Annotated in this window: 50 protein-coding genes (2 of these 50 running past the window's edge); 5 read left to right on the top strand and 45 right to left on the bottom strand. The window is 40.8% G+C overall.

The window, feature by feature from the left end; translation table 11 throughout:
* The 5 genes from pth to DWY37_RS06865 form a co-directional block, all read right to left on the bottom strand.
* A protein-coding gene (pth, locus tag DWY37_RS06885; RefSeq protein ID WP_117698657.1) for an aminoacyl-tRNA hydrolase crosses the window boundary here: on the bottom strand, nucleotides 1–92 show its beginning. Its footprint begins 469 nt before the window's first position; 92 of the gene's 561 nt are visible here — the first part of the coding sequence; it begins with the start codon at nucleotides 90–92; its stop codon lies off the left edge, out of view.
* On the bottom strand, nucleotides 80–832 hold the full coding sequence (locus tag DWY37_RS06880; RefSeq protein ID WP_118541924.1) for a sugar phosphate nucleotidyltransferase: 753 nt from the start codon (nucleotides 830–832) through the stop codon (nucleotides 80–82). The genes pth and DWY37_RS06880 overlap by 13 nt, the downstream gene beginning before the upstream one ends.
* A gap of 435 nt (nucleotides 833–1,267) precedes the next feature.
* A complete protein-coding gene (spoVG, locus tag DWY37_RS06875) occupies nucleotides 1,268–1,537 on the bottom strand; it encodes a septation regulator SpoVG (RefSeq protein ID WP_117698655.1) in 270 nt (89 codons plus the stop codon).
* A 39-nt stretch (nucleotides 1,538–1,576) separates the two neighbouring features.
* Nucleotides 1,577–2,695 (bottom strand): glucose-1-phosphate adenylyltransferase subunit GlgD, encoded by a 1,119-nt coding sequence (glgD, locus tag DWY37_RS06870; RefSeq protein WP_117698654.1) that lies wholly within the window; start codon nucleotides 2,693–2,695, stop codon nucleotides 1,577–1,579.
* Nucleotides 2,692–3,966 carry a glucose-1-phosphate adenylyltransferase gene (locus DWY37_RS06865; protein WP_022243626.1) on the bottom strand — a complete coding sequence of 425 codons (1,275 nt, stop codon included), beginning with the start codon at nucleotides 3,964–3,966 and terminating at the stop codon, nucleotides 2,692–2,694. Before DWY37_RS06865 ends, glgD begins: the two co-directional genes overlap by 4 nt.
* Before the next feature lie 292 nt (nucleotides 3,967–4,258).
* Between DWY37_RS06865 and murC the strand changes: the two genes are divergently transcribed.
* From murC to DWY37_RS06845, 4 genes are all read left to right on the top strand, one after another.
* A complete protein-coding gene (murC, locus tag DWY37_RS06860; protein ID WP_117841362.1) occupies nucleotides 4,259–5,638 on the top strand; it encodes a UDP-N-acetylmuramate--L-alanine ligase in 1,380 nt (459 codons plus the stop codon).
* Nucleotides 5,639–5,921: 283 nt separating this feature from the next.
* On the top strand, nucleotides 5,922–6,950 hold the full coding sequence (locus DWY37_RS06855) for a DnaD domain protein (protein ID WP_118541926.1): 1,029 nt from the start codon (nucleotides 5,922–5,924) through the stop codon (nucleotides 6,948–6,950).
* Between the two features lie 34 nt (nucleotides 6,951–6,984).
* Nucleotides 6,985–7,977 carry an ATP-binding protein gene (locus tag DWY37_RS06850; RefSeq protein ID WP_117841363.1) on the top strand — a complete coding sequence of 331 codons (993 nt, stop codon included), beginning with the start codon at nucleotides 6,985–6,987 and terminating at the stop codon, nucleotides 7,975–7,977.
* A 71-nt stretch (nucleotides 7,978–8,048) separates the two neighbouring features.
* Nucleotides 8,049–9,236: a ribose-phosphate pyrophosphokinase gene (locus DWY37_RS06845; RefSeq protein WP_022243630.1), complete on the top strand. Its 1,188-nt coding sequence runs from the start codon at nucleotides 8,049–8,051 to the stop codon at nucleotides 9,234–9,236.
* A gap of 63 nt (nucleotides 9,237–9,299) precedes the next feature.
* Here DWY37_RS06845 and DWY37_RS06840 read toward each other — a convergent pair whose 3' ends face one another.
* The 9 genes from DWY37_RS06840 to DWY37_RS06800 all read right to left on the bottom strand — a co-directional run bounded on the left by DWY37_RS06840 (nucleotide 9,300) and on the right by DWY37_RS06800 (nucleotide 19,675).
* Nucleotides 9,300–9,782 (bottom strand): DUF6465 family protein, encoded by a 483-nt coding sequence (locus tag DWY37_RS06840; protein WP_117698652.1) that lies wholly within the window; start codon nucleotides 9,780–9,782, stop codon nucleotides 9,300–9,302.
* A 20-nt stretch (nucleotides 9,783–9,802) separates the two neighbouring features.
* Nucleotides 9,803–10,057, bottom strand: coding sequence for an HPr family phosphocarrier protein (locus DWY37_RS06835; RefSeq protein ID WP_117698651.1), 255 nt, complete (start codon nucleotides 10,055–10,057; stop codon nucleotides 9,803–9,805).
* Nucleotides 10,058–10,242: 185 nt separating this feature from the next.
* Complete coding sequence (locus tag DWY37_RS06830) at nucleotides 10,243–12,777, bottom strand: hypothetical protein (RefSeq protein WP_117698650.1); 2,535 nt, start codon at nucleotides 12,775–12,777, stop codon at nucleotides 10,243–10,245.
* Nucleotides 12,778–12,972: 195 nt separating this feature from the next.
* Nucleotides 12,973–13,362, bottom strand: coding sequence for a hypothetical protein (locus DWY37_RS06825; RefSeq protein ID WP_117698649.1), 390 nt, complete (start codon nucleotides 13,360–13,362; stop codon nucleotides 12,973–12,975).
* Nucleotides 13,363–13,435: 73 nt separating this feature from the next.
* Nucleotides 13,436–14,743, bottom strand: a complete 1,308-nt coding sequence (locus DWY37_RS06820; protein ID WP_117698648.1) for a patatin-like phospholipase family protein — start codon at nucleotides 14,741–14,743, stop codon at nucleotides 13,436–13,438.
* A gap of 41 nt (nucleotides 14,744–14,784) precedes the next feature.
* A complete protein-coding gene (locus DWY37_RS06815) occupies nucleotides 14,785–17,088 on the bottom strand; it encodes a glycoside hydrolase family 31 protein (protein ID WP_117698647.1) in 2,304 nt (767 codons plus the stop codon).
* A gap of 20 nt (nucleotides 17,089–17,108) precedes the next feature.
* Nucleotides 17,109–17,960, bottom strand: coding sequence for an EamA family transporter (locus DWY37_RS06810; protein WP_117698646.1), 852 nt, complete (start codon nucleotides 17,958–17,960; stop codon nucleotides 17,109–17,111).
* Between the two features lie 57 nt (nucleotides 17,961–18,017).
* Nucleotides 18,018–18,935, bottom strand: a complete 918-nt coding sequence (locus tag DWY37_RS06805) for a SufB/SufD family protein (protein WP_117698645.1) — start codon at nucleotides 18,933–18,935, stop codon at nucleotides 18,018–18,020.
* A 14-nt stretch (nucleotides 18,936–18,949) separates the two neighbouring features.
* A complete protein-coding gene (locus tag DWY37_RS06800) occupies nucleotides 18,950–19,675 on the bottom strand; it encodes an ABC transporter ATP-binding protein (protein WP_117698644.1) in 726 nt (241 codons plus the stop codon).
* Between the two features lie 262 nt (nucleotides 19,676–19,937).
* Here DWY37_RS06800 and DWY37_RS06795 point away from each other — a divergent pair, with 262 nt between their 5' ends.
* Complete coding sequence (locus tag DWY37_RS06795) at nucleotides 19,938–22,202, top strand: LTA synthase family protein (RefSeq protein ID WP_199534390.1); 2,265 nt, start codon at nucleotides 19,938–19,940, stop codon at nucleotides 22,200–22,202.
* A 73-nt stretch (nucleotides 22,203–22,275) separates the two neighbouring features.
* On the opposite strand, the gene DWY37_RS06790 is transcribed toward DWY37_RS06795, so the two are convergent.
* The 31 genes from DWY37_RS06790 to DWY37_RS06635 form a co-directional block, all read right to left on the bottom strand.
* Entirely contained in the window at nucleotides 22,276–23,442 is a 1,167-nt protein-coding gene (locus DWY37_RS06790; RefSeq protein ID WP_117699284.1) for a cation diffusion facilitator family transporter, read from the bottom strand.
* A gap of 35 nt (nucleotides 23,443–23,477) precedes the next feature.
* Nucleotides 23,478–24,173: a signal peptidase I gene (lepB, locus tag DWY37_RS06785; RefSeq protein ID WP_117699285.1), complete on the bottom strand. Its 696-nt coding sequence runs from the start codon at nucleotides 24,171–24,173 to the stop codon at nucleotides 23,478–23,480.
* Nucleotides 24,174–24,473: 300 nt separating this feature from the next.
* Nucleotides 24,474–25,808 carry an NADP-specific glutamate dehydrogenase gene (gdhA, locus tag DWY37_RS06780; RefSeq protein WP_022243643.1) on the bottom strand — a complete coding sequence of 445 codons (1,335 nt, stop codon included), beginning with the start codon at nucleotides 25,806–25,808 and terminating at the stop codon, nucleotides 24,474–24,476.
* 238 nt (nucleotides 25,809–26,046) lie between these two features.
* Nucleotides 26,047–26,508: a MarR family winged helix-turn-helix transcriptional regulator gene (locus DWY37_RS06775; protein ID WP_117946123.1), complete on the bottom strand. Its 462-nt coding sequence runs from the start codon at nucleotides 26,506–26,508 to the stop codon at nucleotides 26,047–26,049.
* Between the two features lie 12 nt (nucleotides 26,509–26,520).
* Nucleotides 26,521–27,483 carry a beta-ketoacyl-ACP synthase III gene (locus DWY37_RS06770; protein WP_117698963.1) on the bottom strand — a complete coding sequence of 321 codons (963 nt, stop codon included), beginning with the start codon at nucleotides 27,481–27,483 and terminating at the stop codon, nucleotides 26,521–26,523.
* An 11-nt stretch (nucleotides 27,484–27,494) separates the two neighbouring features.
* Entirely contained in the window at nucleotides 27,495–29,207 is a 1,713-nt protein-coding gene (locus tag DWY37_RS06765) for an acetyl-CoA carboxylase carboxyltransferase subunit alpha (protein WP_227700682.1), read from the bottom strand.
* Nucleotide 29,208: 1 nt separating this feature from the next.
* Nucleotides 29,209–29,646 carry a 3-hydroxyacyl-ACP dehydratase FabZ gene (gene fabZ, locus DWY37_RS06760; RefSeq protein ID WP_117698965.1) on the bottom strand — a complete coding sequence of 146 codons (438 nt, stop codon included), beginning with the start codon at nucleotides 29,644–29,646 and terminating at the stop codon, nucleotides 29,209–29,211.
* A gap of 14 nt (nucleotides 29,647–29,660) precedes the next feature.
* Nucleotides 29,661–30,896 (bottom strand): beta-ketoacyl-ACP synthase II, encoded by a 1,236-nt coding sequence (fabF, locus tag DWY37_RS06755; protein ID WP_118541188.1) that lies wholly within the window; start codon nucleotides 30,894–30,896, stop codon nucleotides 29,661–29,663.
* Nucleotides 30,897–30,990: 94 nt separating this feature from the next.
* Nucleotides 30,991–31,731, bottom strand: coding sequence for a 3-oxoacyl-[acyl-carrier-protein] reductase (fabG, locus tag DWY37_RS06750; protein WP_118541190.1), 741 nt, complete (start codon nucleotides 31,729–31,731; stop codon nucleotides 30,991–30,993).
* Nucleotides 31,718–32,632, bottom strand: a complete 915-nt coding sequence (gene fabD / locus DWY37_RS06745; protein WP_118541192.1) for an ACP S-malonyltransferase — start codon at nucleotides 32,630–32,632, stop codon at nucleotides 31,718–31,720. The genes fabG and fabD overlap by 14 nt, the downstream gene beginning before the upstream one ends.
* A 10-nt stretch (nucleotides 32,633–32,642) precedes the next feature.
* Nucleotides 32,643–33,569, bottom strand: a complete 927-nt coding sequence (gene fabK / locus DWY37_RS06740) for an enoyl-[acyl-carrier-protein] reductase FabK (RefSeq protein WP_022243651.1) — start codon at nucleotides 33,567–33,569, stop codon at nucleotides 32,643–32,645.
* A gap of 3 nt (nucleotides 33,570–33,572) precedes the next feature.
* Nucleotides 33,573–33,803 (bottom strand): acyl carrier protein, encoded by a 231-nt coding sequence (acpP, locus tag DWY37_RS06735; protein ID WP_022243652.1) that lies wholly within the window; start codon nucleotides 33,801–33,803, stop codon nucleotides 33,573–33,575.
* 376 nt (nucleotides 33,804–34,179) lie between these two features.
* Nucleotides 34,180–35,436, bottom strand: a complete 1,257-nt coding sequence (locus DWY37_RS06730; protein WP_117841421.1) for a leucine-rich repeat domain-containing protein — start codon at nucleotides 35,434–35,436, stop codon at nucleotides 34,180–34,182.
* Between the two features lie 51 nt (nucleotides 35,437–35,487).
* Nucleotides 35,488–36,603 carry a class B sortase gene (gene srtB / locus DWY37_RS06725; protein WP_117841422.1) on the bottom strand — a complete coding sequence of 372 codons (1,116 nt, stop codon included), beginning with the start codon at nucleotides 36,601–36,603 and terminating at the stop codon, nucleotides 35,488–35,490.
* A 143-nt stretch (nucleotides 36,604–36,746) separates the two neighbouring features.
* Nucleotides 36,747–37,406 (bottom strand): hypothetical protein, encoded by a 660-nt coding sequence (locus tag DWY37_RS06720; protein WP_117841423.1) that lies wholly within the window; start codon nucleotides 37,404–37,406, stop codon nucleotides 36,747–36,749.
* A gap of 1 nt (nucleotide 37,407) precedes the next feature.
* The gene (locus DWY37_RS06715) at nucleotides 37,408–39,519 is read right to left on the bottom strand and encodes a transglycosylase domain-containing protein (protein ID WP_118541194.1); all 2,112 of its coding nucleotides are present in this window, start codon (nucleotides 39,517–39,519) and stop codon (nucleotides 37,408–37,410) included.
* 52 nt (nucleotides 39,520–39,571) lie between these two features.
* Nucleotides 39,572–40,120: a stage V sporulation protein T gene (gene spoVT, locus DWY37_RS06710; RefSeq protein ID WP_022243657.1), complete on the bottom strand. Its 549-nt coding sequence runs from the start codon at nucleotides 40,118–40,120 to the stop codon at nucleotides 39,572–39,574.
* 203 nt (nucleotides 40,121–40,323) lie between these two features.
* Nucleotides 40,324–41,673, bottom strand: a complete 1,350-nt coding sequence (locus DWY37_RS06705) for an MATE family efflux transporter (protein WP_330417565.1) — start codon at nucleotides 41,671–41,673, stop codon at nucleotides 40,324–40,326.
* A 15-nt stretch (nucleotides 41,674–41,688) separates the two neighbouring features.
* On the bottom strand, nucleotides 41,689–42,216 hold the full coding sequence (locus DWY37_RS06700; RefSeq protein ID WP_118541196.1) for a hypothetical protein: 528 nt from the start codon (nucleotides 42,214–42,216) through the stop codon (nucleotides 41,689–41,691).
* A 51-nt stretch (nucleotides 42,217–42,267) separates the two neighbouring features.
* Entirely contained in the window at nucleotides 42,268–42,834 is a 567-nt protein-coding gene (locus DWY37_RS06695; RefSeq protein ID WP_117697207.1) for a hypothetical protein, read from the bottom strand.
* Between the two features lie 181 nt (nucleotides 42,835–43,015).
* Entirely contained in the window at nucleotides 43,016–45,310 is a 2,295-nt protein-coding gene (locus DWY37_RS06690) for a hypothetical protein (RefSeq protein ID WP_147403584.1), read from the bottom strand.
* 4 nt (nucleotides 45,311–45,314) lie between these two features.
* On the bottom strand, nucleotides 45,315–47,942 hold the full coding sequence (locus DWY37_RS06685; protein WP_158575658.1) for a GH36-type glycosyl hydrolase domain-containing protein: 2,628 nt from the start codon (nucleotides 47,940–47,942) through the stop codon (nucleotides 45,315–45,317).
* Nucleotides 47,943–48,066: 124 nt separating this feature from the next.
* Nucleotides 48,067–48,924, bottom strand: coding sequence for a carbohydrate ABC transporter permease (locus tag DWY37_RS06680; protein WP_022243665.1), 858 nt, complete (start codon nucleotides 48,922–48,924; stop codon nucleotides 48,067–48,069).
* Between the two features lie 3 nt (nucleotides 48,925–48,927).
* The gene (locus DWY37_RS06675; RefSeq protein ID WP_117697215.1) at nucleotides 48,928–49,815 is read right to left on the bottom strand and encodes a carbohydrate ABC transporter permease; all 888 of its coding nucleotides are present in this window, start codon (nucleotides 49,813–49,815) and stop codon (nucleotides 48,928–48,930) included.
* A gap of 55 nt (nucleotides 49,816–49,870) precedes the next feature.
* On the bottom strand, nucleotides 49,871–51,148 hold the full coding sequence (locus DWY37_RS06670; protein WP_118541202.1) for an ABC transporter substrate-binding protein: 1,278 nt from the start codon (nucleotides 51,146–51,148) through the stop codon (nucleotides 49,871–49,873).
* A gap of 227 nt (nucleotides 51,149–51,375) precedes the next feature.
* Nucleotides 51,376–52,317: a helix-turn-helix domain-containing protein gene (locus DWY37_RS06665; RefSeq protein ID WP_117697219.1), complete on the bottom strand. Its 942-nt coding sequence runs from the start codon at nucleotides 52,315–52,317 to the stop codon at nucleotides 51,376–51,378.
* A 28-nt stretch (nucleotides 52,318–52,345) separates the two neighbouring features.
* Nucleotides 52,346–53,053 (bottom strand): YjjG family noncanonical pyrimidine nucleotidase, encoded by a 708-nt coding sequence (locus DWY37_RS06660; protein WP_022243669.1) that lies wholly within the window; start codon nucleotides 53,051–53,053, stop codon nucleotides 52,346–52,348.
* A gap of 32 nt (nucleotides 53,054–53,085) precedes the next feature.
* Nucleotides 53,086–54,477 (bottom strand): magnesium transporter, encoded by a 1,392-nt coding sequence (gene mgtE / locus DWY37_RS06655; RefSeq protein ID WP_117697221.1) that lies wholly within the window; start codon nucleotides 54,475–54,477, stop codon nucleotides 53,086–53,088.
* Nucleotides 54,478–55,349: 872 nt separating this feature from the next.
* Complete coding sequence (locus DWY37_RS06645; RefSeq protein ID WP_022243671.1) at nucleotides 55,350–55,913, bottom strand: helix-turn-helix domain-containing protein; 564 nt, start codon at nucleotides 55,911–55,913, stop codon at nucleotides 55,350–55,352.
* A 109-nt stretch (nucleotides 55,914–56,022) separates the two neighbouring features.
* A complete protein-coding gene (locus tag DWY37_RS06640) occupies nucleotides 56,023–57,207 on the bottom strand; it encodes an iron-containing alcohol dehydrogenase (protein ID WP_118541204.1) in 1,185 nt (394 codons plus the stop codon).
* Nucleotides 57,208–57,293: 86 nt separating this feature from the next.
* On the bottom strand, nucleotides 57,294–57,671 hold the 3' portion of the coding sequence (locus tag DWY37_RS06635) for an APC family permease (protein ID WP_118544408.1). 1,146 nt of this gene lie beyond the right edge of the window; only the last 378 of its 1,524 coding nucleotides appear in the window; its start codon lies off the right edge, out of view; it ends in the stop codon at nucleotides 57,294–57,296.

Below are 57,671 nucleotides of genomic sequence, written 5' to 3'. Positions count from 1 at the left end.
TCTGCCAGTACATCCATGACATCAAAGCCAACATTATGTCTGGTATGTTCATATTTCTTTCCAGGATTTCCAAGTCCCGCTATAATGTACATTCTTTCGTCCTTCTTCTGATGATTTCTGCAGCTGATTCTAACTGCTTCTGGTCATTTACTCCATTGATGTCTTCCGGGCTTTCCAGTGCAAATGCATCTACACGAAGTCCTTTATCCTTTAATATCGTAAGCGTATCCGGCAGATAATATTCACCCTGTGCATTATTCGGCTGAATCTTATCCAATGCCTGTGATAATTCCCAGGTATTAAACACATACATTCCGGAATTAATCTCATGGGATTTCAACTCTTCTTCGTTTGCATCCTTATGTTCTACGCTCTTTATAAATTCTCCGGATTCATTGCGGATAATTCTTCCGTATCCGGTCGGGTCATCTATCGTTGCTGACAATACGGTTACTGCATTTTTATGCTGGATATGATACTCCAAAAGCTGCTTTAAGGTTACAGATGTAATCAGTGGCGCATCTCCAAAAAGAATCAGTGTATGTCCATCTTTTCCCAGAAAATCCTTGGCACATTTTACCGCATGACCAGTTCCAAGCTGCTGCTCCTGCAGTACAAATGTTACATCATCTTTATGTGAAATGGTATTCTCTACCTCTTCATGCTTATAGCCTACCACCAGACAGATATCCTCCGCTCCTGCTCCTTCTGCCGCTTCAATTACATAATCTACCAGACACTTTCCGTCTATTGTATGCACTACTTTCGGAAGGTCTGACTGCATTCTGGTTCCCTTTCCAGCTGCCAATATTACCGCTTTTAATGCTTCCATATTTTTATCCTCTTTATTCCTCTCCGGCTTTCTGCCGAAAATACTGTTACATTTTAGTATACTTCTTTCTCAGAAATTTGTCATCCTTTTTTCCACAATATGAAATAGATGACAATGTAAATATGCCGTGGGGCAAATGGAAAAGCGAAAAAGACTATAAGGAGCACTAAGAATTTTGAAAAAATTTTTATCAGTTCTGACAACCGGCGCAAATCAACATCCATGTTGCTTGCGCCTCGCCGGCACTTCCCTGTGCCGGCGTTGTCTGTTTTCGCCCGAAATTCCAAGTGCTCCTAACAGTCTTTTTCATGCTTTCTCATTTGCCCCACGGCATATTTATACTTCATTCTATCAATTGTTCAAAAAAAGAAGTGTGAAAAACAGGCTACCACATTTCTGTGACAGCCTGCTCGTCTTCCTTATTCTATGTACGTGTTACGCCTCCTCAGCTGCGATTTCACTTTCGTACTTTTCTAAAATAATCTGCTGTATCTTATTTCTGGTATCTGAGTTAATTGGATGTGCAATGTCTCTGTATTCCCCATCAGCAGCCTTGCGGCTTGGCATTGCAATGAATAGCCCCTTCTCTCCGTCAATCACCTTGATATCATGTACAACAAATTCTTCATCTATGGTAATAGATACCACAGCTTTCATTTTACCTTCTTTTTCAACTTTACGTATTCTTACATCTGTAATCTGCATTATGTTACCCCCTTCACGCCTTTCTCTTAAGTCTTCTGCCTACAGTGCATATCTGTCATTGCGCTCAAGTACAACCTTTACTCCGTCGTCACCGCAATAATACGTGTTGGCTTTCAGCGTTCCACGGCTTTCCACGATACAGTTTTCAATATGCGTATTATCTCCAATGTATACGTCATTGAGAATAATGGAATTCTTGATTACACAATTCTTTCCTACAAACACATTTTTAAACAATACAGAATTTTCTATTTTACTGTTGATGATACATCCACTGGAAATCAGGCTATTCTTCACATCAGAACCTGCATTGTATTTTGCTGGTGGATAATCATCTACTTTCGAATAGATATGCGGTGTCTCACGGAAGAAGTAATTTCTCACATCCGGTTTCAGGAAATCCATATTTGTATTGTAATATGAATCTACTGTTGCAATATTGCTCCAGTAATCTTCCATTTTATATCCATAAATTCGTTTCATATTCTTATAACGAATCAGAATATCTGTAACGAAATCCCATCTGTCTTCCTGACCGCTCCGCTCTAACATTTCAATCAGCTGTCTTCTGCGGATGATATAAATACCGGTAGAAATTGTATTAGAGCTGGATACCATAGGTTTCTCTTCAAACTCTGTGATTCTGGATTCTTCATTCATGCGGATTACACCAAAGCGGCTGATATCTGCGCCTTCCGGCATATCCTTGCACACAACAGTTATATCAGCTTTCTTCTCAATATGGTAATCCAATACCTTATTGTAATCCAGCTTGTATACACAATCACCACCTGTAATAATTACATATGGCTCATGACGTTTTTTCAAGAAATCAATGTTCTGGTACATTGCATCTGCAGTTCCTCTGTACCACCAGCTGTTGTCAGCGGTTACAGTAGGAGTGAAGGTATAAAGACCTCCCTGTTTTCTCCCGAAATCCCACCATTTGGATGAGCTTAAATGTTCATTTAAAGAACGTGCATTATACTGAGTCAGCACTGCAACGGTCTGAACATGTGAGTTGCTCATATTACTCAATGCAAAATCAATGCATCGGTAACTTCCACCGATTGGCATTGCTGCAATTGCACGCTTGCTGGAAAGTTCCTGCATACGATGATTGTTTCCACCTGCTAAAATTAATCCTAATGCCTTCATATTCTGTCACCTTCCTTAATAATAGCTCCACCGCCTGCTAACATTCCATCTGGATAATCTGACGGTTCCGTCACTCCGGAAATCGCTGTATTTTTTCCAATTGAAACTCCGTCTGGTATTACAGAATCTTCTCCGATAGTAACCAGATCAGATGCATATACTTTTTCATTCAATGTGCTTGGTGCATACTCTCCTACGCCTAAGTGGCAGTTTGCTCCAACAATGGTCTTATCTGCAATAATGGATTTCTCCACCACAGTATTCTCTCCAATCACACATTCTTTCATGATAATGGAATTGTGTACCACCGCACCCTTTTCAATCCGGACTCCTGCACCAATTACAGAATTCTGCACTTCTCCATAAATTTCAGCACCTTCTCCGATAATGCTGGTATCAACCTTGGACTCTGCTGCAAGATACTGCGGAGCTACATTATCGCTCTTGGTATAAATCTTCCAGTATTCTTCATAAAGGTTAAATTCCGGAATCAGATCAATCAATTCCATATTTGCTTCCCAATAGGAGGAAAGTGTTCCAACATCCTTCCAGTAACCATTGAATTCATAAGCAAATAAACGCTTTCCATTCTCATGGCAGTATGGAATAATATGCTTTCCGAAGTCACAATTACTCTGATCCTTCATAGCAATTAAACTGTCACGCAATACTTTCCAGTTGAATATGTATATTCCCATGGATGCGAGGTTACTTCTCGGATGTTCCGGTTTTTCCTCGAACTCTTTAATTTTTTTATTTTCGTCTGTTATAACTACACCAAAACGGCTTGCTTCTTCTATTGGAACAGGCATTGCTGCAATTGTTACGTCTGCATTATTTTCCTTATGGAAATCAAGCATTACTTCATAATCCATCTTATAAATATGGTCGCCTGATAAAATCAGCACATAATCCGGATTATAAGTCTCCATATATTTCAGGTTCTGGTAAATCGCATTTGCTGTACCAGTATACCATTCACTGTTATCACTTCTCTCATATGGTGGAAGAACCGTTACTCCTCCGTTATTACGGTCTAAGTCCCACGGAATTCCAATTCCAATATGTCTGTTTAATCTCAATGGCTGATACTGTGTCAGCACTCCGACGGTATCAATACCTGAGTTGATGCAGTTGCTCAATGGGAAGTCGATAATACGATACTTTCCTCCAAATGCGACTGCAGGCTTCGCTACACCGGAAGTTAATACTCCAAGACGGCTTCCTTGTCCGCCCGCCAAAAGCATGGCTATCATTTCTTTCTTAATCACGTCATTCACCTCTCGTCATAAAATCAGGTCATTTTGGTATAACAAAAGTATAACACACTGCCCATATGTTGTACAGCATTTTGTATAATTATTTTATCTTTTTTCGCAAATTTTAGTCATTTTAGACAATTTTCAAACATTTCTTGTCATTTTTACAAAATCACCTCCATTATTTTGCATTCTTTTTTCCTGACAGACAAAATAGATTTGCAAATTCCCTGCATATGGTTATAATATTAGGAAGAAATCTTTTCTCAAGAAACGAAATTATAAGTCAGGCAGGTAAAGAATTATGTATTCATTAAATTTTGAAGAACCTATTCATGTACATTTTATCGGTATTGGCGGTATCAGTATGAGTGGTCTTGCAGAAATCTTGCTGGAAGAAGGTTTTACCATTTCCGGTTCTGATGCAAAGCAGTCTGCGCTTACCGACAGCCTTGCAAAAAAAGGCGCAGCCATTTACATTGGCCAGAAAGCATCTAACTTATCCATCCGTCCTGCACTGGTTGTCTATACTGCTGCCATCCGCGAGGACAATGAGGAATTTAAAGCAGCCGTAGATGCCGGTATTCCAATGCTTTCCCGTGCAGAACTGCTTGGACAGATTATGGATAACTATGAGAAATCCATTGCAGTTGCCGGTACCCATGGAAAAACCACTACCACATCCATGATTTCACAGATTCTTCTTGTTGCAAAGGCTGACCCTACAATCAGTGTTGGTGGTATCTTAGAAGCAATCGGTGGAAATATCCGCGTAGGTGGTTCAGAAGTATTCATTACCGAGGCCTGCGAATATACCAACAGTTTCCTGCATTTTCATCCGAAATACAGTATCATCACCAGTGTGGAAGCTGAGCATCTCGACTTCTTCAAAGATATCGATGATATCCGCCGTTCTTTCCATGAATTTGCCGGAAATACTGCACATGATGGTGTATTAATCATCAACGGCCAGATTGCAGCTTTAGATCAGATTACCAACAATTTGTCCTGTAGCGTCACTACTTATGGTTTATGCGAAAACGATGACTTTTATGCTAAAAATATTACTTATAATGACCATGCCTGCGGCACATATACTCTGATGCACAAAACCGAAGACTTAGGAACCGTTTCCTTAAGTGTTCCAGGCAAGCATAATGTCTCCAATTCACTGGCTGCCATTGCGCTTTGCTTAAATCTCGGTCTTCCTTTGGATGTTATCAAAAAGGGACTGCTTCAGTTTGGCGGCACCAAACGTCGTTTTGAATACAAAGGAACAAAGAACGGTATCACCGTTATCGATGATTATGCCCATCATCCGACTGAAGTAGCTGCTACATTAACCGCAGCCCGGAATTATCCACACGGACGGATTATCTGCGTTTTCCAGCCACACACTTATTCCAGAACCAAGGCATTCTTAAGTGATTTTGCCCGGGTACTTTCCATGGCAGATATTGTAGTCCTTGCAGACATCTATGCAGCCAGAGAGAAAAATACGATCGGAATTTCTTCCAAAGACCTTTTGGCAGAGCTTCAGAAAAACGGTCAGGAAAGTTATTACTTCCCGTCTTTTGATGAGATTGAAAAATTTTTATCGGAAAAATGCATAAACAATGATTTGTTGATAACTATGGGGGCCGGAGACGTGTATCTTATAGGAGAACACCTGCTTCAGCAGTAGTTATCCACATTATCCACATCGTAATTCACATTTTTGTGAATTATGGATGTGGATTTTTTTGTTTACATAATGTATTTTTGAAAATCGCCATTCTATCTGCATTAACCGCCAAACTGCTCCCATTTCAGTTACCATAATGCACTTTCAAAAGAAAGTTATCCACATTATTCACAATTCTGTGCAAATGTGGAAACCCTTGATTTTACTGGATTTTTGGTTAAAATAAGACTTCTCAATTTTAGATTCATATGCTATAATGTGGTCGGTGAAAGAGGGAGTTCTTATGACAGACATAACATTACATACGAAAAGCAAATCCACGGTTACCTGCGTATCCAATACCTTTATTGATGAGTATATGGCAGATGCCAATGGAGAATTTGTAAAAATTTATTTATATTTACTCCGCTGCATCAACGCAGCTGAGAATTTTTCCATTTCTAAGATGGCTGATAAATTTGACCATACAGAAAAGGATATTAAACGTGCCTTAAAATACTGGGAGAAGAAACACTTACTCCAGTTAGAATATAATTCCGGCGAACAGCTTACCGGCATCTGCCTGTGTGAGCCTGTTTCTGCGGTTACGCAGGATTCTGAACATGTGGAAAATCCTACGGAGGCATCTTCTGTAGATATCCGTCCATCCTATACGAAAGACCAGATTCTGTCTTTCCAGAATGATGAGGCTTCCAGCGATTTATTATTCATTATTGAACGCTATATCGGACATCCTTTGTCCATCAAAGATTATGAAACCATTCTTTACTGGTCAGATGAATTGAAATTCTCCACAGACCTGATTGAATATCTGGTAGAATCCTGTGTGGACAACGGTCATAAGAGCATCCGCTATATGGACAAGATTGCCCTTTCCTGGTCTGCTTCTTCTATCCGTACTGCGGAGGATGCCAGACGTTCTTCCAGTGCCTATAAGCAGACACATTATGGTGTCATGAAGGCATTTGGAATCAGCGGCAGAAAACTGGCTGAATACGAACTTGAACTGGTAGATAAATGGACCAGCCAGTTTGGATTTACACTGGATATCATTTCCGAGGCATGCAAACGGACACTGCAGGCGACAAATCAGCCAAGCTTCCAGTATGCCGATACCATCTTAGAGAACTGGCATAAATGCAATATCCACCATTTAGAGGATATTGCTATATTAGACACTGCTTACAAAAAAAGCAAGGCATCTTCTTCCCGCAATGTCACCGTAAACAAGACTGCCGCCAACCGGTTTAACAATTTTTCACAGCGTACCTATAATTTTGAACAGCTTGAAAAACAGCTCTTAAATAATTAAGACACTTTTTTCAGGAATACTAAAGGAGCATTTCATGTCTCTTAATAATTCACAATACGATACTTTAATCCGGCAATATAATGCCAGACAGTTTCACAATCAGCATCTTCTGGATGAACGCATTCAGGAAGTCTACGGAAAATGTCCGCGCCTTACAGAAATAGACAACGAGATTTCTTCCATCTCAGTAGCAAGTGCAAAACAGCTTTTATCTGATGATGGAGCAGAAGATTCCTCTGTTCTCTCTTCATTAAAAGAACAGCTTGCTGCTCTTCGCAGGGAGAAACAGAATCTGATTGCTTCTCTGGGTTATCCGGCTGATTATCTGGAACCGGTTTACACCTGTAAGGACTGTAAGGATACCGGTTATATTGGGAATGAACGCTGTCATTGTTTTGTACAGGCTGCCATTGATTTAGTCTATACGCAGTCTAATGTAAAAGATATTTTAGCCAAAGAGAATTTTTCGAATTTCTCTTATGCATACTATTCCAAAGAGCAGATAAATCCCACAACCGGATTATCTGCTTATGATACTGCAAAAAAAGCTGTTGCAGACTGTAAGTCCTTTATTGAGCATTTCGATACCTCTTTTGAAAATCTCTTTTTCTATGGAGCAACCGGTGTCGGTAAGACTTTTCTTTCAAACTGCGTTGCCAAAGAGCTTTTAGATAAAGGACATTCCGTTATTTATTTTACAGCCTTCCAATTATTTGATATATTTGAAAAGGACACTTTCCAGAAGGACGCTGCAGCTTCTGCTGCCGGACAGAATATCTTCGACTGTGATCTTTTAATCATTGATGACCTTGGAACCGAGCTTGCCAACTCCTTTACGGCATCCCGGCTTTTCCTGTGTCTGAACGAACGTATGCTGCGTCAGAAATCAACATTGATTTCTACGAATTTAAGTATCGACCAGCTTGCTGATGTATATTCCGAGCGTATCTGCTCCCGCATCTTCAGCAGCTATACGATGATTAAGCTTTTTGGGGACGATATCCGTCTTAAGAAAAAGCTGCATTAATTACGCATTCAATTAGATGCTATATCTATTGAACTATATAAGATAAATTATTTCTATGGAGGAACCTATTCATGTCAAACAGTGAAAGAAACTTAGAAACCCTTCCTACTGGTTCTCTTGGAATTATTCCATTACAGAGCTGCCAGGAATTAGGAGAAAAAGTTGACAAATACCTTGTCAAATGGAGAGACGAAAGACAGCATCAGCACCAGAATGATGCAGCTTTTATGGGCTACAAACGTGATTCTTATATCATTGAAGCAGTTACCCCTCGTTTTGGTTCAGGCGAGGCAAAGGGAATGATCAAAGAAACGGTTCGTGGTTATGACCTTTATCTTATGGTTGATGTCACCAACTACAGCCTTACTTATTCTCTGTGCGGTCAGACAAACCATATGTCCCCAGACGATCATTATCAGGATTTAAAGAGAATTATTGCTGCAATTGGCGGCAAGGCAAGAAGAATTACTGTTATCATCCCATTCCTTTATGAAAGCCGCCAGCATAGAAGAAGCACCAGGGAATCTTTAGACTGTGCACTGGCTTTACAGGAACTGGTTGCCATGGGCGTTGACAACATTATTACATTTGATGCACATGACCCTCGTGTCCAGAATGCAATTCCTTTAAAGGGTGGTTTTGAAACTGTTCAGCCTGCATACCAGTTTATCAAAGGTATCTGCAAAAACGTTCCTGACTTACAGATTGATTCTGACCACATGATGATTATCAGCCCGGATGAGGGTGGTACCGGACGTGCAATTTATCTTTCCAGTGTACTTGGTCTGGATATGGGTATGTTCTACAAACGTCGTGATTACAGCAGAATTGTTGACGGACGTAACCCTATTGTCGCACATGAATTTTTAGGTTCTTCCGTAGAAGGAAAAGATGTTCTGATTATCGATGATATGATTTCTTCCGGAGAAAGCATGATTGACGTTGCAACCGAACTAAAGAAGAGAAAAGCAAACAGAATCTTTGTCGTTGCAACCTTCGGACTTTTCACCAATGGTCTGGAAAAATTCGATAAAGCTGTAGAAGATGGAACTATCTACCGTGTAGTTACCACCAACCTGACTTATCAGACTCCGGAGCTTTTAAGCCGTCCATATTATATCAACTGTGACATGAGCAAATATATTGCTTATATTATTGATACATTGAATCATGATGCTTCTATCAGCGAGCTCTTAGATCCAAACGAGCGTATCCAGAAGCTTATAAAGAAATATAAAGCTAATCAGAAAAAGAAATAAATAACAACAGCAAAAATGGCTTCGGAATTCCGAAGCCATTTTAATATCATGGGCAAAATAAAACTAGAATAAGTTAACCTTGCCTGCATATGTATCGTTTATAACATAGTATGCTGCATATTCTTCCGGTTTTAAATAAACCTTTAAAGACTTGATGCTGGATGCTCTGTGTCCGTCTGCTGTGAAAGCTTCTTTTGCTCTCTCAATCACGTTTGCAACAACATCTTCATTACCATCAAACTGAACAAATACTTCCGGTACAAGTTCTTTCTTCTCTACCTTAGTAGTTTTCTTAGCCGCTGCTTTCTTGGTTGCTTTCTTTGCGGTAGTCTTTGCTGCTGCTTTTACAGTTGTCTCTGCTTTCTTTGCTGTCTCCTCTGCCTTCTTAACTGTCTCTTCCGCTTTCTTTACTACGGTTTCTGCTTTCTTCGCTACAACTTCTTTTGCTTCTGCCTTAACCTCTTCTGCCTTAACTACTGCCTTTGTCTCTGTAGCTTTTACTGCTGCCTTTACTTCGGCTGCTTTTTCAACTGGTCTCTTCTGCATTATAATTCCCTCCCTGAAAATTAATCACACACTAAAAACTTCTCCATTGCTAATAGGGCTTCTTCTTCATCATTTCCCTCTGCAACAATGTTAACCGTCATTCCTTTGGACGGATTAAATGCCATAATTCCCATGATGCTCTTGGCATTAATTTTACGGTTATCACTTTCCAGAGTAATATTGCTGTCAAACTGGCAGGCAACCTGAACCAACTCTGCAATTGGATTATCGTGTTTTTTTGAAACGTTTGAAACTGTAACTTCTTTTCTACTCATGTTATCTTCCTCGCTTCTAAGTAGTACAATTAGTACAAAAGTTAATATATCCTACACGAACAGATTTTGCAATAGACTTTGTGAAAATACAGCACTAATACCGAAACTGCCAAAAAACTTCGGCTTTTTTTAGGCAATTTTATACGTTTTTTGCGTCTTTTTCACGCCTGTCTCTGCCTGCATCCCTATTCTGCCATTTTCATATAAGCAAAATATACATTACCTGCTGTATCAAATAAATTCTGTGCATCCGTCATTGACATCTTCTCTGTTGCACCGGTTGCCGGATTATAAATATAGACTCCTGCGTTATCATAGCCTGTAATCAATACAGCTTCGCTTCCACTGTTCATGGCAAATACCGGTGTTCCCAGATTGACATAATATAACACTGCATCCAGATCGCTTCCGGTCAAATCAATGACTACAGAGTCCTGCAGGGTATCCTTTAAAATTTGTTTTGGTGTATTTCCGGATGTCATCAATTCTCCTACACCAACATTTAATCCCTGCATCGAAAGCATACCATTGATTGCTTTTGCTATCGTTGTTCCGGATGCGTCTGCATCACCTATTGTAATCGTCAGTGGTGACTGGGAAGATTTTCTTGCCCTCTTCCAGATATACTGCTGTCTGCTTCCTACCACAACGCCCACATTATCATTTGCCACTGCAATGGCTTTTGCCGCATTATCTGTTGCCAGCACTACTCTTCCGGCAGAATAAGCATAATAATAATCTGTCTCTTCCGGCTCTTTCAGATTCACATTTCTCGGTGACTCCAATACAATCCGTTTCGGAGTCAGAAGACGATCCGAGCTTATCTCTTCTTCCTGTAATAATTGCAGCTGCAGCTGCGTCTGTTTTCGTTCCGTTACCGTACTGTGAATGCTGACTACTTCTGCAGAATCTCCCTCACGATTCATAATCGTATCCTGTTCTGCCGGAACATAAGCCATACCGTTATATTGTTCCCGGTTCAGATAAATAGTATAATCCACAACTTCTACAGACGCTACATAATATCCATCCTTATGATAATCTTTTAACACTCCGTGTTCTTCATCATCCGTATCTACAATATAAATATGATTCATCGGGAACTGTACATTTCCGGCAGAATCTGTATACACATCACTGTCATCTGCCTCTCCATAGATAAAATCATCTTCCATAAATGCCAGTGGCCGGATATACGTTCCTGCTGCCGCTGCCACTTCAAAGCTTTTCGAATTCTCCAGATTCAGAACAGTAATTTTCGAACCGCTGTCACTGTTGCCATCTGCAATATAAGCAACAAACTGGTTATTCTCTGATACCGCATAATTTCCTGTTTCAAATCCGCTGACTACTTCCTTTTCTTTGGTAGTAGCAAGATTAATCTCATACAGTGTCCCACCCATCATAATGTAGAACATTCCACTTTCATTTTCATACATCAGCTGTCCCAGTTCTGATTTCAGCACTTCGTAAGAGTGGGTGGATGGTATAAACAGTTCCTCTTCTACTGTATTTGCCACGCTGTCATAATGATAAACACCTACACCCACCTGACCTTCGTGGTTTCCCCTGTTCATATAACCATACACAACAAAATCAGCACTTCCTGTTTCATCCACCTTAATAATCCGGATATCATGTTCCTTATGATTTTCCCTGGAATCAATCCCCTCATAACCACGGAAGCTGAACACCTGGGAAAGCTTTTTTTCTGTCGCATTGTAACACCAGAGTTCTCCTTCTTTTACAAAACAGAGAATACTTCCTGTCTCATTACTCTTATATTCCATATCGGACGAACATATTCCAAGCTGTAAATAATTCTCATAAAAATCATCATTCTCTGCCCGGAAAATTTCATCCATGGTTCTCTCAAAATTCAATAGATACATCCGGTCATTGGTATAACGGACACGGTAATATTCTTCTACATTATAATATTCCAGTTCCCCATTATCTCCGGTTGCCGTCACTACATAATCCAATAGAATTACATTATAGGAATTATTGATTTCTTTGATGCTTACCGATGGGTCCGTCAGAACGGTCCCATTGAATTTATCCCATGTTACCTGTCGCAGTGTGGAATGAATACTGACATTGGCAAGTGTGGTATTATCCGCAGAAGAATCCGGTTCCATATAAGTTGCCAGAGAGCCGCTTCCATCCTCCTGAAATGTTTTTTCATGGAAATCTTTTGCAAAATCAATGCTTTCCTTCACATAACAATCCTGCGGTTCAATAATCCTTGTATAATAATTTAAAGTATCATCCCCATGCAGTAAATGTATAATCAACAGATATTCTGCATTGGAATCCAGAAGATTCTGAATCGGAAGGTCTGCTGTAATCACTCCATTCTTCTGGGAATAACTATCTACCTTCGCATCTGCAATAAGACGCTTAGTATCCATACTCCGGATCTCATAGGAAAGTTCATCCACTGCATAGCTTCCATTCTGAACGCGGATTGGAAGCAGCCTGTCCGTATCAATCGGCGTAATGCTGTCCCTCATGTAAACTGCATTCATTTCATCTACATACCCGTAGAGTTCATTGATTTTCTGCTCTTTATAATAAAGCTGGACAGTCGGCAGCGTTGCCTCCTCCAGTTCTGTTGTCATATCGGGATTTGTTTTATTTGTCAAAAAGCTAAACACTACGGTTGATACCAGAAACACACCTGCTAACACCAGTGCCCGAATCATTCCTTTATTCATCTGTATTCCTCATCTTCCTAAACTACGAAAAACACGCTTTGCGAGTTTCTCGAGTTATCGCGGTGCTCGTCAAATCTGCATGCAGGCATGCGATTTTTCTCGCTACTCACGTAAACAAACAATATAGCCATCAAAAAACGACAGCTATATTGTAATTCCTTTTTTGCAAAAGCTCAACCTCTATTTTATTATCTGCTACCAGCATCTGCGGCAGCGTCTGTAACGGCATCTGCGGTAAAACATCTCATGAAACAGAAGAATTTCCGGAGCATCCATTCCTTCCCGGCTTTCCCCAAGTCCCGCCTTATCACGGATTCTCTTACAAATCTGCCGCAACATCAGCCGGTCCGGATACTCGTCAAACATGAGACTTCCCTCATATTCCATCTTATCGCATTCTTCTTCCACCAGCTCCTGCACTTTTCTTATCTCCAGCGGATACATCTCTTTCATGCGGTCTAAATCCCTCTGATATTCTAACTCCGTCATGTAAAGATTCTGGATTGGATTTGTCATGTAAAAGGGCTGTTTGCCTGGCATCTGCTGCTGTTGCATCTTAAAGAAAATATCCTGATTATAATCCAATGTTTCCTTCTCTCCTGATTCTCATCAGTATAATATATGCAGCAGAGACTGTTTGTTGACGGCAAAAATGCTGTTATCTGTTTGTTTCCAACGACATCAGAAATAATACCGCTGTCAGTTCCTTTGGGAACATGGCATGCAGTTTCAGAATTTCTTTTGACGTCAGTGTGTCCTGTTGTGCCGCATAATATGCAGCCGCAGCTACCAGCATTTCTTTTCCAAAGTTTTTAACCTCTGCAATCAGTCCTGCCGGCTCCCTTAATTTATGTGCAATGATACATTCTGTCACCTGTCTCAACTCTGCATCTGCCAACTTCTTATGAAGTGTTTCCACAAAATGTTCCATGGAATATTCAATTGCTGCATCTACATCAAATACCTCTCCACAGATTTCTGCCGCTGCAAGGAAATATTCCCTCGGTGACATTTTCTCCTTTTCACTTCGTTCTGCCAGAAGTGTATGTACTTTATTAAATTCACTTTTCTTAGCAAAACGTTTTACCGGCATTTCATCCCTTACCAGTAAATCCAGTTCTGTCATCCGATACAAAAAGTGATCCATTGCCCTGCGGTATTTCTCCATGGATTCCTTTTCAAAGGTATATACATAGCCATAATATTTTCCATAAACCTTCATGGTATCCTGGTATCCCATTCTGGCATTTGCCATTAAAAGAGCATGGGCAAAATTCATCATGGTTCCAAGGGAGCGGCTTGGCTTGATATAAGTTACATACGGCCGCTTTGCATAGGCATCGTGTGCCGGTGATGTATGTAAATCAACAGCAATAATCTGCTGTGCTCCCATTCGGATAGCAAGGTCAATCGGAAGATTATCATAATAGCATCCATCCAGATACGTTGTCTCTCCGATTTTATGCATCGGAAATAATGGAAAAATTGCAGAAGATGCCAGAATATAATCTTTCATAAGTCCTTCCGGAATGTCACTCTTTGTCAGTTCACAGGGTTTTAAAGACGGAAATTCCACCGTAACCAATCCAAAGTCTGTCTTTGATTTCCGAATCTTATCCTCTTCTATCAGTGTTTCAATAAAAGCAGTAAAAGGTGAAATATCTGCACCTTTATTCTTTATATATTTTTTCAGGAATGGACCAATTGTCTCTCTCTGGTCATACATGCCCTCTATGGTATCCGTCAGATTGATTCCATCCTCCATCATATCTTCCATGGTTATGGTGCTCCATAGTTCATACGCTCTGTCATAATCTCCCGTTGCCATTAAGGCTCCGTTAATGGAACCTATGGATGTTCCGGTTACAATCTGATAATCAATGCCAAGTTCATTTAATGCTTTCCAGACTCCCAGTTCATAAGAGCCTTTCGTACCGCCTCCACTTAATGCAATTCCACGTTTCATATAAGTCCTCCTCCGGTTATCTCCCGGCTTCTGCCTTTCTTTTAAGAAAGCCAGACTGTCAGTTTCTCGCCATTGAATGCGAACTCATTTTTACGCCCTTTGTAACATATCACAAATTTCTTATATACTTTTTCATAACCTTTATGCAGCATCCGGACCGTTAATGTCTCATCCTTTGTGACGGTCATCTCATATTCATTATATTCACCATCCTGATATGTAAAATCTTCTCCGTCATCCTGATAATGCACATAACGGCCTTCTCCCGGATATACATCAAGAATCAGGGTATCCAGTTCAATCTCTCCCACATACTGCATCGGTTCAAAACATGGGATAATGCTTCCTGCTTTTACAAAAACCGGACATACATCAAGAGGTGCATCTTTTACAATATACTGCTTTCCGGTATATTTTTCCCTTGTATCATAGTCATACCAGATTCCCTCCGGCAGATACAAAAGCTTCTTCGTCATTCCCTGCTCTACTACAGGGGCTACCAGCATATGCTCTCCAAACAGGAATTCTCCATTGAGATTCCAGGTTTCTTTATCTTTCTCATAATGCAATACCAGTGGACGGATTACCGGCATACCATTCTGCTCCGTCTCATGGAATAAATCATAAAGGTATGGCAGTAATTTATAGCGAAGTTCAATATATTTCCGGTTAATATTTAACGCCTCTTCTCCGAAAAGCCACGGCTCCTGTCTGGTAGAACCCTTGGAAGAATGATTCCGGAACAACGGTGAAAAACAGCCGACCTGTACCCATCTTGACAACAGCTCCGGCGTCACATCTGCACCGAATCCACCTACATCTGTTCCGATAAATACCATACCGGATAATCCCAGATTGCACATCTGCGGAATTGCCATCCGCAGGTGCTCCCACAGGCTCTGATTATCCCCTGTCCATGCTGTGGTATACTTTTGGGAACCACTGTAACAGGCACGGGTGATTACAAATGGTCTTCTGCCGTCCTGCTTCTTCAAGCCTTCATAGGTAGCCTTTGCCATCAGATGTCCATAGACATTGTGCATCTGGCCATGGTCACATGGTCTGTCTTCGTCTGTAAATACCACATCTTCCGGCAGTTCTCCACGAAAGCTTGCCGGCTCATTCATATCATTCCATACACCGCGGACTCCTAAGTCCACAAGATATTTCTGTTTCTCTCCCCACCACTGTCTTACCTTCGGATTTCCAAAGTCAGGGTATACCGCATCTCCAGGCCATACTGCATTTACATAGGTATCCCCTTCCGGTGTCTTGGCAAAATATCCCTGCTCCATGCCTTCATCATACATATCATAACCTGGGTCTAATTTGACACCCGGGTCAATGATGGTAACAATTTTAAATCCTTTTTTCTTTAAATCTGCAATCACTTCACCAGGCCTGCCAAAGTCCTTTTCATTCCAGGTAAAGACCCGGTAGCCATCCATATAGTCAATATCCAGATGAATCGTATCAATCGGAATCTTTAATGCACGGTATTTATCCGCAATTGCGCGGATCTCTGCGGAAGTCTCATATCCCCAGCGCGACTGATGATAGCCTAATGTATAAAGCTGCGGAAGCGGTGTTCTTCCGGTCAGATAAGTATAATCAGCTACTACCTCCGGCATATTATCCCCGGCAATAAAATAATAATCCAGATTGCCACGGTCTGAGCCAAAGAAATAGTATTCCTTATTTTCTTTTGCCAGATCAAAATAAGTCTTACAGGTATTATCAAAAAAGATTCCGTATACGCAGCTTTCACGCAATGTTATAAAGAACGGGATCGATTTATACAATGCTTTAAAGGCTTCCGTATGCGCCGCCGGATTATCCGTATTCCACATCTCATAATCGTAATTCTTCTTATTTAATACCCCTGCTTTATCACCAAAGCCATAGAAGGCTTCGTCTCCTTCCATGCGTTTTACAGCCTGCACATGATAATTCTTATCTGTCGCCTGTGGCACCTCATGTCCCTCTGCTTTTAAGAATTCGATAAATTTCTCACTAATCTGTGTTGCAAATTTCCTTCCACCACGATAGTCCGCACAGAGAAGCTGTCCATTCACATCATAAAAATCCACCATAAAATTATCATATACGCGTATGATTAATTTTGCAGTCCGAACCTCAAGATAGTCAATTCCTTCCTGCACATCAAAATGTATATGCTTTGACTTTTCTCCCTCGATGGCTTTTGAACGATGTTCCTCACATTCGAACGGAACAAACACATTTACAATGTTATCTGTCAGAACCTCTAAACTTCCCTTGCCATATTCAAATGCAAAATGAATGATTCCATTCTCCACATAATAAGATTTTCTTTTTCCCAGCATACTTTTTCCTCCGCTTTTGCTTATATCAGCAGCAATGTGCCACCCACTATCATAAGTAATCCAAAGAATGCCTTTGGCTGTAGTCTTTCATTTAAAAACACAGATGAAAATACAATTGTAACTACAATGCTTAGTTTATCAATCGGCACCACTACACTGGCTTCGCCCAGCTGCAATGCCCGGTAATAACAAAGCCAGGATGCTCCGGTCGCTATTCCGGATAAAATCAGAAACATTCCATCCCGGAAGGTCATACTCCGGACCTGCTTCTGTTTCTTTGTCACAAATACTACCACCCATGCCATAACAAGTACCACTCCAGTACGATATGCCGTTCCGAGATTGGAATTCACACCATCTATTCCCACCTTGGCAAGGATGGATGTCAGGCTGGCAAACACTGCAGACAGCAGTGCATAGATAAGCCATGCCCGGCTCTTTGTGCCACCGCTTTTCTTTCTGGTAATCATGAGCATCGTTCCAACGCCAATTAATACCATGGCAATAATTTTCTTCTCGTTCAGTCCTTCATTTAAGAAAATGACTGCCAGAATCATTGTCAGGATTGTACTGGATTTATCAATCGGTGTTACTTTATTTACATCTCCTAGCTGCAATGCCCGAAAATAGCAAAGCCAGGATACTCCGGTCGCTATTCCTGATAACGCAAGATAAATTAACGTCCGCATTCCTATACTTCCGATTGGAGTATAAGATCCGGTAAGCCGTACCATAATCCATGCAAAAATCAATACTACAACCGTCCGGATTGCTGTTGCAAGATTCGAGTCTATTTTCTTAATTCCAACTTTTGCCAATATTGCCGTAATACCTGCAAAAAAAGCAGAGCCACATGCATATGCAAGCCACATATTTATTCCTCTTCTCTTGTTTGTTCTTTCCTGCACCCTTCATTCCCCATACATATCCTATTTCAGAAATCCATTTACAATCTGCTCCTCTGCCTCTTTTTCAGACAGTCCCAGTGTCATCAGCTTAATCAGCTGTTCTCCTGCTATTTTTCCAATTGCTGCCTCATGAATCAATGCTGCATCGATATCATTTGCTGCAAGAGACGGAATTGCCTCCACCTTTCCATTGTCCATGATGATGGCATCACATTCTGTATGTCCGCTACATGCATTATTACCACGAATATAAGAAACAAACTTCTGGTGGGAATCTCCCTTTGCTACCGAACGCGATACCACATTTGCACTGGAATGTGCTCCATTTAAATCTACCGTAAAATCTGTCTCTGCCTTCTGCTGTCCATGAGTCATAATACGTTCATGAATCACAAGGGACGCATCTTCTTTAAGATCTGCTTCGGTTGTACGGATTGTGGAGTCTACTCCTTTAATCTGAACACTGTCCATATCCATGAATCCGCCTTCTTCCATGTGGATCACGGTAGTTGGATTTAAGACTCTGGCTCCATTTCCATCCCCTTCACCATAATGCTTTTCTACATATTTTACTTTTGCATTCTTTCCTATATAAAAGGTGTGTATTCCATCATGCTGTGATGTCTGGTCTCCGCAGTTGTGGATACCGCATCCCGCAATGATTGTCACATCTGCACCTTCCCCGATATAAAAATCATTATACACCAGGTCCTTTAAGCCGCTTTCACTTAAGATAACCGGAATATGCATACTCTCATTCTTTGTTCCCGGTTTTACATAGATATCAATTCCCGGCTTGTCCTTCTTAGTTACAATATCAATATTTGCAGTTGTATTTCTTGCCTCCAGTTTTCCGTTGTTGCGGATGTTATATGCACCTTCCGGCACGCTGTGCAAATCTGATATCTCTGCTAAAAGATTCTTTTCTATACTGTCCATTTTCTCACCTTTTCCTAGACTAATTTTTCCATCAAAGTAGAGCAGGCTTCACTGCTGCCTAACAGCTTTGGAAGCACTTCTTCCCGGCTTCCGGCTGTGCTTACTTCTCCATCTGCAATTACAATAATCCGGTCTGCAATGTTTAAGATTCTCTCCTGATGTGAAATAATCAGAATCGAGCCATTGATTTTCTGATACATATTCTCAAATACCTGAATCAGATTGTTAAAACTCCAAAGGTCAATTCCTGCCTCCGGCTCATCAAATATGGATAATTTGGTTCCTCTTGCAATTATCATTGCAATCTCAATACGCTTTAGCTCCCCACCGGAAAGGCTGTCATTTACCTCCCTGCCAATATAATCCTTTGCGCAAAGTCCTACTTCTGAAAGATAGGAACATGCCTGGCTGATGGAAATATCTTTTCCCGATGCCAGTGTAATCAAATCCTTTACGGTCAATCCCTTAAATCTTACCGGCTGCTGAAACGCAAAGCTGATTCCCTTTCTTGCCCGTTCGGTAATGGATAATCCTGTAATATCCTCTCCATCCAATAAAATCTGTCCGGAAGTTGGTGTTACTATTCCGGCAATCAGCTTCGCCAGCGTGGATTTACCTCCACCGTTTGGTCCGGTAATTGCCACAAACCGGTCTTCTATCTTCAGATTGATATTTTTTAATATTTCCTTGTCTGCTGTTTCATCATTTACCTGAAAACTAATGTCTTTTAATTCCAGCATTTCTCTTTCCTCACCTTACTATCAGATTCACCTATCTGCCTCTCTGCGAACCTGGTTTTTATAAAAAAAGGATAGCACAAAATGGCTTTTTTGCCAACTTCTTTCCCTTCTATTATACATTTTGGATTCTTTTTAATGAAATATTAATAAATTTTTATCGAGATTTACCGTTGTTTTTTTTCTTAAATAGATATATCCTTATTCAGTCAAAAGTAAATTATATGTAAAAAGTGTGTAATCTACTGGGAGGAGAACCATTATTATGAGAGAAAAACATTCTTTTTTAAGTAAGTGCAAGAACTTATTTTTTAAACTAAAAAACAAAATAAATACTTTTAAGAACCGGGAGAAGAAAACACATCCACACCTTGACCGTGCAGTTGTGATTATGAATAAATACTCTTTGGTATTCCATCTGTTACTGTCCTGTTTCCTCGTTCTGGTGATTGAATGTATTTCCAGACGAAATGTGCTTTCTGCATTTTCCTTTATTGCAGGACACACCATTGCTTACCTTTATAACTCATTTATTATTTTTGCAAGTTTATCCCTGGTCTATCTGATTCGAAGAAGAACACTTGCCCGTCTCTTAATCAGCGGCTTCTGGCTTTTCCTTGGAACCATCAATGGTGTTATTCTTTCCAAACGTGTAACTCCATTTGGTTTTACAGATTTGAAATGTCTGTCTGACTTATTTGCCATGCAGAACACCAAATACTTTACCTTTGGTGAAGCACTCGCCGTTATTATCGTAGTCGGTCTTTTCCTGCTTTTCTGTATCTGGCTTTTTATCAAAGGACCAAAATATCAGGGCAAAATCAACTGGATTGTAAGTCCGCTTATGGTTGCTGTTATCTTCCTGATGTTACCGGTAACTACCAAGGCAGCCCAGTCCAATAATATTGTTGCTTCCTATTTTGCCAATATTGCACAGGGCTATGAAAATTATGGTTTTGTCTACGGCTTCTCATCCAGCGTTGTTGACCGTGGTATGAGTAAACCGGACAGTTATTCCGAAGAGCGTATTGCCAAAATAGGGGCTTCCGTTCCGGAAGAAACTACCGAAGCTGCCGAAGATGCGCCAAATATTATTGTTGTTTTACTGGAATCCTTTGTAGATCCCTCTGATGTTAAGTTCTTACATACTTCAGAAGATCCGGTTCCAAATTTTCACAACTTATTAAACAACTATTCTTCCGGTTACTTAAAAGTTCCTGTTGTAGGTGCCGGAACAGCCAATACTGAATTTGAAGTATTAACCGGTATGAGCATGCAGTATTTTGGTACCGGCGAATACCCATATAAGACTACTTTAAAAGAAATCGACAGTTGCGAAAGTATTGCTTCCGACCTTGGAAGTCTCGGCTATGGTACACATGTTGTACATAACAACGGTGGTAACTTCTACAGCCGTGCCAATGCCTTCTCCCTGATGGGATTTGACAGCTTCACCAGTAAAGAGTGTATGAACATTCAGGAGTACACACCACTTGGTTCCTGGCCAACCGATAACATCTTAATCAGTGAAACCTTAAAGGCTATGGATTCTACCCCTGACCAGTCAGATCTGGTATATACCATTACCGTACAGGGACATGGTGATTATCCTACTGAAAAGATTCTTGAAAATCCGGAAATTGCAGTAAGCGGTGCTGCAGATGAGGCTTCTAACAATCGGTGGGAATATTACATTAACATGATTCACGAAGTAGATAAATTCATCGGCAACTTAACCGAAGAGCTTTCCAAACGGGATGAAAAGACCATCGTGGTATTCTTCGGCGACCACCTTCCTACCATGGGACTGACCGATGATGATATGGTATCCGGTGACATTTTCAAAACCAAATATGTTACCTGGAACAACTTTAATTTACCAAAACAGGATGCTGACTGTGCTGCTTATGAATTATTAGCAAACATCACCAACCAGCTTGACATCCACAAAGGAACCATGTTCTCTTACATCCAGAGCCAGAAGGGTTCTGCTTCTTACGACGAGAACTTAGAGAATTTACAATATGACCTTCTTTACGGAAAACGTTATGCTTACAACGGAACAGATAAATATCCAGCAAGTGATCTGGTTATGGGTATTGATGATGTAACGATTAACAGTGTATGGAAATCCGATGACAATAAGTTATGTATTTACGGCTCCGGATTTACTCCTTGGACGAAAATTTATGTCAACGGAGAGAAGGTATCCACTTCCTTCTTAGGAAGCACCATGTTAAAGATTAATCTTGACGACATTGAAGACGGCGATACGATTGTTGCTAACATTGTAGGTTCCAGCAGCACCATCTTCCGAAGCTCCAACGAGTTCCTCTATGAGGATCCGGATGTAGAACATACGGAAGAGCCTGCTACCGAAACAGAGCAGCCTTCTACTGATACAGAAGGTTCTACCCAGTCCACTGAGAAATCCACAGAGCAGTCCTCTGAACAGTCTTTAAGTGGTGCCGGTACAGCAACTGACCAGTCTGTAGAGCATGCAGTCAATACTCCACTGACACAGAATTAAAATAATACACAGAAAGCCCCGATGGGATGAATTCTTCTATCAGATTTCTCCCATCGGGGCTTTGTTATTTCTTTTATTTCACATAATTTTTGTCTACGTTGACCACGATATGATACTGTTCGCCCAGCTTTTCCTTTACCTGATGTTCCAGTTCTTTTAACACTGCTTCATCACTGGAACGGTAGCCAAATGGAATCACTACATCAAAGATAAGATTGGTATGGGTCGGTCCCTGAACCATACGAAAATCATGCATGGTAATGACCTCATCAATATCCTTCAAAATACCTGTAACCGTTTCTTTTATCCCGGTCAGTTCCTTGCTTCCGGTAATCACCGGATCCATATGTATGACAGCCTCACAATTCAGTTCCCTTTTCAATTTCATTTCTACATTGTCTATCATATCATGTATTACAAGGATATTCATTTCTGCCGGCACTTCCGCATGTAGTGATACCATCAGACGTCCCGGTCCATAATCATGTACGACTAAATCATGAATACCGATAATCATTTTTTCTTCCAACACCAGATGTTCTATCTCTTTTACGAATTCTTCCTCCGGTGGCTGTCCCAGCAGTGGATTTAAAGTCTCCTTCGCTGCATTAATTCCACCATATAAGATAAACAGTCCTACCGCCACACCACAGTAGCCGTCAATATTGACTGATGTAAATTCTGCAATCAATGTGGTGATTAAAACCACAGATGTGGTAATGCTGTCGCTTAAGCTGTCCATGGCAGTTGCCCGCATAGCCGCTGAATTAATCTTCTTTGCGACTCTCCTGTTGTAGAAGGTCATATACAGCTTTACAGCAATCGATATCAGCAGAATCACGATAATTAACGCAGAGCATTCCGTTGCTTCCGGATGAAGAATCTTTCTGATGGAATCCTGTATCAGTTCCACTGCCATAATTAAAATAACTGCAGCAACCACAAGCCCGGAAACGTATTCCATTCTTCCATGTCCAAATGGATGCTCCGGATCCGGCTTTGCTGCTCCCAGTTTAAAGCCCAGCAATGTTACAATGGATGAGCCGGCATCCGACAGGTTATTAAATGCGTCCGCTGTAATTGCAATGGATTTACTGATGGTTCCCGCAATAAATTTTCCTGTAAATAATAATACATTTAGCAAAATACCTACAATACCACATAACGTACCGTAGGCAAGCCGTACCTTCTCCGGCTTGTCATCTTCCCGGATAAATATCCGGGCTAATAATGTTATCATAAATCTTCTCCTTTTGCTCCCTTATTTGTTCCGCACTAATTCAATATTTTAAAATTCTTCAGTGGCCAATACCGGAAAATCGCTTTTCCAAGTATTTTACCTTTCTTCACATAGGTATTGGTCCAGTATCTTCCATCATAGGAGTTATTCCGGTTATCTCCCATTACAAAATAGCTGTCCTCCGGCACTTCAAAGGTATACGGTCCTGTAGCTACCGTCCATGTCTCTTTGAGATAATCCTCCTCTAAGAGTTCTCCGTTGACATATACTTTGCCATCTTCTATCTTTACCGTATCTCCCGGACAGCCAATGACACGTTTTACATAGTTCTGGCTCTCATCATCCGGAAACTTAAAGATAATGATGTCTCCCCGCTCCGGTCCAGAAAACAGATATGACCATCGGAATCCAATCAGCTTATCTCCGGTCATGATTGTATTTTCCATGGAACCGGATGGAATCTCTGCATTAATTAACACAAAACGATTTAAAAACATAGCAATCAGCACCGCTGCTACAATCGTAATTACCCAGCTTAGGAATTCCCCTGCTGTAGACGCCGCATTCTTTGTATCAGATTTTCTTCCTTTCTTCCTGCGTCTGCCGCCTTCTGAATATTCCTCTTCTGGTTCTTCTAATTCTTCCCGGTTGTCCTCTGACTCTTCCGGTTCTTCGATATTCTCAAAGTCATCTATATATTCTAATTCTTCATTTCTTTCTTTTTTCTGCATCTAAATTGCCTCCGGTCTCTTTCCTTCCCGTTGTTCGTTCTATTATACTCCAAGCAGGGAAGAAATTCCACTGGAAATGCTTTGCGAATTTCTCGTGTAAATTAAAAAGTCCCCGAAACATAACGTTTCGGGGATGTTTTCTATGTGTTCAATGACATCTGCATTCTCTAAGTGTTCAATGACATCCACTCGGCTAAGATTCAAACTTCGTCTGCGACTCGTTTTCATCAAGTCTCGGGATGGGCTTTCACACTAAGTTCACGCTTCGCCTATGGCTCGCGTTCTCTAAGTGTTCAATGCCTAGCAGACGCCCTGGGCAAGCATAGCCTCAGCTACTTTTTCGAAGCCTGCGATGTTAGCTCCTGCTACATAGTTACCTTCCATGTTGTAACGTTTTGCAGCATCATCAATATTATGATAGATATTTACCATAATCTGTTTTAACTTAGCATCTACTTCTTCGAATGTCCAGCTTAAACGCTCTGAGTTCTGGCTCATCTCTAATGCAGAAGTTGCAACTCCACCTGCGTTAGAAGCTTTACCACAGATGAACCATACTCCGTTATCCTGTAAGTATTTGGTTGCATCTAAGGTTGTAGGCATGTTAGCACCTTCACAAACTGCTTTACATCCGTTTGCTACTAACTGTTTTGCATCATCGATAAGGAGCTCGTTCTGTGTAGCACATGGAAGAGCGATATCACATTTAATCTGCCATACGCCACGGCCTTCATGATATTCTGCACTCTTTCTTGCAGCAGCATACTCAGTAAGACGAGCACGTTTTACTTCTTTTACTTCTTTTAATAATGCAACATCGATTCCTTCCGGATCATAAATCCATCCGGTAGAATCAGAACAGGTAACAACTTTTGCACCCATCTGCTGCGCTTTCTGGATAGCGTAGATTGCAACGTTACCAGCACCAGATACAACAACTGTCTTACCTTCCATAGATTCACCATGACATTTCATTAATTCTTCTGTAATGTATAAAAGACCATATCCGGTAGCTTCTGTACGAGCTAAAGATCCACCATAGGTAAGTCCCTTACCTGTCAGAACACCTTCGTACATTCCACGGATTCTCTTATACTGTCCAAACATGTATCCGATTTCTCTTGCGCCTGTTCCGATATCTCCTGCCGGAACGTCAACGTCAGCGCCAATATATTTGCAAAGCTCGGTCATAAAGCTCTGGCAGAATGCCATTACTTCACGGTCTGATTTTCCCTTAGGGTCAAAGTCAGAACCACCTTTACCACCGCCGATTGGAAGTCCTGTTAAAGAGTTTTTAAATACCTGCTCAAATCCTAAGAATTTGATGATTCCGATATTTACGGAAGGATGGAGACGAAGACCTCCCTTGTACGGTCCAATAGAATTGTTGAACTGTACTCTGTAACCTGTATTAACCTGAACCTGTCCCTTGTCATCTACCCAAGGTACACGGAATTTAAGCTGTCTATCCGGCTCGGTTATTCTCTCAAGTAATGCTTCTTTACGATATTTCTCCTCATTTGCTTCGATTACCGGTCTTAAAGACTCCAGTACTTCTTCTACTGCCTGAAGGAATTCTGGCTCAGAAGCGTTTTTTGCTTTTACTCTTTCTAATACTTCATCAACGTAGCTCATATTATATCTCCTTTACATATTAATTTGAGTATTATATATACATCAACACTACTATTTTAGTATGAAATGAATTTTTTCGCAACGTTTTTTTCATATTTGTGTCAAAAACTTTATACTTTTGTGTACTTTTTCTTCTTTTTTGCAAGTTTTGTACCAGGAAAATTCATTTTTGTAATTAAAAAGAAGTAGAAAACAGTTTTTTATTTCCCTTTTCCACTTCTTTTTTTGTATAAATATACTATTTTTTATTTTTCAGATATGGTTCATATTTCTTCTGGAAGAACTTCACCAGTTTTCCCAGTGTTCCAATCAGAATCTCACTCTCCTGGTCACTCAGGCTCTCCTTGATATCATGTATCATATTGCTGTGAAAACGTGCATGATGCTCATATGCCCGGACTCCGGAATCGGTGAGTGATACACGGACCACCCTTTTATCCCTGTCATTTCTGCAACGGTTTACATAACCTTTCTGTTCCAATGCTTCAATTGCTTTTGTCAGGGTTCCTGTTGTAACATTCATCTTCGCCGCCACTTCCGACATCCGCTTCGGTTCGTCCAGACCAATTGCTTCAATAATATGCATATCATTTCCGGAAATGTTCATGAATTCTCCGGAGATTAAGCATTTTTCCTCAATTTCCATCAAATCATTAAACAGCTTTACCAGAATGTCATTTAAGGTTTTATCCGCATTCATTCTTATCTCCTTTTACCAGACCAGTACCGCTGCGCCCCATGTGAGTCCGCCGCCGAAACCAGCCAGTACAACTTTATCTCCTCTATGTATCATACCATGCCGGTTGATATTATCAAGCAAAATCGGCACACTTGCTGCCGAAATATTGCCACATTCCGTCAAATTTACCGGAAATTTTTCCATCGGCTGTTTCAATCGTTTTGCTACCGCCTCAATAATTCTTAAGTTTGCCTGATGTAATACGAAAAGCGAAATTTCCTCTGCCTTTAAATCTGCCTCTTCCAGCACCTTTGTAATGGTTGCCGGAACCGTGCGGACAGCAAATTTATAAACCTCCTGTCCATTCATGCTTACATAACCCAGAGGACTTTCCATCTTATGATATGGATTATTGACCGGACGGTTCTCACATGCCAGTACCAGTCCCTTCGCACCATCTGAGCCCTGCACCACATGGCAGATATTTTCTTCGTCTGCCCGGACTACCGCTGCTCCTGCGCCATCTCCAAAAAGAACACAGGTACTGCGGTCATTCCAGTCCATAATTTTAGAAAGTACTTCTGCTCCGATTAAGAGTGCATTTTTAAATCTGCCACTGGCAATATATGCCTGTGCTGTACTCAATGCAAATAAGAATCCGGAACATGCTGCACCAAGGTCAAAGGCTACGGCATTCACTGCTCCGATTTCCCGCTGCACTTCACAGGAAAGTGTCGGCACAAGATGATCCGGTGTTACCGTCGCTGCAATAATAAGTTCCACTTCTTCCGGCTTCATGTCTGCATCTGCAAGTGCTTTTTTTGCAGCTTCTGTGGCAAGTGATGTTGTTGTCTCTTCCGTTGCAAGGTGTCTTGTTTTTATTCCTGTTCTGCTGGAAATCCATTCATCGGAAGTATCCATAATCTGACTTAAATCGTCATTGGTAATTTTTCTTTCCGGTAACGCGCTTCCAGTTCCACATATTCGAATGTTCATGCTCTGCTCCTTTAAAATTTACGGAAACGTTCATAACGTGCTTTTGCAATCTCTTCTCCGCTCTTTCCTTCATATGATTCTAAAAATTCGCGGATACATTTATGCATATAAACTGCAATGGAACTCAATGCCTCATCATCTGCTCCACCATACTCCGGTATAATTTTCTCGATAATGCCAAGTTCTAAAAGATCCTTTGCTGTTATCTTCATTACTTCTGCTGCTTCTTTGGCACGCTTGCCATCCTTCCAGAGAATAGATGCAAAGCCTTCCGGAGAAAGTACGGAATAAGTTGCATTCTCCATCATGCAGACTTCATTTCCAACTGCCAGTGCCAATGCACCACCACTTCCGCCTTCTCCTATCATAAAGGTAATAACCGGAACTTTCAACCCTGACATTTCATAAAGATTTCTTGCAATAGCTTCTCCCTGTCCGCCTTCCTCTGCTTCCATACCGCAGAATGCTCCGGCTGTATTAACAAAGGTGATAACCGGACGATGGAATTTTTCTGCCTGCTTCATCAGGCGGATTGCTTTACGGTATCCTTCCGGAGACGGCATTCCGTAATTATGACGCATGCAGTCCTTCATGTCCTTTCCCTTCTGGATTCCGATTACCGTAACCGGTTGTCCGTCAAGGTATGCGATACCGCCCACAATTGCCGGGTCATCCCTGTAATAACGGTCTCCATGAAATTCTATGAATTTGGTAAAGATACTGTTGATATAATCCTCTGCGGACAGACGGTCTACCTTACGTGCCATCTTAACCTTTTCCCATGCACTCTTTTCTTTTGTATTGTAAGCGCGTTCCCGCATCAGCTCTGTCGGTCTTCCATCTACTTCAGTTGCCGGGTCAAATTTGGCATATCCACTTACTTTATGCATACGAAGGATTTCATACAGACGTTTCTTTAAATCTTTCCGCTCTACAATGGCATCCACAAAACCATGCTCTAACTGGAACTCTGCTCTCTGGAATCCCTCCGGCAGTTTCTGTCCGATGGTCTGCTCAATTACTCTTGCTCCGGCAAATCCAATCAGTGCGCCAGGCTCTGCTAAAATAATATCACCTAACATAGCAAAGCTTGCTGTTACACCTCCGGTTGTCGGGTCAGTTAATACAGAAATATATAAAAGTCCGGCATCGGAATGTTTCTTTAAAGCTGCTGCTGTCTTTGCCATCTGCATCAGGGATACAATACCCTCCTGCATTCTGGCTCCGCCGGAACAGCAGAAAAGAATAACCGGAAGTTTTTCTTCCGTAGCACGTTCTACTGCTCCCGCAATTTTCTCTCCGACGGCATGACCCATGCTTCCCATCATAAATCTGGCATCACACACACCAATAACCGCATCTTCTCCGTAAATCTTACCTTTTCCTACGGTAACTGCTTCTTTTAATCCGGTTTTCTCACGGACTGCCGTCAGCTTATCGACATAGCCCGGAAAATCCAGCGGATTCGTTCCATGCTCTTCGGCAAACCATTCTTCAAAGCTCTGTGGGTCTAATACCATCTTCAGGCGGTTTCCGGTTTTTACGCGGAAATATGCTCCACACTCATAACAGACATAGCGGTTTCTTACTACCTCTGCTTTGTTTACCATTTTGCCACAGGCTTTACAAAGTACTTCCTCTTTCTTTTTTTCTTCCTGTAAAATACCTTCTGTGGCATCCTTTACAGCTCTATTTTCCTTGATTTTATCCAGTAATCTGCTCACTTTACTCACCACTTCCAATCGCAAATGTCAACTCTGCTGTTGCAGCTATTTTTCCATCTACTGTTGCAGTTGCCTTTCCAATTCCAATCGGTCCCTTTACTTTTATGATTTCTGTCTCTAAAACAAGTACATCCCCCGGAACCACCTTTTTCTTAAATTTTGCATTGCTGATTCCTGCAAAATATGCGGTTTTTCCTTTGAATTCATCCTGACAGAGCATTGCAACCGCGCCGGTCTGTGCCAGTGCTTCTATAATTAAAACACCCGGCATTACCGGTTCTCCCGGAAAATGTCCTGCAAAATAAGGTTCATCAAAGGTAACACATTTTTTTCCTACTGCACGAAGTCCCGGCACCAGTTCTTCAATCGTGTCAATCAGAAGAAACGGATGACGATGTGGGATGATTTCCATAATTTCTTTCGTTGTCAGTACTGACATTGTTCCCTTCTCCTTTATGCCTGATATTTTTTCAGAAGCAGACTTGCATTATGTCCGCCAAAGCCCAGTGAATTGCTGATGGCATATGGCACTTCTTCTTCATATGCCTCTTTGCAATAATTCAGATCCAGTTCTTCATCCGGTATCTCATAACCTACGGTTGCATGAATGTAACCTTCTTCGATTTCCTTTACACAGGTCAGGCACTCGATGGCTCCTGCTGCTCCAAGAAGATGTCCAATCATGGATTTGGTGGAATTAATCCGGATATCCTTTGCATGCTCACCAAACGCCAGCTTGATTGCTCTTGTCTCAAATAAGTCATTATGATGGGTGCTGGTTCCATGGGCATTGATATAAGTAATTTCCTCCGGATTTACACCGGCATCCTTCATTGCACTTATCATTGCGGTTGCTGCACCTGCACCATCCTCTGCCGGAGATGTAATATGGTATGCATCCGAAGAACATCCATATCCGGTTACTTCTGCATAAATCTTTGCTCCACGTTTTTTGGCGTGTTCTAATTCTTCTAAAATTACAATTGCGGCACCTTCTCCCATAACAAATCCACTTCTGTTTTTATCGAACGGAATGGATGCATGTTTTGGATCATCTGAAGAAGTAAGTGCGGTTAAAGATGTAAATCCTGCTATTCCAAGCGGAGTAATGCAGCTTTCTGTTCCACCTGCTACCATCACTTCTGCATCACCATACTGGATGGTACGGAAGGCTTCACCAATGGCATTCGTTCCGGATGCACAGGCGGTACTGATATTTAAGCTCTTTCCTTTTAATCCAAACTGAATGGATACATTTCCTGCTGCCATATTGGAAATCATCATCGGGACAAATAACGGATTTACTCTTCCCGGTCCCTTTTCCAATAATTTGCTATGCTCTCTTTCGATTGCCTGTAAACTTCCGACTCCGGAACTGATGGAAGTACCCACACGGTATGCATCCTCTGCTTCCATGGAAAGTCCGGAATCCTCCAGTGCCTCTCCGGCTGCCGCTACGGCAAACTGGCAGAATGCTTCCATTCTCTTTGCAGAGCGGAAATCCATATATTCTTTTGCATCAAAATCCTTTACTTCTGCTGCAAGATGACATTTATAGTCTGTTGCATCAAAATGTGTAATCTCTCCAATACCTACCTTCTGCTGCTTTACTGCAGACCAGAATTCCGGCACATTATTTCCAATCGGGGTAATTGCACCCAATCCTGTTACTACAACTCTACGATTCATGTTCTTATCCTCTCTATCTAAACAATCCATCTCACGTCATTCGTCATCCGCTGTTCTTTCTAAGCTTTTTCATCAGCCAGTATTATTTCTGCATCTACATAGTCATTCCGCCATCTACAGCCAGCACCTGTCCTGTGATATAACCTGCCTCTTCGGATGCTAAGAATGCAACTGCTGCCGCAATTTCTTCCGGCTTTCCGATTCTTCCAAGCGGAATGTTATGAAGCATATTTTCTTTTACCGTATCCGGTAAATCCTTTGTCATATCGGTCTCAATCATTCCCGGTGCTACTACATTTGCAGTAATACCGCGGGTGGAAAGTTCTCTTGCAACACTCTTAGTCAATCCAATGACTCCTGCTTTGGCTGCACAGTAATTTGCCTGACCGGCATTTCCGGTAATTCCGGATACAGATGATATATTGATTATCCTTCCACTTTTCTGTTTTAAGAAATAGCGTGATGTATGATGAATGGTATGGAATACACCCTTTAAGTTTGTCTCATAGACTGCATCAAATTCTTCATCATTCATCTTCATCACAAGATTATCTCTTGTAATTCCTGCATTATTTACAAGAATATCCAGATGTCCGTATTTCTTTATGATATCCCTGATCATGGCCTGACATGCCTCGTCATCTGCCACATTGCACTGATAGGATTCTGCTCTGCCACCCATATCGGTAATCATTTTTACTACTTCTTCAGCCCGCTCTTTACTGCCATTGTAATTTACAATTACCGTTGCTTTGTCTTCTGCCAGACGAAGTGCAATGGCACGACCAATCCCTTTGGCTGCACCGGTTACCAGTGCTACTTTATTCTCCAACATAGGCTTTATAATCCTCCAGTTTTTCAATGCTTACCGTTCTGACATCCCGGTTGATTTTACGCATAAATCCAGATAAAGTATGTCCCGGTCCGATTTCCACAAACTCATCATAACCGTCTGCAATCAGACGCTCGATGCTCTGCTGCCATCTTACAGAAGAAGATACCTGCTTCTTTAACAGTTCTTTTACCGGTTCTGTTGTGGTAACGTAATCTGCTGTCACATTGGTTACATACGGAATGCTAAATTCCTGCAGCTTTGTATTTTCCAATACTTCTGCCAATTTTTCTCCGGCTCCAGTCAACATGGCGGAATGGAACGGTCCACTTACTTTTAATGGAACCACACGCTTTGCTCCAGCTTCCTTTAATGCTGCACCGGCCTTTTCTACTGCCGCTTCTTCTCCTGTAATTACAATCTGTCCCGGACAGTTATAATTTGCTATAGATACAATTCCTTCGGTATTGCTGCATACTTCTTCAATCGCTTTCGCATCCAGTCCTAAGACTGCTGCCATTGCTCCGCCGGTTGGTACTGCTTCCTGCATAAAGATTCCTCTTGCACGAATGACACGGAATGCATCTTCCATACTCATGACACCGGATGCAATCAATGCACCGTATTCTCCAAGGCTTAATCCTGCACAAGCTGCCGGTTCTTTTCCAGCTTTCTTTAATGCTGCATAAATTGCTGCCTCTGTGGTCAGCATGGCTATCTGTGTATACTCTGTAATATTGATTTCTTCATTTTCTTCAAAACAAAGCTTTGCAATATCAAGTCCGGTTACTTTTGAAGCAAGCTCATATACGGCTTTACTCTCTTCACAGGCATCATAGAAATCTTTGCCCATTCCAATATACTGCGCCCCCTGTCCAGGGAACATGAATACAACCTTACTCATTTTCTTCTCCTTATTTCCGATTCATCAGACGTTCTGCTTCTGATACGATAGAAGTAATAATTTCCTTACAGGACAATTCATCCTGTATCATTCCGGCAATCTGACCTGCCATCAGACTTCCATTTACCACATCGCCGTCCATCACTGCTTTGCGGAGGGAACCAAGGGTAAGCTGTTCTAATTCATCTAATGTTGCGCCTTCTTTTTCCATCTTCAGATACTCACGGCTCATCTTATTACGGATGACACGGATTGGATGTCCGGTACTGGAACCTGTTATTTCAGAATCAATGTCTTTGGATTTTATCAGTTTCTCTTTGTAATTTGCATGTACGATAGATTCTTTGGCTGCCACAAATCTTGTTCCCATCTGAACTGCTTCTGCACCCAGCATAAATGCTGCAGCCATTCCTCTTCCATCTGCAATTCCTCCGGCTGCAATCACCGGTGCATCAATGGCATCTGCCACCTGCGGCACCAATGCCATGGTTGTAGTGGAACCGATATGTCCACCGGATTCCATTCCCTCTGCCACAACAGCATCTGCGCCACCACGGACCATAAGTTTTGCCATAGCTACACTTGCTACTACCGGAATTACTTTAACACCTGCTTCTTTCCAGAGGCTCATGAATTTGGCTGGATTTCCGGCTCCTGTTGTGACAACCGGAACCTGCTCCTCAACTACCACCTTTGCCACTTCCGGTGCATTCGGATTCATCAACATGACATTTACACCAAATGGTTTGCTGGTGCGTTCCTTCACCTTGCGAATCTGCTCCCGAACCACTTCAGGTGGAGCACTGGCTGCACCGATAATACCAAGTCCACCTGCTTCAGATACTGCAGCAGCCAGATGATATTCTGCAACCCATGCCATTCCGCCCTGGATAACAGGCTCTTCTATTCCTAACAGTTCTGTGATTCTTGTTTTCATATTTTATTCCTCAACGCCCTTTGCTTTTAAGTAGTCAATAACATCTCCTACAGTTGCGATTTTCTCTAAATCTTCTGACGGAATCTCTACACCGAATTCTTCTTCCATGCTCATAACCAGTTCAAACAAGTCTAAAGAATCTGCTCCTAAATCATCCTTGAAATTGGATTCTGCTTTTACCTCTCCATCATAGTTTAACTGCTCTTTGATTAATTCTGCTAATTTCTCTAACATTATTTCGTTCTCCTTTTTTGTCTTTTCTTTGATAATACTTTGAGTTGCAAATATTTTGATTATCAAATTATTTGCAACTCAAAGTATATACATAAGCATTTCTGTTGTCAACTATATTTTTACCGACTCGCGTAAACTACGAGAAACACGCTTTGCGTATTTATCGAGTTATCGCGTAAAAAAGAATGTGCCTTGGCACATTCTCGCGCCTGCGGCGGTCGCTTGCGACATCTACCTTATACGCCGCAGTGTGCATCCTCGCGGAGCGTTTTTTACTTTACAGGAAAGCAATTTCCTGTAAAGCAAAAAAGACAGTGTCGGAACTTTTCTGTTCTTTCACTGTCTTATGTTAGTTACTTCTTTTATTTTTTATCACTTATGCAGCTTTTTTACGATTTGATACTACAAAGTAAACACCTACTAATAATACTCCGATGCATAAGAAGAATACCGGATTGATACCGTCACCTGTCTTCGGTGTGCTGTCCTTCTCATGGCTGCCCGAAGTTACTGTCTTACCGGAATTGCTGTTCTTGGTTGCGCCAATCACATTTCCGCCAGTCACTGCTGTGCCGCCACCGGTTACTGTAGTAGCGGAACCACTTCCGTTGTTGCTGTTGGAAGTATCTGTTGAACCATTGCTATTGGAATTATTTCCATTATCCGGAGTCGGCTGTGGATTCTCCCCTCCAAGGCTCTGGAAACTGATTCCATTTCCGGTTGCATATACCTGTGCCTGTGTTCCTGAATAACCGGAAATTGTGGATGGACTCCAGCTGCTCTGGCTTCCGATTGACGTTACACTTGCCGGAATCAAAATTGTACTGATACTGCTGCCGCTGAACGCATCTGTTTCAATAGTATTAACAGAATCCGGAACTGTCAGTGAAGTAACCGACTTGCAGTTTGCAAAAGCACCTGCTCCGATGGTTGCAGTACTGGTCGCAATTTTTGCACCGGATTTTCCCTCCGGACAACGGATTAACCTGGTCATTGCTTTGTTATATAGACATCCATCACTGGATGCATATGTACCATTTCCTGATGCAACACTGATGGATGCCAGTCTGCTGCAGCCGGTAAATACGTTGCTTCCGATGCTGGAAACGCCAGCCGGAATTGTAATTCCGGTTAAAGAAGTACAATCATAAAATGCTTTATCACCGATGCTTCCTACGGATTCCGGAATTGTAAACTGGGATAATGAACTGCACTCTGCAAATGCCTGGGAACCAATGGATGAAATTGAAGTTCCAATAGATACACTGGTAAGGCTTGTACAGTTATAAAATGTCTCTGCCGGAATAGAACCGATATCTCCTTCTATGCTGACAGAACCAAGGCTTGTACAGTTATAGAAAACTGCGGTTCCCATTCCAGTCACATAAGATGGAATCGTTACACTTGTAATGGATGTATTGGATGCAAATACACCACTTGCAATTGTAGATACTGACTCTGGAATTGTAATTGCTCCACCAGCTCCGCTGTAGGCAACCAGTGTTCCACTGTCATCTACTGTAAATCCATTTTCATCTGTTGTCTCGTCTGCCCGGACTGTCTGTCCCGGCATCACTGCCAGCAGCAAACATACTGCTGCAAAAATAGAAAATCCTTTTTTCAATATCTGCATCTCTCATCTCTCCTAGCTTTATCTGCTTGATACATTATACTTCTTATCTGCTTACTGTACACGCTTTGCCAGTATAAACATTCTTCCGTCCTGTGTATAATTATTGCAGGTAGAAAGAGTCAGCAGCTGGTCTCCATAAGTACTGTCTATCTCTGTGCCATATACAGAAAGCTGTGCCACATTATTTAAATATTCCTGATATTCTTCTTCGGAATCTGCATTCAGAAAATTATAATACCGGAATACATTTTCATCTTGATACTGGACCTCCGATAATCCCACTTCAATGACTTCATAGACTCCTCTTTCATAAAGAGTATTAAATTCTATCGTCTTATGGGCATTGTAGAAATCTTCGTCCAGATATTTCTTTAATTCGCCAAACATCATTCCGCTTTTCATATTATGTCCGTAAATGATGATATTGGTATCCCTGTTTATGTAATCATTTCTGGCATCGATAAAAAGGGTGCCATTCAGGTCGTCATTTTTATCAAAATCATGTTTCAGATAATAATCCGGTTCTTCCTGTGAAGACTGCATGACCGGATAATCAATATCCGTATCCGGAATATGTAACCATCCGATTAATTCTGGATTTTCCGCATACAGGGAAACATAATCCTCTAACATAATCAGTGGCTGCTCTGTTGTCTCTCCTGTTTCAGTTGCATCTTCTGTGATTTCCGGATTCATCTGCTCCGTTCCTGTTATAAGGTGCTCTACTACATTATTCTGTTTCTTATTCTGTAAATCCTTAAGCCTGTTAGCAGCTTTATAATCCGCATATTCCGAAATCGCATAATATCCGATACAGGCTGTCGCAACAATGATGCATACGATGCCGACCACCTTCTGCCAGGTAAAATGAAATGGCAGCTTTGCTTCTGCTTCCGCTTCTTCCTTGGCAATTTTTTCTTCTATCATGTTCTGCGAACTATCCGCAACAATATCTGAAATGCACCAGAAGAACGATTTTCCGATTTCACTTTTAAAACGGATTTTCTTCGTGCGCATCATGGTATACAACCGGATTGCTACTTCCGGATCATAAATATCCAGTTCATCGGTAATATACTTGATTTTCTTTAAATCTTCCTGCGCCTGCCTGTATTCCCTTAAGGTTTCGAATTCATAATCGCCTATTTTATAAATCTTTTCATCCATAATTTATGATTCATCTGCCTTATCTTCTCATGGTCCAGGTAGTTTTATTATAGGTCATTTTGTCATCTTTCGCAAGATTTTTCCGCAAGATATACACAATATACCATTTCTCATTTTTATATCGTCTATATCTTGCGCTTTCTTTAGTCTAAATTGGATTTTTCCAGCAAATAACGGAACATCTGCTCCGCTGCTTCCTTATGTTCGGAGCCAAGGGCAATTCCAAGAATACATTCCTTTTCATAATAACCGTGTTCAACCGGCCAGCTTCCGGCTCCCAGACGGATGCCTGCTGCAAAAGTATCTCCGGTGTCCTTATCCTCTACATAGAAGATATAATCCTTTAACTGTTCCAGCTCGTCTTTGGAAAAGTACTGCGTCAAATCTGCTATGGCACCAGACTGGGCAAGATTTTCAAAAACCATTTCATCGGCACCCAAAACATCTACTCCACCGCCTGCAATCACTGTCTGCAGGGACTGATAGGAATAGAGATTACTGGTATCTGTGCTGGTTAAATCCACATAATATGCATCATTTACCACAACCTCCTGGGCTGCTGTATCATATCCATATTGCTCCATGAATTCTGAGAAATCCGGTTCTTCATCTGCCGGCATACTCTTTGCATTTACTAATACAATCTGGGAAACATCTTCCTTTGTGGTCATATAATGATGTACCGTCATACCAATCAAAATAATCACTGCAACTGCTGCCAGTATTACAAGTCTGTAATAGTCCCAGACAAATCCGATCCGCTGTTTCCAGGTCATTGTCTTTAAATCAGCTTTCTTTTCCATATTATCGCCTTTCTTCCTCTGCCGGAGCTATATTATCTCCTGTAGTGTCATTCTCTACGGTATCATTCTCTGCTGCATTACCCTCTGTCACATCTGTGTCACTCTCCGCATCAGCATCATTGCCTGTACCAAGAGGTGCCACAAAATCTGCATACGGTAATTCTTTATGTAAATTTTCCATATAATCATACCAGATTTCTCCCGGATAGCTGGCTCCTGTCAGTCCTGGAAGTTCTGCCGGAATATCATATCCAACCCAGACGCTGGTGGTGTAATACTTTGTATAGCCTACAAACCAGCCATCCTTATTGGAATTGGTGGTTCCTGTTTTCGCTGCACTGGCAGTCTCGGACAATGCCAGTCCCTTTGCTGTTCCTTGTGTCAGAACACCCTCTAATATATTGGTCATCCAACGGGCTGCATTGGTTTTATAAACCTGCTTTTCATCGACAATTTTCTGATAGATTGCATTTCCGTCTGCATCCTGTATCTCTACAATGCAGGTAGGCTCCCGGTATTTTCCATCATTTTCTATGGTGGCATAAGCCGCCGCCATTTCTACCGGAGAGACTCCATTGGTAAATCCACCCAGGGATGCCGCCGGTCTTTCATCCTCCGGGGACAGCTTTGCAAAATTCATCTCCTTCAGATAGGAAATTCCTGTAGTGGGAGTCATCTCTTCTAAAAGATTCCACGCCACTGTATTAATGGAATTTTCTACTGCATAACGCAAGGTTACGCTGCCAAGATACCTGCCACTGGCATTTTCCGGTCCATCCTCAATCGGTGCATCTTCCACCACAGTATCCGGGGTATAGCCCCGCTCCAGCGCCGGTGTGTATACAATCAACGGTTTGATGGCACTACCCGGCTGCCGGTAACTCTGATAGGCGCGGTTTAGCATATGCCCGTCATATTCCTGACTTCTGCCGCCTACGACTGCCTTTACAAAACCGGTCTCATTGTCAAGGCATACTGCCGCACTCTGCAATGTATAAATGCCCTCTTCATTGACATCGGTAAAATCCTGCAGCTTCTCATCCACTGCATTCTGAAGCTGCTCTTCCATATTTAAATCAATGGAAGTATAGATTCTATAGCCTCCTGTATAAAGAGACTGTTCGCAGGTTTTATACTGCTCCTGATAGGCTTCTTCATAGGTCTTTCGATCTTCCTCCGAAGAAAAATCTGTCCGGAATTCAAAACCCTGCTGCTCCATCAATGCCCGTGTTGCACAATAGCAGGCATAGGTCTCTACCGCATCATAACGCTTTGTTGGCTCTGCTGTGCTGAGTACAATCGTTTCCTGTCTGGCATCCTTATATTCCCTGCGGCTGATTTTGCCATCTTCATACATGTTTTTTAAAATGCGGTCACGTCTTCCTAACGTATTATCCGGATTCTTATAAGGATTATACATCGTCGGATTATTCGGTATCGCACAAAGATATGCCATCTGGGACAATGACAAAAATGAAACATCTGTATCAAAATATCCCCGGCTCGCCGCCTGAATGCCATAATATCCATTTCCAAAATAAATATTATTAAGATAAAACTCTAAGATTTCATCCTTGGTATATTTCTTTTCCAGCTCTGTGGCAATGAAAATTTCTTCCATTTTTCGCTGCCACGTTCTGTCATTATTTAGGAAAATGGTTCTTGCAAGCTGCTGCGTAATGGTACTTCCGCCCTGGGTTACTTCTCCATTACGCACCATCGCCCAGACTGCACGGATAATTGCCTTAAAATCAATTCCGCCATGACTGTAAAATTTTTTATCTTCTATACTGACCATGGCTTCTTTGACTTCTTCCGGTATCTCATCACTGGTCAGATAGCTTACATCCTTGGTGCCACGAAGTGACATGATTCTCGTTCCATTCACATCATAAACCTGGCTGGTCTGCTCCGCCCGGAATGTGTCCTTCGTTGACTCTTTTACAAACCGGACTGCCTCTTCATGCATGGCACTGACCTGACTGGCATACCCGCCAAAATAGTAATACGCCAGCCCGTCGATTACCAGAAGTACCAGAACTATCTGCAGCTTTACAAAAAGCCAGAAACCACGGTATTTCTTTTTCCTTTTTTTCTTCTCTTTATGGGACATGGGTTTCCTCCGTATTGCTCTATTTTACACTGTTCCATAAAAAGATACAAGGCTACTGTTCCATTTGTCTTCCTAAAAATCCCGCCGCTGTAATAGCAAGCTTGCTTTCGGTTTCTCCCATTTTTGCAGTTTCATTTTTCTCATATAAAACAACTGCTCCGATGGCATCTCCTTCACAGATAATCGTGCTGATTGCCTGGTCATGATAGTTACCGGTATCATCTAAGGTAATTCGTACAAATTTGCTGTCTCCCTGCTGTGCAAGAATATTTTTCCGGTCTTCGATCAGTTCCTCTAACTGCCTGCTGATTGGTTTTCCTTCGAATTCCTTCTTTCCGTTTCCTGCAGCCGCAATCACATGGTCCCTGTCGGTAATACATACCAGATGCCCGGTGCTCTGCGCAAGGCTCTCCGCATACTGTCCGGCAAACTGGCTCAGTTCTCCAATCGGTGAATATTTCTTAAGAATAATCTCACCTTCCCGGTCTGTAAAGATTTCCAGCGGGTCACCTTCCCGGATGCGCAGTGTCCTGCGGATTTCCTTTGGCACTACAACTCTCCCCAAATCATCTATTCTACGTACAATTCCTGTTGCTTTCATTAAAAATTCCTCCTGTTTCCTACATACTTTCCATTTTTGTGCTGTATGGGTAGTATGTGGAAAACAGGAGGAATTATGCAAGCCTTCCTCGTATTTACATTTTTAAATCACTGGTGTTTTTATTAGCCAAAATCAATCTTTTTTCATTTTTGGCTAATAGCTGCAACCAAACAGTACTGGCAGTGCAAACAAAATTAACGGCTTCATGATTTTTCCTTCCGGTTTAAGATTGTAAATGCAACAACACAGATGATTGCGGAAAGCAGGGAGCCTGCTGCCGTTGCCAGTCCCATTGGGAATAAGGTATCCGGGAATAAAGTCGAAGTCAGATAAACGCCCGGAATTCTTACCAGTGTAATTGCAATGATATTATGTAAAAATGAGATGCCGGATTTGCCGCAGGCACAGAAATATCCGCTGAAGCTGAAATGAATTCCTGCGAACATGCAATCCCAGACATATCCCCTTAAGTATTGACCTCCCAGACGTACCACTTCCGCTCCTGATGCATCCGATGCATCTGTAAATAACGCCACCACCGGACTGGCGAAGAACTGCATGAAGATTCCTACGATAATTCCAAAGCCCACTGTAATCATCACAGCATAGCGCAGTGTTTCATTGGCACGCTGCCTCTTTCCCGCTCCGATATTCTGTGCACCAAGTGCAGATACTGTTGATAACATGGAGGACGGAATCAGGAACAGGAAGCTTATTATCTTTTCCACGATTCCCACAGCCGCTGCATCATTTAATCCACGCTGGTTCGCAATGATGGTGATAATCATAAATGCCACCTGAATGAAACCGTCCTGCAATGCAATGGGAATACCGATTTTTAAAATCTGTCCCATTACATTTCGGTTCGGTCTGAAATCTTTTCTGCTAAAAGAGAATTCTTTCCGCTGTCTGATAATCATACACAGGGAAATAACTACACTGATTGCCTGGGCACAAGTGGTTCCAAGAGCTGCACCTGCCGGTCCAAGATGCAGGCCGCCGATAAATACATAATCCAAGACAATATTTGCCGCACATGCAATGGCAATAAAGTACATCGGACTCTTGCTGTCACCCATACCACGGAAAATTGCACTGATAATATTATATGCTGTAATAAAAGGAATCCCGATAAAGCAGATGGTAAGATAGGATATCGTTCCCATTATTGCTTCCTGCGGTGTAGACATTACTATTACAATTGGTTTTGTCAGCAAGAGCAGCACCGTCATCAGCACAAGGGCAACTCCCATAAATAGGATTACCGTGTTTCCAATTCCTTCTGCCACCCGTTTCTTATCTTTGCTTCCAATCGCCTGTCCGATGCTGACCGTTGTTCCCATGGCAAGTCCCACCAGCATAACTGTTATCATATGCATGACCTGTGAGCCAATGGATACCGCCGTAGTGCTGGCAACTCCTTCAAACTGCCCGATGATAAATAAATCTGCCATTCCATACAATGTCTGTAAAAAATAAGATAAAAGGTATGGCAGCGAAAATATAATTACATTTTTAAATACACTTCCTGTAGTAAGATTCCGTTCCACCATTTCATTCTGCTTCCTCTAAGCCAGCGCTGCGCCCAGATGACGGGTCAGCAAATCCACCAGCCATGCATGGTCTTCTGCTGACAGCTCGCTCTGCCTTACCAGAATCACCTGATTGGACAGATTTCTGATATAAATATAATTTTCATAGAATCCCCAGTCCTTATAGGCAGTCCACAGATTCACACCCTCCGCTATTTCTGATTTTATGCTGATGCTTTCTTCACTGAAAATATACTTGCGGTGGCCACTTACCAGTGCCTTCTGTGCATTTGCATAAAATCTCTTAAGTCTTGCTTTCTGCTGTACCTTTTTGCCGCCGCATGCAAAATATAGAAAAGCTGCCCATAGAATCATAAAAAGTGAACCCATTTCTGCCCTGCCAAGCATAAAGCTTAACATTCCGGACGGCAGACAGATTATGCACATAATCACAGAAGTAATCGTTACCACTTTTCTTCTCTTCCGGTATCCATCCGATTGCAAAGTTATTTCAAGTAGCGCATCCTGCTCTTCTTTTCCGATTTCAATTTCATATTCTAACATCTCTGTTCCCCCATTTTCTTTTCGTCTATTTTTTATTTATTTTCTTTCCATTCATTTCTCATTTACTGCTTTTCCCAGATGACGGGTCAGTAAATCAATCAGCCATGTCCTTTCTTCTGCCGACAATTTATCCTGTTTTACAAGAACATTTTCATTCGACAGATTCCTGATGCAGATGTAATTTCCATAGATTTCCCAATCCTTATAAAGTGTCCATGCAGTATTTCCTTCTGAAACTTCTGATTTTAAAAGAATTCCATCTTCACTGAAAGTATACTTCCGATAACCGGATTTTAGTTCTTTATCCATTGCTGTAACAGATTTCTTTAATACCGTCTTCTGCATCAGCTTGCTTCCTCCGCATATCATAAAAAGACTATATGCAGCCAGGAGTGAGCAAAGTACAACAAGCCTTGTATCGCTATTTGTTACTCTCCATATTATAATCAAAATACAAGCTACAATCAGAATTGAAAATTTTATTGCTTCCGCTTTTCTTTTCTTTCGATACTCCTTCGAATTCAAAGCGATTTCAAGCAGCGCGTCCCGCTCTTCTTTTCCGATTTCAATTTCACATTCCAACATCTCTGTTCCCCCATTTCTTTTTTCTAAAAACATTGTAATGAACACTGCTTATTCTGTCAAACACTATCGGTTGTTATCTTTGCTGTTCTGCTTTTGCACGAAACTCTGACTCCTTTTGAAATTCCGGGAGCACTGCTGATACTAATCGGCACGATACCGGCTTCTATAGAAAATGCCTCATAGACGCATAAAATGTCTATGAGGCATAATAACTTTACTCGGCAAATATCTGCTCAATTATTTTATCAAACTCTAATGTGTGATATCTTCTTTTTAATGAATCGAGATTGTAAAGTGCCTGACCATTTATCAGTCCATTACAAGTATCATTATCATCTCCTTTATTTTTTGCTACAGCTCCCGAAAATTCCAAATCATCTGTATCAGAAAGCCATAAGGATGTCAGAAATCCTTCACACTGAATTCCAGGCATTGTATATCCATACATTCTTTGTGGCATAGATAAACCGTGCTGCATTCCTAATGTTACAATTTTTCCCAATATAGCCAGTTTTTTATTTCTGCTATACTCTGCAATTCGCATTAAATCTGGTACGAATTCTACAAATTCATCGTCCACATAGCTACATCCCGGAATAACATCACACCCTGCCCAGCCAGTTGTTCCAAAATCATTCTTTCCAAGAAGTGTATTTTCATCAAACGGAATATCCCAAAGATAAGTCCATGATGCAAGAATCTGTGCTGCTGATTTTGCGCCATACAAATATCGTTCTTTTTTGGTAGTTTCATATGCCAACAACAATGTCCGCATATTATACATTACTCCAACAGCATCTATCTTTACAGACTTTTTATGCGTTGTATCATTTAATCCTCCCAGATATAAAACATCTTCTACATAATGTTCCATAATAAAATCAGCAGCTTTACACAATGCACTTCTATATTTCTCATTACCGGTGTATTCATGTACTAATGCTAATACTTCTCCCGGAAAAATTGTTCCTGACCCCTGCTCTATCACATTACTTCCAAACCATTCTTCCGGATATGTCATTGGAGTACCTTCCATCGTATATGCCCGATACCAGGAGCCATCTGTATTCTGAATTTCAATCATTTTATCACAAAATGCAACCACTACATCCAGCCAGTCTTTATGTAATGTTCCATTTTCCTTTTCCTCCAGAAAACAGAGCATTAAATAATACATAGCCTCCGTCATAGTCCGGCAATAATTTCCTTTTGTTCCTTTTAATTTTTCTGCAATTCCCATCATTGCACCTACGACCTGATTCCCCAGAAATTTTTCTAATTCTTTCCTGTTTTCCGAATACTGAAATGGCATTAATACGCCAGTCCACCAATAAACAAATTCTTCTTTTTCTACACTGTACATTGCATTCGGCAAACCACTTTCTGCAATACAGTGTTCCACAAAAAATTGTATTGTTTTTAATGCCCGTTCCCTATATTCTTCCTTTCCTGTTTCTTCTGCAGCCCGAAGCATTTCATAGCAAACCATAGTCTGATTTCCAGAAAATCCATATTCCAGTACATTCTGATTTCCATATTTTTCTCTTGGTGAGAAATGGCACACATAACCACAAGGATGATTTTTCTTTTCTGGAAAATCTCTAAAGCTATTGTGTAATAAGTCTCTTCTGTATGGTATTGTTTCTTCCAGACTAAATGGATGTCTGATATCATCATTAAGAATTCGTTCCATCTGAAATACGCTCGTCTTCCACGATGCTTCTGTCAGATTTTCAGCTTCTCCAAACTGCAGTATATATGAAACTTCCAATTCTTCTCCCTGTTTTATCTTTCGATATGCAGCCCACTCCGATCCATCTACATTTAAGCAAAATGAATTTCTCTCATAAAATGGATAATCACAACGTAACAAAAATTCTTCCATTCTATTTGCAGATGGTGCAATTCCCAGGGATCCAATATCTGTATTATGAACAAAATGCCTTTCTGCTATCTGTTTTCTGGTTATTGTAGTATCCACCTTTGGAATATCTGCCCGAATTAGTGAAATAAATTGCTTGTCATTTTTTGCAAATCCTGTCACTGACAAATTTGGATTTCTATCATCCTTATAATCCTGCTCAAAAGTTCCAAGATAATCATCCTGTCCATTCTGGTCTGTATCATTCTTATTATAAAAAGCACCCGGTATTACAAATTGATAATCGTCAAAATTTTTTGCATGTTTTGATTTACAATGGAATTCCGTAGATATCCGGATAGCAGTCTCTTTTTCTGCTGAAATACAGGCCACCTTTCTACTCAGTTTTATATTATTTGTATTTTGTTCCCACATATCAATAATATGAAATCTATTTTCTTTATTTACTTCTACGTCTGCTTCTGCAATATGAATGTTTTTTTCACTTCTTATAACATCATACTTTGCTTTCTTATTTCTTTCCTTTAAAATCTGAATCTGAACCGGCCACGGTACTTCTATTTTTATTCCGTCCCTTTCTATTAAAACTTCATTTTTTTCTAATCCTACCGGAAATTTAAGTTCCATCACATCATCCCTTCCTTTCCACTAATTCGATACAAATTTGATTTTTTCTACCTGCTATAAGCTTTTCTTCCAGTTCAGCCTGATGTAGCACAACAGAGGTACTATTTATCTGATTCTTCCATACTTCTCCATTTATGCTAAGTTCTCCCAACTGATATTCTCCATAATCCAAATATTTTCTGTTATAAAAAGAAACACATACTTCTTTTTCCGCAAATAATGTGTCTACTGTTAAAACTTCACCGGAATCATACTGCTCCTTTACTAGTTTTGGTTCAATTAATAAGTCTCCAAGCTTTCCCCTCACACCATATACCTGTGTCAGCATTAGAAAAATTGTCCAGCTTCCTGCACCAGTAACATAAGAATACATTCCCCTTCCTCTGCTACTGATATACTCCGGCACACCAGGATATATTTGTGCTATTTGTGTATTTGTAGAAAGTTCATAAATAGATTTTATAATCTGATAACCTTCCCTTACATACCCTCTGCTATATAACGCATAAGCATACATAGTTGTCATATGGCTAAACATGCCACCATTTTCTTTTTCTCCATAAATAAGTGCAAATCCTCTTCCAAAATTCCAGGTATTATCTCCCAATGGTAACGTCAGCCTGATTCCTCCGGTATTTTTATCCGGAAGATAATTATTTACAGCATGGATTGTTTTTTGAACCTGTTCATCCGTCGCCGCCCCTGACATAATAGAAAAGGTCTGGGCTGTCAATCCAAATCGCAATTTTCCATCTCCAAGAATTCCATCAACTGCATTTCCATCATTGTTATAATAACCATTAAAAAAGCCTTCTTTTGATGATAATTCAATCCATTCATTTTCTCGGACCTGCTGCAATAATTGTTTTCCTTTCCAGCGCAACATATCTTTTAATTCTAAAACCGGTATTTTTTTCTTTTTTCCGCTTATTCCAAATCTTATGTGTTCATAATATTTCTTTAATACTTCCACTTCTTTTTGGGTTTCCTTTTCCTTTAATCCCTCAAGCAGTATTTCCATTTCTTCAAATACAGAAATCGTTTTTCGGTCTTCTTTCTCTATTTGAATCTCAAGTAAATCTGCTATATCACATATATTTTTTCCATAAAAAGCCGTAAATGGTATTGTTTCCCCTTTATCCGGAGCCATATCCAACTGATCATTCCAATCTCCATCTTCAAGCTTTATATTCCCGTGTTCTCCAATATTTAAGCTGCAAATTAAATTTTCTAAAAGTAAATGCTCTAATATTGTTCCGGTATAACATTCACCATCCTTTGTCTTTTGACTATTTCCATCTTCTTTTTTCCAATTTGTGTCAATCCTTTTCGCTCTTTCAATTTGTGCATCTTTCCAGTAAGACACTTCTTCATCTAAAATAGAAATATCTCCAGTTTGATTCATATATAACAACAGTGTAAATAATGGCCAGACACCATGATCCATCCAAACTCTGGATATTTTGTTTCTGTCTGCCTGAAAATTGCCCTCACCGTCCAAAATAATAGTTGCATTACTTCCATCCAGTCTGACACCTTTCATGTTATGAACAAAAACACTTCGAACCCGCATTGGATTTTGTAATAATAATGTCAGATAATCCTGCCACAAATCTCTCCACCCGCGACCACCTCTTCCATAATCATGATATGGAAGAAATGAACAACCATATATTTTTCTTAAAACAGGCTGTATACTTACCCACCTTAACCAGCCATCAAACTTATCTGAATTGCCTTGAAATTTTATCTTGTCAGCTTCTCCATTCCAATGCTCTTCATTTTGTTTCCACGCAGCTTCAACCTTTTCTTTACTGTTATACTTTTCAAACTCCTTGTTAAAATTTTCTTTTTCAGTAATTCCAGCGCAGATAATATATTCTTTTTTCTCGCCTGGTGCTAACCGTACCTTTGCAAAACGCATTGCGCCAATGCATTCCATACCATCTTTCCGATATGTCATATCATGTTCTGGTATACTATTTTCTACTACTGTTCCAGGCCAGTCCAATGTTCCTCCCTTTCCAATAAACTCCTCTACTGTAGGGAACATTTCTACTGCTGCCTGCCCGCTTTCATCTGATCCATATACAAAATAACTTGTATCATTCGGTTCATGACCTCTTTCATCATGGTGTATCGTTGGCTTTACAACAATCCCGTTTTCTTCCAATGTTATCCTCTGCATCAGTGATGTTGCATGTCTATGATCTCTTAAATTATCTGCCGATCGTCCAAAAATAGGAAATGCCGCTGTTGGCACAAATTCCAGAATTTCTGACCCGTAATTTTCCAGAATAACCCTGTTAATTTCTACTACATCCTCATTTGCCGGACAAAACGTTGTAAAAATACAGTTTAATTTCAATTCAGGGATTGCATAATACAAGCTGTGATATAGCAAACCGCACTCTATTTTATTCCATTTTTCTTCATCTTTAAAGCAATGCTCCGCTCTCTGTCTTGCAGAATTTCCCACCACAGAAAATGCTCCCTGCTCTTTTGTATAAACCCAGAAATTTCTTCCAGAACGATTATTATGTAAGTCCTCTACTGAAACTGGCAGATACAAAAATTCATTTTGATTCTTTTTGGCATCTCCATTTAAGCAGGGTGTCACCGATGCTTTCATTCCAGCCTCATTGCATATAGGAAAGTATAATTGATTTACTTCCCGGGCATTTTCACAAACAAAAGTCCCTTTTTTGTCAATAAAATTCCACTTAAATCCGTGTTCCATTCTTTACTCCTTTTTCTTAACCCTTAACCGCTCCTGCCGTTAATCCTCCTACAATATATCTTTGGAAAATTAGTGCTAATACCATTGGTACAACTGTAGCCAGCAATCCTGCAGTCATCATCATTCCATAATCAATTCCATACTTTGTTCCAAACTCTGATACCGCAACCGTTAATGTCTTCGAAGTTTTTGATGTAGTAAAAATTAATGCATACAGAAATTCATCCCATGCCATAAGGAATGCAAGAACACCTACTGCAACATATCCCGGCAATGCTGTCGGCATAATAATTTTCCAAAACACCTGATTCCAACTACAACCATCTACCCGTCCTGCTTCTTCAAGTTCAAATGGAACCGATTTAAAATATCCGTTCAAGACCCAGATTACATAGGCAAGAACTGCATTTGTATTAATTAATATTAATGTTCCCAAATGATCCAGCAACCCCATCCGGCTAATCATGATATAATACGGTATTACCAATGCAATTGGTGGTAGCAGCTGAAAAAACATTACTCCAAATAACATTGGTTTTTTCATTCGAAAGCGTAATCTTGCAAACGCATAGGATGCCACTGCACCTAATACAAGACTAATTACTGTTGTTGTACCCGCAACAATGCAACTGTTTTTTATTGCCATTCGGAATACTTCAACTTGTTTTGTTGGATTTTTATCCCACAATAACATTTTGTATCGTTCCCAGGTAATTGATGTAGGCAGTATTTTGTCACTACTTAACAATTCATTTTCTGATATGATACTGGATATAAACATCCAGATAATTGGCAATAGCGTCCAAAGAACCAATAATATCACTGCCAAATATAATAATATCCTTCCTATTCTTCTCTTTACCGTTCGATTCATATCTTAATCCTCCGTTTTTCCTGCTTTCAGGTAAAGAAGGCTCAATAACAATATAACAACTGCTATAATTACGCATATTGCCGAACCTTTACCATAATGTAAGTAATCAAAGATTTCATGATACGCATAAAAGCTTACTACCTGTGTACTGTCATTTGGTCCACCTGACGTCAACGAATATACAATATCAAAAACTCGAATCGTCTGAATTGTACGCAAAACAAGAACCACTATATACATTGGCCTTAATGCAGGAAAATACACTACTTTAAATCTCTGCCATGCATTTGCCCCGTCTATAATTGATGCCTCCTTTACATCATTAGACACGGTCTGGAGTCCTGCAAGCAGCATAATGATAACAAGTGGAAGCATCTTCCATGTATCTGATAATATAATCATATTAATTGCAAGCTTACCACTTCCAAGCCAGACTATATTTTCATCTATCAAATGTAATTTTAATAATACTTTATTCAAAATTCCTGCGTTCGCATTAAAAATCCATTTCCACAAATTTGCATTTACAATCGTTGGCACTGCCCATGGAATCAGAATAATTCCACGCACAAAGCCTCTTCCCTTAAAATTTTGATTCAGCAATAATGCTGTAAGTGTTCCCAATATAATCTGAATTATCACTGATACAACTGAAAAATATAAAGTAATTTTTAAAGAATTCCAAAATGCATGGGTACTCATAACTTCTGCATAATTCTTTAATCCAACAAATTTCGTTGCAAGACTACCTGGATTTACATCATTTAAGCTGAACCACAATGTAAACAAAACAGGAAATAATCCTAATCCCATGATAATCAGCATGGCCGGAGTAATCATTCCATAAGCAGTTCTTGCTTGTGATATACTTGATTTATTCTTCCTCTTCATATTCTTACCCTCATATTAAAAATGGCAGGCAGTTTACCTACCTGCCATTCTCTATTTAATTCACAAAACTTTCTGATACTTCTTCTGCCTGATTTAGTGCATCCTCTATTGAAGTTGAACCTGACAGTGCTGCTGAAAATAATGGTTGTACTGTATTAGACCACTCACTATAATCAGCAAGCTGAGGTCTTGGATATGCTGTTGCAAACTGCGGATAAAACTTAGCCAGCTCTTCATGTTCAGCCACCAGATTCTCATCTTTATATAATGCATCAATTGTCGGCAGTACATTATAATTCTCATAAGCATATTTCTGAATATCCTCACTCGTAAATAACTCAATATATTTATATGCATACTCCGGATATTTTGAGGTAGATAATACTCCGAAGCCACCGCCACCAGTCACTGAAGCACTTTCTGCTTTATCAGTTCCAGGCATTAAACATACATCTACATTTCCTGCAACAGTAGAATTTTCCGGATTATTTGCATATCCATACACATAAGCCCAATTCATAACAAATGCTGTGTCTCCCGCCATGAACGGATCCAAACAATCTCTGTCCGTATAGGTAATTGATGCCGGATCTGCCCATCCATCCTGCATAGAATCATACATGAACTGTACTGCATTATTTGCACTTTCACTGTTAACGTCAAATGAACCGTCTTCTTTCTGCCACGTTCCACCAAAACTGTATATCATGGTTGTCAAATCGCAAATTAAACCTTCTGCCTGGGATGCTCCCCATGCAATACCATACTTGCAAATGCCTTTATCCATCATATCCTGAGACATTTCTTTTAATTCATCCCATGTTTTTGGTGGCTCCTCATATCCAGCATCCGCTAACATCTGCTTATTATAAAACATCCATTTTCCACCATTTGCAAACGGAATTGCTTCTGTTTTTCCATTATAAATCATCTGATTTAACGAACTCTCAATCAAACTGTTTTTTACATCTTCATCCATATATTCACTTAAGTCTATGGTTACTCCCTTACTTTCAAATTCTGCAACCCATGGAATATCTACATAGCAAACATCCGCATTGCCTCCACCGGTCCATGTTGTAGTAATTTTTTCGTGTGTACTATCATAGGACTGACAAATCAGATTTACTTTTACACCATACATTTCTTCGTACTTCTTTCCAGCATACTCATAAAGTCCTTCTTCGTCGGTTGTACAAATAACGCTAATGCTTTCCGGTTTATCTCCGGCTTCTGTTCCTGCTACTTTGTTATTTTCTGTTTCAGAGTTACCACAAGCTGTAATTGATACTGCCATTGTCATACACAAAAGTACTGCAACTAATCTCTTCATTCTTTTTCCTCCTTTTACACTAATACTTTTTTGTTCTTCTCCCCTGGCGCCTTTTACTTTATTCTCCTTGCTTTTTGTAGTTTTAATATAACGATTTTATATTCATGATTCAATTTCATTCTTGCTTTATTTTTGCACTATTTTGCGTGAGACATTTTTAATTAAAAAAAGACGAAATATACTAATCACATTTTGTATATTTCGTCTCCTTTATATACTACTATATTTTAAATTCTGGAATGATGATAACCCTCACAGTTTAATTCTTCATTTCCACTTATTTTACGGTATCTGCTTGGTCCCATAGAATATACTTCCTTAAACTTCCGGTTAAAATAGCTCAATCCTGAGAAACCAGATTCATATGCCACTTCACTGATGGGGAGTTTTGTGGAAAGCAATAATTTTTCTGCAGATTTTAATCGGATATGATTTAAATACTCTACAAATGTATAATCTGTTGCCTGTTTAAACACTCTGCAAAATGTATACATACTCATGCAACACAATTCTGCTACATTTTGTAACTCTATATGATTTTGATAATTTTCTTCTATGTAAGACAACGCAGGTCTGATTTTTTCCAAGGCTATCATAACTTCTGTCGCAGGTCTTCTGGCACAAATATAATCATTTCGCATAAAGTATACCATTAGTTCCATAATATACGCAGGTATCCGAATCTCATATCCCAAAATCTTCTTTTTATATTCTCCCTCTATTTTCCACATAATGGATTCTACTTTTTTACTTCTCAAATTAAAATGTCCAACTTTTCGAAACGGATCTAATAATATACTTGGAATGTGTTGATATTCCTTTGCCACAGAAAAATAGGGTAAAACAGGTTCCATTTGAAACTGTAACAACAATATTTTATGTCGCTTTGTAATTTTTTCCGTTTCATGTGGTTCTTCCCCAGAAATGACCGTGATGTCGCCTGGTCTTGAAATAATCTTCTCCCCACCAAATCTTACATATGCTTCACCCTCTAACTGGCACAAAATTTCCCATGAATGATGCCAGTGCATCGCACACCCCGCTAAAGTATAAATTCCTGCTGAGAACGGTAATTTTGCCTCTTCAATATAAAAAAGCTCCGAAGAGTGAAACTTATTTGCAGTTGATATGGGCTCTTTGATTTTTATAATTTCTTTCCTGTCTTCCATTTTCTCCTGTTAATCTCTCCCATCCAAGCTATAATTTTTTTGTCAAATCCACCAATTTTTCTACTCTGTAATCTGCCTGCTGCTCTAACTCTCTTAATTTTTCATTGGTTATGGCATCTTCCGGATGATACCAACAGGTTTTAAGTCCTGCAGCATGCCCTCCTGCAATATCTGCTGTCAGGGAATCACCTATCATCAGGCATTCTTCCGGTTCAATTCCAGGCAATTCTTCCATACATTTTTCAAAAAAACGAAGGCTCGGTTTCTCTACGCCAACCTTTTCCGAAACAAAGCAATGTGTAAAATATTTACGCATGCCGCCTCGTTCCAGGCGGTTTAGCTGCTGCTCATACGGTCCGTTGCTTGCTGCACAGAATATGTATTTTCCTGCTAAAGCTTCCAATGTTTCCAATGCACCGCTCACCGGCACTGCACTATTATGAAGATAGCTTCGGAACACATGCTCCATTGCCACACCATCGGCTTTTAATCCCAGCCGTTTTAATATAATCTGCCAGCGGACATAGGGAAGGTCTTCCCTTGATAATTCACCCTTTTCGATTTTGTCCCAGATAATATGATTTTCTTCCTGAAAAACATTAAACATTTCCGGTTTAAACTCCAGCCCCAAATCTGCAAATGCCTGTTTCATGGAATCTTCTGCTCCCGCATCAAAATCAAGCAGTGTATTATCAATATCCCAAAAAAGGACTTTTATATTCTGGATTTTATTCATCCTTTATTTCCTCATCATCCTAAGGTTTTATGCTATGCAAAATGCAATACATCTATCAACAGCAGCCAGACTAATCCATAATAGGTTACTACTGCTACCAGGTCATTAATTGTGGTAATCAATGGGCCGGATGCCACTGCCGGATCAATCTTAATCTTATGAAAAAGCATTGGAATCAATGTTCCCACAAGGCTTGATATTACCATTGCTATCATCAGTGCAAGACCCACGCATCCTGAAATAATAAACGCATGAATCACCGGATTATTCTTTAACAGCCAGACATATAATCCGATAAAGGAAAATGCCAGTATCCCCAGAAAAAGTCCGTTCATAAATCCAACACGCATTTCCTTTCCTACCAGATGACGCTTCTGTTTTGACGTAAGATTTTCATCTACCAGTACACGAATGGTTACAGCCAGCGACTGTGTTCCGACATTTCCTGCCATGTCAAGTATCAGCGACTGGAAACACATGACAATTGGAATTACGGCTACAACGGTCTCAAAAATTCCAACTACAGAAGATACGCCCATGCCAAGTACCAGCAAGATAATCAGCCATGGCAGACGTTTCTTCATACTCTCTATCAGCGTTTCCTGTAAATCTTCTTCGGCGGTCAGACCTGCTAACTTTGCGTAGTCATCACCCATCTCATCATCCACAACTTCTACGATATCCTGAGATGTGATAACACCTAAGATTTCATCATTTTCATCCAGTACCGGAATGGAGTCCTCTGCATAGTCCTTCATTCGCTCAATACATTCACTAATCTGTTCATGATCACGCAAATACGGATAGGATGTGCTGATGATATCTTCCAGTGCATTATTTTCACGAGCAATGATTAAGTCCTTTAAATCGATGGCTCCATAGAATTTGCCAGCTTCATCAGTAACATAAACTGTCAAAATGTTATCATTTTCTCCCGCCTGACGAATCAGCTCCCGCATAGCCTGCCGGATGGTAAGATCATTCTTAATCACAATGAAGTTCGTAGTCATCTTGCTACCAATTTCGTCATCCTCATAGGACTGAATCATCTTAATGTCATGACTGGATTCTTCATCCAGCAACTCTACCAGCTGTGCCTGCTTGGAATCATCCAGTTCGTCTAAGACATCTACCGCATCATCGGAGTCCATGTAGGAAATAACCCGTGCCGCTTTATCCAGATCCAATTCATTCAGATATAGATCCGGGTCATCAATATAAGTAAAGATTTCCGCAACCTGTTCCGCTCCCAGGATTGGGTACAATCTCTTTCGTTCTTCTTCATCCAGACGCACAAATGCATCCGCAATATCATTTTCATGATAATCGGATAATTTATCCCGCAATTCCTCATTACTCTTTGTACTGCGGATAATCTCTATTAACTCTTCTACATAATTCTGCTCTTTTAATTTCTCGTCCACTGCTTCTGCCTCCTTACATCATTTTCCTGCAGCAGCAGCACAGATGATACCCTCACAATTACAGGAAACACACAGCGCATTTCCAGCGTAAAAAGAGCAATTGTCCTGTCTGGATTCTTATCAGAAATCCATGGCCAATTGCGCCAAAATCATCTTCTGTCTGCTACCGCAGATACTACTTCGCCCAGTACTGTCGCAACTGTCCATGCATTTCACCTCCTGATTCATTCTCTTTTTCCATTCTAATCCTCGGAATGAATCAAGTCAAGATTTGCTTTGTCTGATATTTGTATAATCTTTGTAAAATATATATTTTTATTCTATTTCTTCCATAAATATTCCAGGCAATTGTGAATGAGGGATTGAGAAGAGTTGCCACAATAATATTACGTTGATTCGCAGTGGATTTTCTTTCGCTACGAAATACCACAGTTCTAAAATGCGGGGTTTTCTTTTGGTTATAAAAACAGTCTTTCCAATGTTTGTCAGAATCGCTGTACGGTTCGCCGAAGTACAGATGCCTGATAAGGGCTGTTAGGGGCACTTGGAATTTCGTCTGGCAACGGGCAACGCTGGTACAGGGATGTACCAGCGAGGTGCAATTGAACATGGATGTGAATTTGTGCCGGTTGCCAGATGAAATTATAATTATATCGAAATTCCCAGTGCCCCTTGCAGGCTTTATGTGGCATCTGCTCTCGACGGACAGTGCAGCGATTCTGACAAAGCAAGCGGAAAGACAGTTTACAAGCAAGAAAAACCCGCATTCTAAGAACTGTTGGCATTTCATATCGGATAAAGATAATCCTCTGTGAATCAACGTAATATTTTCCGTGCAAAATCTATCTCTCTTTCGCAATTGCCTGCTATATTTATCGAATATTTGTATAGTCTAAGAAAAAGCACATACAGCTTGCCCGCTCACTTCCTTCATTCCGGTAAATGTGCGGCTGGTCTGTTTCAAATTTGTAGACCTGACTCTTTTCCACCTTCTGGCTGTGGTCATGGCATTCTATGGTCAGCGCGCCGTCAATTACCGTAATATATTCTCTCGTCCGCTCGCCGTGGCTTCCACTGGTGTATACACCGCCCGGCTCTACGTCAATCCGGTAGATTTCTACGGACTGGGAGTCCTCAAATGGAAAGCAGGTAAAGACCTTATACTGTCCCTCCAGTTCCTTGGTTGGAATCATTTCTTCCGGCTTCACCAGACAGAAATCCACACGGGGAGCTTCAATCAAAGTCTGAAATTCAATCCGCAGTCCGCTTGTAATCTTTCCAAGCACACCCAATGATGGATTTGCCGTTCCCTTTTCAATCTGTGCCAGCATACTCTTACTTACACCGGTCTGCTCTGCCACCTGATCAAGACTCATCCCCTTGGACTGACGCAGTCTCTTTAAATTTTCCGATACATTGTGTGACAGGTAATCCATACATTTTCCTCGCTTTCCATTTGAAACTTCCACTTCAAATTTTTTACATCAAACTTTTCGCATCAAATTTTTATGATATTAACCGATGTTTTTGATAAAGATATCTGTTTTACAGTGCCTTGCGGTATAACATTTCTATATCACACTGACGGGATGACCGTGGGTTCACTGCAATATTGCCGCTCTTCATGGCATCTGTTGCCATTGCTTCTATTTTCTCTTCGATGGTCTCCCGGCTGATGCCTCCTGTTTTGCCTGCCTGATTGATGGCTTCCGTAAGATTTGCCGGAATTCCGATGGCTTTGCATAAGGAACGGATGGCATCCACTAACATCATCGGTTCAAATTCATCTTCATAGGCCGGAATTTCACTGATGTAGTTATAAATTTTATAATACCTTCCATGGTCAGCTAAGGCATTATACTCCGCTACTACCGGAAGCAATACTGCATTGGCAACTCCGTGTGGCACATCAAAAAATGCACTGACCGGATGGCTCATGGCATGTACATTTCCAAGTCTTGCAAAAGAAAATGCAATTCCAGCAAACAGTGAGCCTACCATCATTGCCTCTGCCGCCTCCACATCGGTGCGGTTTGCCACAAATCTCCGGATATTTTCTCCGATGAGCTCCATTGCTTTTTCTGCCATGGCATCGGAAAATGGAGAAGCCGCAGTTGAAATATACGCCTCTTCTGCATGGATAAATGCATCAATTCCGCAGGCTGCCGCCACACTGGCTGGTGCCGTTGTAATCAGGTCTGCGTCCAGAATAGCATATGCCGGCAGCAGTTCATAAGAAAATACCGTCAGTTTATAGTCTCTGCTGTGGTCAGTAATTACAGAAAATGCTGTTACCTCAGAACCGGTTCCTGCTGTAGTCGGTAGTGCCACCAATGGAATAATTTTGCCCGGCACTTTATGTGCCCCTTCGTATTCGGTAATGCTTCCACCGTATTTTGCTACTACACCGACTGCCTTTGCTACATCCATCGGAGAACCGCCGCCAAAAGCTACGATAAAGTCTGCCCCGGAAGCCTGAAATGCTTCTGTCGCTGCTTCCACGGTTGTAACGGAAGGATTTCCTTCGATATCCGTAAAGTCATCTACCAAAATTCCTTCGGCTCTTAAAGATTCTGCCGCTTTCTCCACCAGTCCCATCTTCTTAAGATGCGGTCCGGATATGATAAATGCATGCTTTCCACCCATTTTTTTTGCAATTTCCGGAAGTTTTGCCATAGAGCCTCTTCCTACGATAATATTCTGTGGTACTGAAAAATTAAATTCGTTCATAGCTTTTCCTCTCATTTTCTGTCGGTATTTTCAGAACTTACTACTCGACTTTTCTATATTCTGCTTTCTTCACTCTATACATTCCATTATCCTGCCATCCGCGCCAATACACGGTCGATTGCCACATCGATTACCTGATCCAGCTCCACATCATCTGCCTCCGGCATCAATGTTGCTGCATCTTCATCTGAAATAAGCTGTACCAGACTGCCAAAGGACTCTTTGTATTTCTTTTTACAGATTACAAAGAATACAACTCCAAGCAAGCTCCAGGCTCCAACCATCAACCACTCCGGAAGAATCAAGCTGCCGCCGGTTCCCGGAATGCAGTACATGCATACCATAAATCCTGACATTAAGACCGCCATTACACCCACAAATTTATAACCAGGCACTTTATACGGACGAGGCATATCCGGTTCTTTCTTTCTTAAAATCAGAAATGAAATGGATACCATACAATA

The sequence above is a fragment of the Roseburia sp. AF25-13LB genome (assembly GCF_003478915.1).
GTDB classification, from domain to species: Bacteria; Bacillota; Clostridia; order Lachnospirales; family Lachnospiraceae; genus Roseburia_C; species Roseburia_C amylophila.
This window is presented reverse-complemented; position numbering and strand designations above follow the sequence as displayed.

Bases quoted from the DNA above. Each gene is read 5' to 3' on its own strand.
- lepB (WP_117699285.1), bottom strand. From the start codon at position 24,173: ATGCAGAAAAAAGAAAGAAATGAAGAATTAGAATATATAGATGACTTT.
- spoVG (WP_117698655.1), bottom strand. From the start codon at position 1,537: ATGCAGATTACAGATGTAAGAATACGTAAAGTTGAAAAAGAAGGTAAA.
- fabD (WP_118541192.1), bottom strand. From the start codon at position 32,632: ATGAGTAAGGTTGTATTCATGTTCCCTGGACAGGGGGCGCAGTATATT.
- DWY37_RS06815 (WP_117698647.1), bottom strand. From the start codon at position 17,088: ATGCTGGGAAAAAGAAAATCTTATTATGTGGAGAATGGAATCATTCAT.
- DWY37_RS06880 (WP_118541924.1), bottom strand. From the start codon at position 832: ATGGAAGCATTAAAAGCGGTAATATTGGCAGCTGGAAAGGGAACCAGA.
- fabK (WP_022243651.1), bottom strand. From the start codon at position 33,569: ATGAAAACAAGAATCACAGAACTGTTAGGAATAGAAGAGCCTGTTATC.
- DWY37_RS06840 (WP_117698652.1), bottom strand. From the start codon at position 9,782: ATGCAGAAGAGACCAGTTGAAAAAGCAGCCGAAGTAAAGGCAGCAGTA.
- fabG (WP_118541190.1), bottom strand. From the start codon at position 31,731: ATGTTGGAGAATAAAGTAGCACTGGTAACCGGTGCAGCCAAAGGGATT.
- DWY37_RS06690 (WP_147403584.1), bottom strand. From the start codon at position 45,310: ATGGAACTTAAATTTCCGGTAGGATTAGAAAAAAATGAAGTTTTAATA.
- DWY37_RS06835 (WP_117698651.1), bottom strand. From the start codon at position 10,057: ATGAGTAGAAAAGAAGTTACAGTTTCAAACGTTTCAAAAAAACACGAT.
- DWY37_RS06705 (WP_330417565.1), bottom strand. From the start codon at position 41,673: ATGGTGGAACGGAATCTTACTACAGGAAGTGTATTTAAAAATGTAATT.
- DWY37_RS06720 (WP_117841423.1), bottom strand. From the start codon at position 37,406: ATGGAAAAGAAAGCTGATTTAAAGACAATGACCTGGAAACAGCGGATC.
- DWY37_RS06800 (WP_117698644.1), bottom strand. From the start codon at position 19,675: ATGCTGGAATTAAAAGACATTAGTTTTCAGGTAAATGATGAAACAGCA.
- DWY37_RS06850 (WP_117841363.1), top strand. From the start codon at position 6,985: ATGTCTCTTAATAATTCACAATACGATACTTTAATCCGGCAATATAAT.
- DWY37_RS06640 (WP_118541204.1), bottom strand. From the start codon at position 57,207: ATGAACGAATTTAATTTTTCAGTACCACAGAATATTATCGTAGGAAGA.
- fabZ (WP_117698965.1), bottom strand. From the start codon at position 29,646: ATGTCAGTACTGACAACGAAAGAAATTATGGAAATCATCCCACATCGT.
- fabF (WP_118541188.1), bottom strand. From the start codon at position 30,896: ATGAATCGTAGAGTTGTAGTAACAGGATTGGGTGCAATTACCCCGATT.
- srtB (WP_117841422.1), bottom strand. From the start codon at position 36,603: ATGGATGAAAAGATTTATAAAATAGGCGATTATGAATTCGAAACCTTA.
- DWY37_RS06680 (WP_022243665.1), bottom strand. From the start codon at position 48,924: ATGAATCGAACGGTAAAGAGAAGAATAGGAAGGATATTATTATATTTG.
- DWY37_RS06715 (WP_118541194.1), bottom strand. From the start codon at position 39,519: ATGTCCCATAAAGAGAAGAAAAAAAGGAAAAAGAAATACCGTGGTTTC.
- DWY37_RS06695 (WP_117697207.1), bottom strand. From the start codon at position 42,834: ATGTTTTTAGAAAAAAGAAATGGGGGAACAGAGATGTTGGAATGTGAA.
- DWY37_RS06810 (WP_117698646.1), bottom strand. From the start codon at position 17,960: ATGTGGCTTGCATATGCATGTGGCTCTGCTTTTTTTGCAGGTATTACG.
- DWY37_RS06805 (WP_117698645.1), bottom strand. From the start codon at position 18,935: ATGGACAGTATAGAAAAGAATCTTTTAGCAGAGATATCAGATTTGCAC.
- DWY37_RS06685 (WP_158575658.1), bottom strand. From the start codon at position 47,942: ATGAAAGCATCGGTGACACCCTGCTTAAATGGAGATGCCAAAAAGAAT.
- acpP (WP_022243652.1), bottom strand. From the start codon at position 33,803: ATGTTAGAGAAATTAGCAGAATTAATCAAAGAGCAGTTAAACTATGAT.
- DWY37_RS06660 (WP_022243669.1), bottom strand. From the start codon at position 53,053: ATGAATAAAATCCAGAATATAAAAGTCCTTTTTTGGGATATTGATAAT.
- DWY37_RS06645 (WP_022243671.1), bottom strand. From the start codon at position 55,913: ATGGATTACCTGTCACACAATGTATCGGAAAATTTAAAGAGACTGCGT.
- DWY37_RS06670 (WP_118541202.1), bottom strand. From the start codon at position 51,148: ATGAAGAGATTAGTTGCAGTACTTTTGTGTATGACAATGGCAGTATCA.
- DWY37_RS06795 (WP_199534390.1), top strand. From the start codon at position 19,938: ATGAGAGAAAAACATTCTTTTTTAAGTAAGTGCAAGAACTTATTTTTT.
- DWY37_RS06770 (WP_117698963.1), bottom strand. From the start codon at position 27,483: ATGAACATTCGAATATGTGGAACTGGAAGCGCGTTACCGGAAAGAAAA.
- DWY37_RS06675 (WP_117697215.1), bottom strand. From the start codon at position 49,815: ATGAAGAGGAAGAATAAATCAAGTATATCACAAGCAAGAACTGCTTAT.
- DWY37_RS06700 (WP_118541196.1), bottom strand. From the start codon at position 42,216: ATGTTAGAATATGAAATTGAAATCGGAAAAGAAGAGCAGGATGCGCTA.
- DWY37_RS06855 (WP_118541926.1), top strand. From the start codon at position 5,922: ATGACAGACATAACATTACATACGAAAAGCAAATCCACGGTTACCTGC.
- DWY37_RS06730 (WP_117841421.1), bottom strand. From the start codon at position 35,436: ATGCAGATATTGAAAAAAGGATTTTCTATTTTTGCAGCAGTATGTTTG.
- DWY37_RS06820 (WP_117698648.1), bottom strand. From the start codon at position 14,743: ATGAAACGTGGAATTGCATTAAGTGGAGGCGGTACGAAAGGCTCTTAT.
- DWY37_RS06830 (WP_117698650.1), bottom strand. From the start codon at position 12,777: ATGAATAAAGGAATGATTCGGGCACTGGTGTTAGCAGGTGTGTTTCTG.
- murC (WP_117841362.1), top strand. From the start codon at position 4,259: ATGTATTCATTAAATTTTGAAGAACCTATTCATGTACATTTTATCGGT.
- glgD (WP_117698654.1), bottom strand. From the start codon at position 2,695: ATGAAGGCATTAGGATTAATTTTAGCAGGTGGAAACAATCATCGTATG.
- spoVT (WP_022243657.1), bottom strand. From the start codon at position 40,120: ATGAAAGCAACAGGAATTGTACGTAGAATAGATGATTTGGGGAGAGTT.
- gdhA (WP_022243643.1), bottom strand. From the start codon at position 25,808: ATGAGCTACGTTGATGAAGTATTAGAAAGAGTAAAAGCAAAAAACGCT.
- DWY37_RS06665 (WP_117697219.1), bottom strand. From the start codon at position 52,317: ATGGAAGACAGGAAAGAAATTATAAAAATCAAAGAGCCCATATCAACT.
- DWY37_RS06845 (WP_022243630.1), top strand. From the start codon at position 8,049: ATGTCAAACAGTGAAAGAAACTTAGAAACCCTTCCTACTGGTTCTCTT.
- DWY37_RS06775 (WP_117946123.1), bottom strand. From the start codon at position 26,508: ATGAATGCGGATAAAACCTTAAATGACATTCTGGTAAAGCTGTTTAAT.
- DWY37_RS06790 (WP_117699284.1), bottom strand. From the start codon at position 23,442: ATGATAACATTATTAGCCCGGATATTTATCCGGGAAGATGACAAGCCG.